The organism is Streptomyces sp. NPDC097107 (genome assembly GCF_044762405.1).
Taxonomy (GTDB): Bacteria; Actinomycetota; Actinomycetes; order Streptomycetales; family Streptomycetaceae; genus Streptomyces; species Streptomyces thinghirensis.
On the sequence record NZ_JBIWEF010000003.1, the window covers coordinates 557,598 to 615,268 of the forward strand.

At 71.5% G+C, this 57,671-nt stretch carries 45 protein-coding genes and 2 pseudogenes (1 of these 47 only partly in view); 33 read left to right on the forward strand and 14 right to left on the reverse strand.

All coding sequences use genetic code 11. From position 1 onward, the window contains the following. Window positions 1–123: pseudogene (locus tag ACIQ1J_RS09865) on the forward strand (VOC family protein) (its annotated part extends 183 nt beyond the left edge of the window); the annotation flags it as partial. Window positions 124–218: 95 nt separating this feature from the next. Further along, window positions 219–461 carry a DUF5302 domain-containing protein gene (locus ACIQ1J_RS09870; protein ID WP_210958416.1) on the forward strand — a complete coding sequence of 81 codons (243 nt, stop codon included), beginning with the start codon at window positions 219–221 and terminating at the stop codon, window positions 459–461. A gap of 131 nt (window positions 462–592) precedes the next feature. Here the strand turns inward: ACIQ1J_RS09870 and ACIQ1J_RS09875 are convergent, their stop codons facing one another. Beyond that, on the reverse strand, window positions 593–1,540 hold the full coding sequence (locus ACIQ1J_RS09875; protein WP_403555680.1) for a methionyl-tRNA formyltransferase: 948 nt from the start codon (window positions 1,538–1,540) through the stop codon (window positions 593–595). Window positions 1,541–1,779: 239 nt separating this feature from the next. Here ACIQ1J_RS09875 and ACIQ1J_RS09880 point away from each other — a divergent pair, with 239 nt between their 5' ends. The 8 genes from ACIQ1J_RS09880 to ACIQ1J_RS09915 all read left to right on the forward strand — a co-directional run bounded on the left by ACIQ1J_RS09880 (window position 1,780) and on the right by ACIQ1J_RS09915 (window position 21,913). Further along, complete coding sequence (locus ACIQ1J_RS09880) at window positions 1,780–3,135, forward strand: lysine N(6)-hydroxylase/L-ornithine N(5)-oxygenase family protein (protein WP_403555682.1); 1,356 nt, start codon at window positions 1,780–1,782, stop codon at window positions 3,133–3,135. Window positions 3,136–3,146: 11 nt separating this feature from the next. Then, window positions 3,147–4,205: a FecCD family ABC transporter permease gene (locus ACIQ1J_RS09885; protein WP_403555684.1), complete on the forward strand. Its 1,059-nt coding sequence runs from the start codon at window positions 3,147–3,149 to the stop codon at window positions 4,203–4,205. After that, window positions 4,202–5,284 (forward strand): FecCD family ABC transporter permease, encoded by a 1,083-nt coding sequence (locus ACIQ1J_RS09890; RefSeq protein ID WP_403555686.1) that lies wholly within the window; start codon window positions 4,202–4,204, stop codon window positions 5,282–5,284. The genes ACIQ1J_RS09885 and ACIQ1J_RS09890 overlap by 4 nt, the downstream gene beginning before the upstream one ends. A gap of 38 nt (window positions 5,285–5,322) precedes the next feature. Next, a complete protein-coding gene (locus ACIQ1J_RS09895; RefSeq protein WP_403555688.1) occupies window positions 5,323–6,180 on the forward strand; it encodes an ABC transporter ATP-binding protein in 858 nt (285 codons plus the stop codon). Window positions 6,181–6,274: 94 nt separating this feature from the next. Continuing rightward, window positions 6,275–7,339, forward strand: a complete 1,065-nt coding sequence (locus tag ACIQ1J_RS09900) for an iron-siderophore ABC transporter substrate-binding protein (RefSeq protein ID WP_403555690.1) — start codon at window positions 6,275–6,277, stop codon at window positions 7,337–7,339. Continuing rightward, window positions 7,336–9,123 (forward strand): ABC transporter ATP-binding protein, encoded by a 1,788-nt coding sequence (locus ACIQ1J_RS09905; RefSeq protein WP_403555692.1) that lies wholly within the window; start codon window positions 7,336–7,338, stop codon window positions 9,121–9,123. Before ACIQ1J_RS09900 ends, ACIQ1J_RS09905 begins: the two co-directional genes overlap by 4 nt. 57 nt (window positions 9,124–9,180) lie before the next feature. Further along, entirely contained in the window at window positions 9,181–20,226 is an 11,046-nt protein-coding gene (locus ACIQ1J_RS09910) for an amino acid adenylation domain-containing protein (RefSeq protein WP_403555694.1), read from the forward strand. Then, the gene (locus ACIQ1J_RS09915) at window positions 20,213–21,913 is read left to right on the forward strand and encodes an ABC transporter ATP-binding protein (RefSeq protein WP_403555696.1); all 1,701 of its coding nucleotides are present in this window, start codon (window positions 20,213–20,215) and stop codon (window positions 21,911–21,913) included. Before ACIQ1J_RS09910 ends, ACIQ1J_RS09915 begins: the two co-directional genes overlap by 14 nt. A 114-nt stretch (window positions 21,914–22,027) precedes the next feature. On the opposite strand, the gene ACIQ1J_RS09920 is transcribed toward ACIQ1J_RS09915, so the two are convergent. Then, window positions 22,028–23,119 (reverse strand): alpha/beta hydrolase-fold protein, encoded by a 1,092-nt coding sequence (locus tag ACIQ1J_RS09920; protein WP_403555698.1) that lies wholly within the window; start codon window positions 23,117–23,119, stop codon window positions 22,028–22,030. Between the two features lie 88 nt (window positions 23,120–23,207). On the opposite strand from ACIQ1J_RS09920, the gene ACIQ1J_RS09925 reads away from it, so the two are divergent. Then, complete coding sequence (locus tag ACIQ1J_RS09925) at window positions 23,208–23,420, forward strand: MbtH family protein (RefSeq protein WP_121745287.1); 213 nt, start codon at window positions 23,208–23,210, stop codon at window positions 23,418–23,420. 123 nt (window positions 23,421–23,543) lie between these two features. Further along, window positions 23,544–23,753: a hypothetical protein gene (locus ACIQ1J_RS09930; RefSeq protein ID WP_403555701.1), complete on the forward strand. Its 210-nt coding sequence runs from the start codon at window positions 23,544–23,546 to the stop codon at window positions 23,751–23,753. A 245-nt stretch (window positions 23,754–23,998) separates the two neighbouring features. Here ACIQ1J_RS09930 and ACIQ1J_RS09935 read toward each other — a convergent pair whose 3' ends face one another. The 5 genes from ACIQ1J_RS09935 to ACIQ1J_RS09955 all read right to left on the reverse strand — a co-directional run bounded on the left by ACIQ1J_RS09935 (window position 23,999) and on the right by ACIQ1J_RS09955 (window position 28,298). Further along, on the reverse strand, window positions 23,999–24,268 hold the full coding sequence (locus ACIQ1J_RS09935; RefSeq protein ID WP_403555703.1) for an anti-sigma factor family protein: 270 nt from the start codon (window positions 24,266–24,268) through the stop codon (window positions 23,999–24,001). 50 nt (window positions 24,269–24,318) lie between these two features. Then, the gene (locus ACIQ1J_RS09940; protein ID WP_403555705.1) at window positions 24,319–24,876 is read right to left on the reverse strand and encodes an RNA polymerase sigma factor; all 558 of its coding nucleotides are present in this window, start codon (window positions 24,874–24,876) and stop codon (window positions 24,319–24,321) included. A 539-nt stretch (window positions 24,877–25,415) separates the two neighbouring features. After that, window positions 25,416–26,495, reverse strand: a complete 1,080-nt coding sequence (locus tag ACIQ1J_RS09945) for a methyltransferase domain-containing protein (protein WP_403555707.1) — start codon at window positions 26,493–26,495, stop codon at window positions 25,416–25,418. A gap of 256 nt (window positions 26,496–26,751) precedes the next feature. Then, window positions 26,752–27,522 (reverse strand): TVP38/TMEM64 family protein, encoded by a 771-nt coding sequence (locus tag ACIQ1J_RS09950; protein ID WP_403555709.1) that lies wholly within the window; start codon window positions 27,520–27,522, stop codon window positions 26,752–26,754. Continuing rightward, on the reverse strand, window positions 27,519–28,298 hold the full coding sequence (locus ACIQ1J_RS09955) for a class I SAM-dependent methyltransferase (RefSeq protein ID WP_403555711.1): 780 nt from the start codon (window positions 28,296–28,298) through the stop codon (window positions 27,519–27,521). The genes ACIQ1J_RS09950 and ACIQ1J_RS09955 overlap by 4 nt, the downstream gene beginning before the upstream one ends. A 261-nt stretch (window positions 28,299–28,559) precedes the next feature. Here ACIQ1J_RS09955 and ACIQ1J_RS09960 point away from each other — a divergent pair, with 261 nt between their 5' ends. Genes ACIQ1J_RS09960 through ACIQ1J_RS09995 form a run of 8 tightly spaced genes read left to right on the forward strand, consistent with a single transcriptional unit; the run spans window position 28,560 to window position 36,957 of the window. Beyond that, on the forward strand, window positions 28,560–29,969 hold the full coding sequence (locus ACIQ1J_RS09960; protein WP_403555713.1) for a dihydrolipoyl dehydrogenase family protein: 1,410 nt from the start codon (window positions 28,560–28,562) through the stop codon (window positions 29,967–29,969). Then, on the forward strand, window positions 29,966–30,427 hold the full coding sequence (locus ACIQ1J_RS09965; RefSeq protein ID WP_403555715.1) for a MauE/DoxX family redox-associated membrane protein: 462 nt from the start codon (window positions 29,966–29,968) through the stop codon (window positions 30,425–30,427). Before ACIQ1J_RS09960 ends, ACIQ1J_RS09965 begins: the two co-directional genes overlap by 4 nt. Then, window positions 30,427–31,860, forward strand: coding sequence for a radical SAM domain-containing protein (locus ACIQ1J_RS09970; RefSeq protein WP_403555717.1), 1,434 nt, complete (start codon window positions 30,427–30,429; stop codon window positions 31,858–31,860). The genes ACIQ1J_RS09965 and ACIQ1J_RS09970 overlap by 1 nt, the downstream gene beginning before the upstream one ends. Before the next feature lie 4 nt (window positions 31,861–31,864). Beyond that, the gene (locus ACIQ1J_RS09975) at window positions 31,865–32,653 is read left to right on the forward strand and encodes an MTAP family purine nucleoside phosphorylase (protein ID WP_403555719.1); all 789 of its coding nucleotides are present in this window, start codon (window positions 31,865–31,867) and stop codon (window positions 32,651–32,653) included. Between the two features lie 38 nt (window positions 32,654–32,691). After that, window positions 32,692–33,324 (forward strand): TIGR04282 family arsenosugar biosynthesis glycosyltransferase, encoded by a 633-nt coding sequence (locus ACIQ1J_RS09980; protein ID WP_403555721.1) that lies wholly within the window; start codon window positions 32,692–32,694, stop codon window positions 33,322–33,324. Beyond that, window positions 33,321–34,049 carry a TIGR04283 family arsenosugar biosynthesis glycosyltransferase gene (locus ACIQ1J_RS09985; protein WP_403555723.1) on the forward strand — a complete coding sequence of 243 codons (729 nt, stop codon included), beginning with the start codon at window positions 33,321–33,323 and terminating at the stop codon, window positions 34,047–34,049. The genes ACIQ1J_RS09980 and ACIQ1J_RS09985 overlap by 4 nt, the downstream gene beginning before the upstream one ends. A 47-nt stretch (window positions 34,050–34,096) precedes the next feature. Beyond that, window positions 34,097–35,773: a radical SAM protein gene (locus ACIQ1J_RS09990; RefSeq protein WP_403555725.1), complete on the forward strand. Its 1,677-nt coding sequence runs from the start codon at window positions 34,097–34,099 to the stop codon at window positions 35,771–35,773. Between the two features lie 29 nt (window positions 35,774–35,802). Beyond that, window positions 35,803–36,957 carry an FAD-dependent oxidoreductase gene (locus tag ACIQ1J_RS09995; protein ID WP_403555727.1) on the forward strand — a complete coding sequence of 385 codons (1,155 nt, stop codon included), beginning with the start codon at window positions 35,803–35,805 and terminating at the stop codon, window positions 36,955–36,957. Between the two features lie 176 nt (window positions 36,958–37,133). On the opposite strand, the gene ACIQ1J_RS10000 is transcribed toward ACIQ1J_RS09995, so the two are convergent. The 5 genes and pseudogenes from ACIQ1J_RS10000 to ACIQ1J_RS10020 all read right to left on the reverse strand — a co-directional run bounded on the left by ACIQ1J_RS10000 (window position 37,134) and on the right by ACIQ1J_RS10020 (window position 42,885). Beyond that, window positions 37,134–37,613 (reverse strand): lytic polysaccharide monooxygenase auxiliary activity family 9 protein, encoded by a 480-nt coding sequence (locus ACIQ1J_RS10000; RefSeq protein ID WP_403555823.1) that lies wholly within the window; start codon window positions 37,611–37,613, stop codon window positions 37,134–37,136. After that, a pseudogene (locus tag ACIQ1J_RS10005) lies at window positions 37,599–38,759 on the reverse strand (amidase); the annotation flags it as partial. The pseudogene ACIQ1J_RS10005 and the gene ACIQ1J_RS10000, both read right to left, overlap by 15 nt. 10 nt (window positions 38,760–38,769) lie before the next feature. Beyond that, window positions 38,770–39,273, reverse strand: a complete 504-nt coding sequence (locus ACIQ1J_RS10010) for a GNAT family N-acetyltransferase (protein WP_403555729.1) — start codon at window positions 39,271–39,273, stop codon at window positions 38,770–38,772. Between the two features lie 73 nt (window positions 39,274–39,346). Then, window positions 39,347–41,350, reverse strand: coding sequence for a CocE/NonD family hydrolase (locus ACIQ1J_RS10015; RefSeq protein ID WP_403555731.1), 2,004 nt, complete (start codon window positions 41,348–41,350; stop codon window positions 39,347–39,349). Window positions 41,351–41,379: 29 nt separating this feature from the next. After that, window positions 41,380–42,885, reverse strand: a complete 1,506-nt coding sequence (locus tag ACIQ1J_RS10020) for a peptide MFS transporter (RefSeq protein ID WP_403555733.1) — start codon at window positions 42,883–42,885, stop codon at window positions 41,380–41,382. 366 nt (window positions 42,886–43,251) lie between these two features. On the opposite strand from ACIQ1J_RS10020, the gene ACIQ1J_RS10025 reads away from it, so the two are divergent. The 13 genes from ACIQ1J_RS10025 (at window position 43,252) to ACIQ1J_RS10085 (ending at window position 56,108) form a co-directional block, all read left to right on the forward strand. Then, entirely contained in the window at window positions 43,252–43,503 is a 252-nt protein-coding gene (locus ACIQ1J_RS10025) for a hypothetical protein (RefSeq protein WP_403555735.1), read from the forward strand. Continuing rightward, on the forward strand, window positions 43,503–43,655 hold the full coding sequence (locus tag ACIQ1J_RS10030) for a hypothetical protein (protein WP_403555737.1): 153 nt from the start codon (window positions 43,503–43,505) through the stop codon (window positions 43,653–43,655). Before ACIQ1J_RS10025 ends, ACIQ1J_RS10030 begins: the two co-directional genes overlap by 1 nt. Window positions 43,656–43,796: 141 nt before the next feature. Beyond that, complete coding sequence (locus ACIQ1J_RS10035) at window positions 43,797–44,864, forward strand: fatty acid desaturase family protein (RefSeq protein WP_403555739.1); 1,068 nt, start codon at window positions 43,797–43,799, stop codon at window positions 44,862–44,864. 69 nt (window positions 44,865–44,933) lie between these two features. After that, window positions 44,934–46,166, forward strand: coding sequence for a sensor histidine kinase (locus ACIQ1J_RS10040; RefSeq protein ID WP_403555741.1), 1,233 nt, complete (start codon window positions 44,934–44,936; stop codon window positions 46,164–46,166). Further along, on the forward strand, window positions 46,163–46,837 hold the full coding sequence (locus ACIQ1J_RS10045; protein WP_403555743.1) for a response regulator: 675 nt from the start codon (window positions 46,163–46,165) through the stop codon (window positions 46,835–46,837). Before ACIQ1J_RS10040 ends, ACIQ1J_RS10045 begins: the two co-directional genes overlap by 4 nt. Before the next feature lie 406 nt (window positions 46,838–47,243). After that, entirely contained in the window at window positions 47,244–48,062 is an 819-nt protein-coding gene (locus ACIQ1J_RS10050) for an ABC transporter ATP-binding protein (protein WP_403555745.1), read from the forward strand. Then, entirely contained in the window at window positions 48,059–50,575 is a 2,517-nt protein-coding gene (locus ACIQ1J_RS10055) for an FtsX-like permease family protein (RefSeq protein ID WP_403555747.1), read from the forward strand. Before ACIQ1J_RS10050 ends, ACIQ1J_RS10055 begins: the two co-directional genes overlap by 4 nt. Before the next feature lie 164 nt (window positions 50,576–50,739). Continuing rightward, window positions 50,740–51,588, forward strand: a complete 849-nt coding sequence (locus ACIQ1J_RS10060; RefSeq protein WP_403555749.1) for an MFS transporter — start codon at window positions 50,740–50,742, stop codon at window positions 51,586–51,588. 484 nt (window positions 51,589–52,072) lie between these two features. Next, complete coding sequence (locus ACIQ1J_RS10065; protein WP_403555751.1) at window positions 52,073–52,420, forward strand: VOC family protein; 348 nt, start codon at window positions 52,073–52,075, stop codon at window positions 52,418–52,420. Window positions 52,421–52,540: 120 nt separating this feature from the next. After that, the gene (locus ACIQ1J_RS10070) at window positions 52,541–53,107 is read left to right on the forward strand and encodes a pyridoxamine 5'-phosphate oxidase family protein (protein WP_403555753.1); all 567 of its coding nucleotides are present in this window, start codon (window positions 52,541–52,543) and stop codon (window positions 53,105–53,107) included. 540 nt (window positions 53,108–53,647) lie between these two features. Further along, the gene (locus ACIQ1J_RS10075; protein WP_403555825.1) at window positions 53,648–54,451 is read left to right on the forward strand and encodes an alpha/beta fold hydrolase; all 804 of its coding nucleotides are present in this window, start codon (window positions 53,648–53,650) and stop codon (window positions 54,449–54,451) included. After that, entirely contained in the window at window positions 54,451–55,770 is a 1,320-nt protein-coding gene (locus tag ACIQ1J_RS10080) for a PP2C family protein-serine/threonine phosphatase (RefSeq protein ID WP_403555755.1), read from the forward strand. Before ACIQ1J_RS10075 ends, ACIQ1J_RS10080 begins: the two co-directional genes overlap by 1 nt. Then, window positions 55,767–56,108, forward strand: a complete 342-nt coding sequence (locus tag ACIQ1J_RS10085) for an STAS domain-containing protein (protein ID WP_403555757.1) — start codon at window positions 55,767–55,769, stop codon at window positions 56,106–56,108. The genes ACIQ1J_RS10080 and ACIQ1J_RS10085 overlap by 4 nt, the downstream gene beginning before the upstream one ends. Window positions 56,109–56,286: 178 nt before the next feature. Here ACIQ1J_RS10085 and ACIQ1J_RS10090 read toward each other — a convergent pair whose 3' ends face one another. Continuing rightward, on the reverse strand, window positions 56,287–57,219 hold the full coding sequence (locus ACIQ1J_RS10090) for an anti-sigma factor RsbA family regulatory protein (protein ID WP_403555759.1): 933 nt from the start codon (window positions 57,217–57,219) through the stop codon (window positions 56,287–56,289). Further along, window positions 57,216–57,389 carry a hypothetical protein gene (locus tag ACIQ1J_RS10095; RefSeq protein WP_403555761.1) on the reverse strand — a complete coding sequence of 58 codons (174 nt, stop codon included), beginning with the start codon at window positions 57,387–57,389 and terminating at the stop codon, window positions 57,216–57,218. Before ACIQ1J_RS10095 ends, ACIQ1J_RS10090 begins: the two co-directional genes overlap by 4 nt. Between the last annotated feature and the right edge of the window lie 282 nt (window positions 57,390–57,671).

The window sequence follows — 57,671 nt, forward strand, 5'->3', positions numbered from 1 at the left end:
CGTCTGGGCGACGAGGGGACCGCGACGACCGCACTCGCCGACGCCGCCGCGGTGCCACTCGCCGCCGACGAACGGGAATCCGTCCAGGACGACATCGAGCGTCTCGAGGAGCTGCGTGACTGAGGTCTGCTCAGGCCTGCCGGCCGATGCGGGCGGTACCCCGGGCGGTGGTCGGCATGACAAGCTGTGGTCCTGTTGTCCGAACCCAGGAGGTCACCATGACTGCAGAGTCTTCATCGCAAGCAGGTTCGGAGCCGGCTGACGACGAGAGCCCTTCCGTGGCGCCCGACGAGAACGGCCAGTACGACCTGAAGGGCAAGTTCCGGGAAGCTCTGGAGCGCAAGCGCGGCAAGCAGGCGGAGGCCGCGGCCCTCGCCGGGCACACCGACGCGTCGAAGATCCGCGGCGCGCACGGTCCGGCTGCGAGCCAGCGGTCGTTCCGGCGCAAGAGCGGCGGCTGATCGCGTGCCGGCCGCTCGGCGGCCGGCACGACCGCGCCTCTCCGGCCGGGGCCCCGGCACCGGCCGGAGAGGCCGGGAGCAGGGCCCGAGGCGGACGTGATCACAGCCCTGCCCCCCGGCGGGGGATTCCGTCAGGGCCGGCTGGTCAAGTAGCCGCCCATGGAGGTGAAGTACTCCGTCGCGGACACCTCCTGTCCGTCCTCCGTGCGAACGCGCGTGATCGCGAGGCCCCGGTTGCGGCCGGTGCGCGCGTCGGCTCCGGCGACGATGACCACGCCGTCGCCCTCGCGGTAGAAGACGCGGCCGGGCGTACCGCCGTAGCGGCCCTCGGACACGACGGCGGCGAGGACCTCGAGCCGCCTGCCCCTGTGGAAGGTGAAGGCGCTGGGGTAGGGATCGGACTGGGCGCGCACCAGGCGCTCCAGGTCCTCGGCCGGCCAGGACCAGTCGATGCGGATGTCCTCGACGGAGCGCTTGTGGAAGAAGCTCGCCCGGGACCTGTCCTGCTTGGTGAACTCCGTCCGGCCCGCGGCGATGAGGCCGAGGGCGCCGATGGTGACCGGAGCGATGAGGTCGACCGTCTTGTGGAAGAGGTCTGTGGCGGTGTCCGCCGGTCCGACCGGCACCGCCTCCTGTCGGACGATGTCGCCGGCGTCGAGTTGCTCGTCCATCATGTGCGCGGTGACGCCCACTTCGGTCTCTCCGTTGATCAGGGCCCAGATCAGCGGGGAGAAGCCGGCGTACTTCGGCAGCAGTGAGTCGTGGACGTTGAGTGTGCCGTGGCGCGGGAGGCCGAAGATGTGCGGGGGGATCCACGTCCGCCAGTTGTTGGCCACGATGACGTCCGGGTCGGCCTCCTCGAGGCGTTCGAACAGTTCGTCGTCGTCAGGGCGGTTGCGGATGAGTACCGGCACACCGTGCTCCTCGGCGAGGTCGGCGACGGAGTCGCTCCAGATCTTCTCGTAGGCGTGCTCGCTCTTGGGGTGCGTCACGACCAGCACCACGTCGTGTTCGGAGTCCAGAAGGGCTTGGAGGGTGCGGTGCCCCCAGGTCTGGTAACCGAACATGACGACCCGCATGGGGTTCCTCCTCGAGGCGGCAGGGGATGGCCCGGGCAAGTAAAGCAAGCCTTACCTTGGTCCGCAACGGCTGTGCGTGGCACGCCAGTTGACGGACCCACCGCTCGTGGCCGCCCTATCGACAGCCGAACGGCATTAGCTTAGGCTCACCTAAGTTCCCGGCGGTCGCTCCGTCGGCAGGTCCCATTTCGGCAATCCCCCACGCCCGACAGGTGACTGACCCGCACGATGGGAGTGACATGTCACAGGTTCTTCCTGATGACGCAACACTGGTCCACGACCTCATTGGCATCGGCTTCGGACCGTCCAACGTCGCCATGGCGATCGCGATCGGCGAGCACAACGCACGGGTCGGCCGGCCGGAGACGATCACCGCTCGCTTCTTCGAGCAGCAGCCGCGCTTCGGCTGGCACCGCGGCATGCTGATCGACGACGCGACCATGCAGGTGTCCTTCCTCAAGGACCTGGTGACACTCCGGAACCCGGCCAGCGAGTTCAGCTTCCTCTGCTACCTGCAGAGCAAGGGACGGCTGATCGACTTCATCAACCACAAGAACCTCTTCCCGCTGCGGGTGGAGTTCCACGACTACTTGGAGTGGGCCGCGGCCAAGGTCGACGACATGGCCTCCTACGGTCACGAGGTCGTCGGCGTCGCACCCGTCGTCCGGGACGGAGCCGTGGAGCACCTGGAGGTGACGGTCCGTTCGGGGGAGGGGCTCGAGGTCCACCGGGCGCGCAACCTGGTCATCGGAACCGGGCTGCGTCCCCTCGTGCCGGACGGCGTGGAGCGCGGCGACCGCGTCTGGCACAACTTCGAACTGCTGGCCAGGATCGATGAGTTGGAGGGCACCTCGCCGTCCCGGTTCGTCGTGGTCGGCGCCGGACAGAGCGCCGCCGAGAACGTCGCCTACCTGCACCGCCGCTTCCCCGAGGCCGAGGTCTGCGCGGTCTTCACCCGCTACGGCTACAGCCCCGCCGACGACAGCGCGTTCGCCAACCGGATCTTCGACCCCGCGGCGGTGGACGAGTACTTCGCCGCGCCCGGCGGCGTCAAACGCCGGCTGATGGATTACCACGGCAACACCAACTACTCCGTGGTGGACATCGACCTGATCGACGACCTGTACCGGCAGATGTACCGGGAGAAGGTCCTCGGTACCGAGCGGTTGCGTTTCCTCAACGTGTCCCGGCTCACCGAGGTCAAGGAGACGCCCGACAAGGTCCGGGCCACCGTCACGTCCCTCGTCACCGGCGAGGAGACTCTCCTGGACGCGGACGTCGTGGTCCTCGCCACCGGCTACAGCCCGGCCGACCCGCTGGGCCTGCTCGGCGAGGTCGCGGACCGCTGCCTCCGGGACGACGAGGGTCTCGTCCGGGTCGAGCGTGACTACCGCATCGCGACCGACCCCGGTCTGCGCTGCGGCATCTACCTGCAGGGCGGCACGGAGCACACCCACGGCATCACGTCGTCCCTGCTGTCCAACACCGCCATCAGGGTCGGGGAGATCCTGGATTCGCTCCTCGCCCGGGGCCTCAAGTCCGCTTCCGGCGAGGCTCGAACGGTCGCCGACGGAACCGGCACCACCGCCCGTTGATGTACGTCGCCATGACCACGACTGCGGTTGAGCGCCCCCTGCCCAGGGGCTCAACAGAGGCCCGCCGAAGGCGGGTTGTGGGTTTGGGTGGACTAGCGGTGCTACTCGTGGTCGCGGCAGCGGCGTCGCTGGCCGTGGGCGCGCGTGCGTTGAGTCCCGCCGAGGTGTGGCACGGGCTGTTCGCGGCACCCGATTCCGATCAGCGGCTCACCGAGATCAGGCTCATCGTGCGGACCGTGCGGGTGCCCCGCACGGTGCTGGCGGTCGTCGCGGGCATCGCCCTGGGTGTCGGCGGGGCGCTGATCCAGGGGTACACGCGCAATCCGATCGCCGACACGGGCCTGCTGGGGGTGAACTCCGGCGCCTCGTTCGCCGTGGTGTCGGGGATCGCCCTGTTCGGGTTCACCAACCCGTTCCAGTACGTCTGGTTCGCCTTCCTGGGCGCGGCGGTCGCGGGCGTCGTCGTGTTCGGGCTGTCGAGTATCGGCAGGGGCGCGGGCAACCCGTTGACGCTGGCACTGGCCGGGCAGGGCGTCACCGTGTTCCTCGCGGCGATGACCACGGCGGTCGCCCTGACCGACAAGGCCTCGCTGAACGCGCTGCGGTTCTGGAACGCGGGCTCGGTGGCCGGTGTCGGGTTCGGCGTCATCTGGCCGGTGACCGGGTTCATCGCGGTCGGGTTGGTGCTGGCGCTGACCACCCTGCCCGCCATCAACCTGCTCAACCTCGGTGACGACGTGGCACGGGGGCTGGGGGTGAACATCGCGCTGAGCCGGACCGTCGGCATCGTCGCCATCACCCTGCTGGCGGGCGCGGCGACGGCCGCGTGCGGCCCCATCGCGTTCATCGGGCTCATGGTGGCCCACGTGGCCAGGTATCTGACCGGTCCGGACTATCGCTGGCTGGTGCCGTACGCGGGACTGCTGGGTGCCGTGGTGCTGCTGGTCTGCGACATCGTGGGGCGCCTGGTGGTGCGGCCGGGGGAGCTGGACGCGGGTGTCCTCGTCGCTCTCCTCGGCGCCCCGTTCTTCGCGGCTCTGGTGTGGCGCGGAAAGTTCAAGAGCACGTGAACGGGGCGGACGTGAAGGTGAACCAGGCCGGCGTGCGGCCACTCCTGACGCCCGGCGTGCGGCTCGGACGCGTGTCGTTCGTATGGCGGCCCTGGGCCGCGTGCGTCACGCTGGTGCTGGCGGCGGCGGCCTTCCTGGTGTTCTGCCTCTCCATCGGAGTCGGGGACTTCCCGATCGGCCTGCCGCGGGTGGTCGCCACGATCTTCGGCCGGGGCGAGCAGATCGACGAGTTCGTGATCATGGATCTGCGGATGCCGCGTGCCCTCGCCGGCCTCGTCGTGGGGATCGCGCTGGGGGTGTCCGGCGCGCTCACGCAGTCCATCGCGCGCAACCCGCTGGCCAGCCCGGACATTCTGGGCATCACCAGCGGCGCGAGCGCCGTCGCCGTCTTCCTGGTGACCGTCTCGGGCGGCACCGCCGCCGCGATCGTCAGCGCCGTGGGCCTGTCCGCGGCGGCGCTCGCGGGGGGTCTCGGTACCGGCCTGCTGGTGTACTTCCTGGCGTGGCGGCGCGGGATCGACGGCTTCCGGCTCATCCTCATCGGCATCTCGGTGAGCGCCGTGATGCAGGCGATCACGACCTGGCTGCTGGTCACGGCCGACATCAGGGACGTGGCCCGGGCCCAGGCGTGGCTGGTCGGGTCGCTGGACAACCGGGGGTGGAACGAGGTCCGGGTGGCGCTGTGGGGGACGCTCGTCCTCCTGGTCGTCGTGTTCTGTGTGGCGTTCCAGTTCAAGCCCATGCACTTCGGCGACGAGGTCGCCGCGGGCCTGGGGGTCCGGTACTCGATGGTGCGGGCGGTCCTGCTGCTGTGCGCGGTGCTGCTGGCCGGCGTGGCGGTGAGCGCGGCGGGCCCGGTCCCGTTCGTCGCGCTGGTGGCGCCGCAGGTGGCGATGCGTCTGGCGAGGTGCCCCACACCGCCGTTGGCCGCCTCCGGCATGGTGGGCGCGCTGCTGTTGATCGGCTCGGACCTGATCGCGCGGACGGCACTGCCGGTCACCCTCCCCGTCGGCGTGGTCACCGCGGCGATCGGCGGCCCCTTCCTCGTCTATCTGCTGGTGCGGGCGAACCGCAGATAGCTGGTACAAAGTAAGGCGAGCCTAAACAAGGGGGCCTTGTGGTCGTTCAGTCCATCACCGCGGCCAAGTCCGCAGTCGATGGCGCCTCACGGCTGGCAGCCAGGGGTGTCTCGGTCGGCTACGGCGCCCGGACCGTCATCGACGAACTCGACGTGGCGATCCCGCCCGGGGTGATCACCACGATCATCGGGCCCAACGGCTGCGGGAAGTCGACCCTGTTGCGGACCCTGTCGCGGTTGCTCAAGCCGACCAGGGGCACGGTCGTGCTGGACGGCGAGGACATCGTCACGCTCAGGACCAGGGATGTGGCGAAGAAGCTCGGCCTGCTGCCGCAGGCGCCGGTCGCACCGGACGGGCTGACCGTGTCCGACCTGGTCGCCAGAGGCCGCCATCCGCACCAGAGCTGGCTGCGGCAGTGGTCGTCGGACGACGCCGCCGTCGTGGAACGCGCGCTGGCCATGACCGGGGTGTCCGACCTCGCCGACCGACCGGTCGACTCGCTGTCCGGCGGCCAGCGTCAGCGCGTCTGGATCTCGATGACCCTGGCCCAGGGGACCGACCTGCTGCTGCTGGACGAGCCGACCACGTACCTGGACCTGGCGCACGCGATCGACGTGCTCGACCTGGTGGACGACCTGCACGAGTCGGGGTGCACGGTGGTCATGGTGCTCCACGACCTCAATCTGGCCACGCGCTACAGCGACAACCTCGTCGTGATGCGCGAGGGGGCGGTCCTGGCCCAGGGACACCCGCGCGACGTGATAACCGCCGAGCTGCTGCACGAGGCGTTCGGGCTGCGCGCCAAGGTGATCGACGACCCGGTGGGCGATCGCCCCCTCATCGTCCCGATCGGCCGGGCCCACGTCGAACTCGACCGGACAGCAGCGGAGTTGTAGCGGTGAGGGTAGGCTAACCTCACTAGGGCGCGGTAAGGTTTGCTGCCCTTGGACGGGGGCGCAGTGGACAGTTGCGACAGCAAGGGATCTCCGGATGCTCCTCCACAGAACGACGCGTATGAAGTCCCGGCAGCGGTTGGCGGCGGTACTGTCCGCCGCCGCCCTCGGCGCCGGCCTCCTCGCGGGCTGCGGTTCCGAGTCGAACGGCTCGGCGGACAAGGCGGGCAGCGACACCTCGGCCGCCGCCTCCGGCGCCTTCCCGGTCACCGTGGAGCACGCGTTCGGCACCACGAAGGTCAACGAGGCTCCCAAGCGGGTCGTCTCCGTCGGCTACACCGACGACCAGACCGTCCTGGCGTTCGGCATCAAGCCGGTCGGCATGGTCGACCAGTACCCGAACCCGCCGGGCCGGAGCCCAGACATCAACACCCAGTGGCCGTGGGTGAAGGACAAGTGGGGTGACACCGAGCCCGAGGTCATCATGAAGAACGGCGACTCCGGCCCCAACTTCGAGAAGATCGCCGCTCTGCGGCCGGACCTGATCGTCGCGGTCTACTCGGAGATCGACCAGGCCGCCTACGACAAGCTCTCCAAGATCGCCCCGACGGTGGGCCGTACCAAGGCCGAGAAGGAGCCCTTCAGCGCTCCGTGGCAGGACAACGCCCTCCACATCGCCAAGGCGCTCGGCAAGGCCGAGGAGGGCGAGCAGAAGGTGGCGGACATCCAGGGCAAGCTCGACGCGGCCAGGAAGGCGCACCCCGAGCTGGCCGACCGGACGGCCGTCGCCCTGTCCTGGTACGAGGACTCGGTGGCGCCGTTCACCTCCACCGACGTGCGCGGACGGCTGGTGACGGGCATCGGCTTCAAGTACCGGACCGAGATCGACAAGGTCGCCGGCGGCAGCTTCTACACCAAGCTGTCCCCCGAGCGTGTCGACCTGGTCGACGTCGACCGCATCTTCGTCATCAACGACAAGGCGGACCAGGACAAGCTGAAGAAGTTCAAGCTCTTCACCAACCTCGACGCCGTCAAGAACGGCAAGGTGTCGTACCTGCTGGACAGCGAGGGACCGGCGGTCGGCGCCGCGATCTCCCAGGGCACCCTGCTGTCCATGCCGTACGCCATCGACGAACTCGTCAAGTCGGTCGGGCAGGTGTGACCAGGACCGACACGCGCGTCGCCCCGGCCGTGCTGCGCACGGCCACCGGACGCGAGGCCGGCCGATGGGTCGGGGCGCACTGCCGCGAGGTGCCGTGGCTGACGGCCACCACCGTGCTCACCACGGTGGCCGGCGCGGCGCTCCAGGTACTCCCGGTGCTTCTGCTCGGCCGGGTGGTCGACGGGGTGGTCGAGGGCGCGTCGCGATCGGTCCTGGTCACGATCGGGGCCCTGATGGTGGCCGCCGCCCTGCTCGGCGCGGTGGCCACCGCGGTGTCGACCTACCTCATCGGGCGGCTGGGCGCCGACCTCCTCGCGCGGTTGCGGGAAGGCGCCGTCCGGGCGGTGCTGGGGATGCCCAGCACCCGGATCGAGCAGGTCGGCCGAGGGGACGTGCTGTCCAGGGTCGGTGACGACGTCGCCGTGATCTCCAACGGCATCCGTACGGCCGTCCCCACGGTGTTCTCCGCGGGGGTCCTGGTCGTCATCGCCACGGCGGGCATGTTCGGGCTGGACTGGCGGCTCGGTCTGGCGGGCGCCGGCGCGCTGCCCGCGTACGCGTTGGCCCTGCGCTGGTACCTCCCCAGGTCCGCGCCGCTCTACCGGAAGCAGCGGGTGGCGCAGGCCGACCGCGCGCAGGCACTGATCAGCGGTCTGAACGGGATCGACACGGTCCGGGCGTACCGGCTGGAGGGCGCCTTCCGGGAGAAGGTCACCGCCGAGTCGTGGAGAGTGCGCGACCTCGGGATCGAGGTGTTCCGCTTCTTCGGCCGGTTCGTCGGCAGGGAGAACCGCGCCGAGTTCATCGGACTGACCCTGATCATCGTGGTGGGGTACGCCCTGCTGGAGGCCGACGCCGCGACCCTGGGTGGGGTGTCGGCGGCCCCGCTGCTGTTCCACCGGCTGTTCACCCCGCTGGGCGCCATCATGTTCACCTTCGACGAGGCGCAGAAGTCGGGCGCGAGTCTGACCCGCCTGGTCGGGGTGCTGGGTGAGGAAGCGGAGGACCGGCTGGTGGGTGACGCGTCGGTGGCGGTGGCGGACGCCGTGCCGTACCCGGTGACGGTTCAGGGGCTGACGTACGCCTACCCCGGCACTGAGGAACCGGTCCTCATAGATGTCGACCTGACGATTCCGGCGGGCGGTTCGCTCGCCCTGGTGGGGGCGACGGGCGCGGGCAAGACGACCCTGGCGGCGCTGATCGCGGGCATCGGGACACCGCGGGCCGGGTCGGTGCGGGTGGGGCCGACCGATCTGGCCGGACTGGACGAGGCGGGGGCTCGGGCCCTGGTGAGCATCCTGACGCAGGAGACGCACGTGTTCTCCGGGCCGCTCGCCGACGACCTGCGGCTGGCCGCACCGGAGGCGACCGACGCCGAACTCATGGACGCCCTGCGCACGGTCGGCGCCGAAGCGTGGGTCGACGCGCTGCCCGACGGGCTGAGAACCCTGGTCGGCGAAGGCGGCGAGCGCCTCGACGTCACCAAGGTCGCCCAGATCGCCCTGGCCCGGCTGGTGTTGAGCCGCTCGCCGGTGGTGGTGCTGGACGAGTCGACCGCGGAGGCGGGCAGCGAGGGCGCCGCCGAGCTGGAACGGGCCGTCCTGGCCGCCTGCGCGGGCCGGACCACGCTGTTCGTGGCGCACCGGCTCACCCAGGCGATGGCGGCGGACCGGATCGCCGTACTGGACGCGGGGCGCGTCGTGGAGGAAGGCACCCACGAGGAGTTGGTGGCTCTCGGCGGCCGGTACGCACGGCTGTGGCGGGCTTGGCGAGAAGGTAGTTAGGTATGCCTAAGTTAGGTTAGCCTGCGTTGATTCCCTGGAAGGGGCGTTGAGTCTTCGATGATGGGACCGGCCGCACGTCTCGTACTGCTTTCTCCCGGGCACCTGACCGACATACGCCGCCGCACCGGCGACTTCTCCGACAGAACCATCGCCGAGGCGTGCGCCATCGGGCTGTCGTACTGGGCCACGGGCCGCAGTCCCGACGGTATCGACCTCGCCCCCGGCACCCTGTTCACCGATGTCCTCGGCTGGGTCGCCAACGGCGGTGCGACACCCCGCGGTTGGGACGTCGGAGCGGATCTGCGGAGCATCTCCCTCCCCGAAGGCGTCGTACCGGACGACGCGCAGTCAGCCCTCGACGACCTGGCCGACTTCCCGGACCGGCCCGTCGGCACCATCCGCCCGTCCAGCAGGCAGGCGCGGCTGAAGGACCTGGCCGAGTGGAACGACACCGACGCCGACCGGAGCCGCCCGACCCTGGTGGAGATGTTCCGCGAACAGGCGCGGAACAGGCCGGACGCCGTGGCCGTCGTCGACGGGCGCCGCACACTGACGTACCGTGAGACAGCCGCGCTGGCCTCCCAGTTGGCCCACCACCTGGTCGGACGCGGACTCACCGCCGAGCAGGTCGTCGGCATCTCCCTGGAGCGCTCCGCGGACATGGTGGTCGGGCTGCTCGGCGTGCTCCAGGCGGGCTGCGCCTTCGTGCCGCTCGATCCGCACTGGCCCGCCGCGCGCCGGGCCGTCGTCATCGAGGACGCCCGGGTCGTGGCGCAGCTCAACACCTCGGGCGAGCGCGCCGCGGGCGAACCGGAAGCCGTGGCCGTGGACCTCGGCGACTGGCGATACGCTTCCCACCCCGCCGAAGGGACCCCGGTCGGCGTCCTCGGCGAGTCCCTGGCCTACGTGATCTTCACGTCCGGTTCGACCGGGCGGCCCAAGGGTGCGATGATCCGGCACGAGGCGATCAGCGAGCGCCTGCTGTGGCAGGTCCACGAGATCCTGGGCTTCGGCCACGACGACGTGTCCCTGTTCAAGGCGCCGCTGTCCTTCGACATCTCCATCAACGAGATCTTCCTGCCGCTGGTCTCCGGTGCCCGGCTGGTGGTCCTGCGTCCCGGCGGCGAACGCGACCCGCACCACCTGCTGAGCGTGATCGCCGAGCAGCGCGTCACCTTCACCTACCTCGTGTCGTCCATGCTGGACGTGCTGCTGGAGATGTCGGGCGACTCCGGGCGGCTCGACAGCCTGCGGCACGTCTGGTGCGGCGGCGAGGTGCTGACCCCCGAACTGTACGAGCGGTTCCGCACCCGGCTCGACATCCCCATGTACCACGGCTACGGCCCCGCCGAGACGACGATCGGTGTCTCGCACGTCATCTACCGGGGCGCGGCGGAACGCCTGTCGACGTCGATCGGCAGGGCCAACCCCAACACCCGGCTGTACGTGCTGGACGAGGCACTGCGCCCGGTCCCGGTCGGCGTCGGCGGCGAGCTGTACGTGGGCGGGTTCCTCCTGGGACGCGGGTACGTGGGAGCGCCCGCCCTGACCGCGTCCCGGTTCGTGGCGAACCCCTTCGCCGATGACGGATCCCGGCTGTACCGGACCGGTGACCTCGCGCGCTTCGCCCCCGACGGCTCGCTGGACTTCCTCGGCCGGGCCGACAACCAGATCAAGGTCCGCGGCATGCGGCTGGAGATCGAGGACGTCGAGGCCGCCCTCGCCGAGCACCCCGGGGTCCGGCACACCTGCGTCGTCGCGAAGAAGAACGCGGCGGGCGGCACCCACCTGGTGGGGTACGTGATCCCGGCCGCGGGGCACGACCGCCTGCGGGCGGCCGACGTCAAGGCGTGGGCCGGCGAGCACATGGTGGAGTACATGGTGCCCGCCCACATCGTCGCGATGAAAGAGTTCCCGCTCACCGCGAACGGCAAGCTGGACCGGCACGCGCTGCCCGAGCCCGCGACCGGGCAGGATCCGCTCGTCCCACCCGCCACCGAGAACGAGCGTGCGGTGTGCGCGGCGGTCGCGACCCTGCTGCGACTGGACGAGGTCGGTGTCGACCAGGACTTCTTCCAGCTCGGCGGAGACAGCATCCTGGCCATCTCGCTGCTGAGCGCGCTGCGCGACGCGGGGCTCCACGTCACGGCACGGCAGATCCTCACCCACAGCACCGTGGGGGCACTGGCGGCGGTGGCGAGCCGTGAGGACACCTCCACCGTGGACCACCGCGACGTCGCGACCGGCCCCGTCGTGGGATCACCCGTCGTGCAGTGGCTCGGCGAGACCACCGACGCGATCGACGGCTTCGCGCAGTCGGTGGTGCTGAACGCCCCGGCGGACCTGACCGCCGACGCCCTCGACGAGATCCTCGCCGCCGTCGTCGGACGGCACGACATGCTGCGGGCCAAACTGGTGCGCGGCGACCGCTGGGGCTTCGACATCCCGGAGGCGGACCGGCCGGAGCAGGCGGACCGCGCGGTCGCGCGGTGGCGGGAGAGCGACCGGCCGCTCGACGAGTGCGTCGAGCTGGCCACCGAAGGGCTGGACCCGACGGGCGGCGTGATGCTGCGCGCCGTCTGGCGCCGCGAGGCACGGCAACTGGTGCTCGTGGCCCACCACGTCGTGATCGACGGCGTGTCCTGGCGGGTCCTGATCGACGACCTGGCCACGGCATGGCGGCAGTTCGCCTCGGGCGACCCGTTGGAGCTGCCCCCGGCGGGCACCTCGTTCCGGCGCTGGACGCAGCTGCTGGAGCGCGCGGCGTTCGACGCGGACGGCGCCTACTTCCGGCGCCCCCTGCCGGGAGCGGACCAACCACTGGGCAGGCGCGCCCTGTCCGCGACGGACACCGTCGCCCGGGAGCGGGTACGGACCGTCTCCGTCGGCGCCGGCACCACGGCCGCGCTGCTGAGCGAGACACCCGCGAAGTTCCACGCGGGCGTCAACGACGTGCTGCTGACCGCGCTCGCCGTCACCCTCGCCCGCCGGCGCCGCGACCTCGGCCAGGACCAGACGTTCGCGCACATCGAGCTGGAAGGCCACGGCCGGGAGGGACGGTTCGTCGCGCGGTCGGCCGGCTTCGAGCCGGAGCTGTCGCGGACCGTGGGCTGGTTCACCACTCTGTACCCGGTGACCGTGGACCCCGGCGCGGCCCCTGACTTCACCGCACCCGAGTACCTGGCCGCCGCGCTCAAGGCAGTCAAGGAAGACCTCTCCCGGGTACCGGACAACGGCGTCTCCTACGGCGCGCTGCGGTATCTGGCCCGTACCGAGTTCGCCGCGCCCGCCCCCCAGGTGCTGTTCAACTACCTGGGCCGCTTCGACGCCGGCGCGGCGGGCGACTGGAAACTCGCGCGGACCACCGGGCAGTTGGGGGAGAAGCGCGATCCGCGGATGCGCCTGCCCCGCGCCCTGGAATTCAACGCCATCGCGGAACCCGCGTCGACCGGCGAGTACGAGCTGGTCACCGCCATCTCCTGGCCCGACGGGATGTTCACCGACGAGGACGTCGCGACGCTCGGCGAGTACTTCCGCCAGGCCCTGGTCGGGCTGGCCGCGCTCGACCGGGGCGGGCACTCGCCCGGCGACTTCGCTCCGGTGCCACTCACCCAGGCCGACGTCGACGCGCTGGACGGCCCGGCGCTGTGGGACATCCTGCCGTTGACCCCGTTGCAGGAGGGTCTGTACTTCCACTCGGTCTACGACGACGACTCGACGGGCAGCTACGTCGAACAGCAACTGCTGACACTGGAGGGCGAGGTGGACGCCGGGCGGCTCGAGGCAGCGGCCACCCGCCTGCTCACACTCCACCCGAACCTGGCGGCGCGGTTCGTGGCCCTCGCCGACGGCCGTGTGGTGTCCGTGCTGGAGAGCGGTGTCGAGGCGCCCTTCACCACGCTGGACCGCCCCGGCATCACCGACGACGAGATCCGCGACCACGCCGAACGGGACCGCCGGGCCGGCTTCGACCTGGCCACCGGCCCGCTGATGCGGTACACGCTCGTCCGCGGGGGCCCAGGCCGGAACGTCCTGGTGCAGACCGTGCACCACATCGTCGCCGACGGCTGGTCGGTGCCGCCCATGCTGCGCACACTGCTGGCCGAGTACCACGCGCCGGGGAGCGTGCACGTGCTCGGCGGCTTCCCCGACCACGTCCGCCGGCTCGCCGCACGCGACGACGACGCGAGCGACCGGGTCTGGCGCGAGCAGCTCGCGGAGCTGCCCGGCCCCTCACTGGTCGCCGAGGGACACACCCCGTCGGACCGGTTCGCGGACACCTCCGTGGAGCCCGAGGACGACATCGACGCCGCCGCCCGGTCGGCCGGCGTACCGCTGAGCGTGGCCGTGCACAGCGCCTGGGCGGTGACGCTGGGCGGCATCCTGCACGGCAGGGACGTGGTGTTCGGCTCCACGGTGTCAGGGCGCGACGCGGATGTGCCCGGCATCGAGGACATGGTCGGTCTGTTGATCAACACGGTCCCCGTGCGCGCCCAGTGGGCCGGTACCGGCACCGCACGCGACCTGCTCGCCTCGGTCAGGGCACACCAGAGCGCGGTGCTGCCGCACCAGCACGTCTCGCTGGCGGACATCGCCCGCCAGGCCGGCACCGTCTCACTGTTCGACACCCTGGTGGTGTTCGACGTGGCGACCGACGTGGCCGGCCTGCGAAGGCCCGACGACACGCTGGTCATCACCGGCATCGTGAACGAGGGCGCTCCCCACTACCCGTTGACGCTGGTGGTGGAGCGCACGCCCGGCGGCCGCCCGCGCTTCAACCTGATCTACGACGCCGAGCTCCTGCGGGAGGCGAGCGCCCAGGAGATCCTGCACACCTTCACCCGGACCCTCACCGGCCTGCTCACCCGGCCGGACGCCCTGGTCGACGAGCTGACCTCCGAGGGAACCTCACGGCGTGCGGAGCCCATCCCCCCGACGACCCTGGCCGCTCTGTTCGACGCCGCCGCGCTACGGGACCCGGCCGCCACCGCCGTCACCCAGTGCGGTCTCGACGGCGGAACCCGGTCCCTGACCTACGGCGAACTGGCGGACGCGAAGGGCACGCTGGCGTCGGCACTGCGGGCGTCCGGTGTCGGACCGGGCAAGCGGGTCGCCGTCGCGGTCCCGCGCTCCGTCGAGCAGGTCGTCGCCCTGGTCGCGATCGTCAGCGCGGGGGGCGCGTACATGCCCCTGGACCTGGCGTACCCGGACGAGCGTCTGGAGTACATACTCGCCGACTCCGCTCCGCAGGTCGTGTTCGTGGCCCCGGAGCAGCGCGAGCGCTTCACGCGGCTGCTGGCCCGGGCGGGCGTACCGGCGCGTGTTCTCGTGCAGGGGGAAGCGCCCCCTTCGCCGCAGGGGGAAGCGCCCCCTGCGGCGACCGCCGAGCCGGGGCCCGGGGCCGGTTGGGCGGACCCCGCCTACGTGATCTACACCTCCGGATCGACCGGCAGACCCAAGGGTGTCGTCGTCCCGCACTCCAGCGTGGTGACGCTGCTCGCGAACACACAGGCCGACATGGGCTTCGGTCCGCACGACGTGTGGGTCCAGTTCCACTCCTTCTCCTTCGACTTCGCGGTCTGGGAGCTGTGGGGGGCGTTGACGCACGGCGGCGAGCTGCTGGTCCCGGAGTACGGGCTGACCCGTTCCCCGGTCGATTTCCACCGGCTGGTCCGCGAGCGCGGGGTGACCGTGCTCAACCAGACCCCGTCGGCGTTCTACCGGTTCACCGAGGCCGACCGACAGGCCGGCGAACCGCTGCCCGCACTGCGGCGGATCATCTTCGGAGGCGAGGCACTGGACCTCGGGCGGCTGCGCGGCTGGGTCGAGCGGCACGGCACCGGTTCGCCCGAGCTGGTCAACATGTACGGCATCACCGAGACCACCGTCCATGTCACCCACCGGGTGCTGACCGGCGATGACTTCGGCTCCGGCGGCGCCGGCCCCATCGGCGGTCCGCTTCCCGGTCTGGTCACCTACCTGCTCGACGACCGGCTCCGGCCGGTGCCGCCGGGCAGGGTGGGCGCCATCTACGTCGCCGGCGACCAGGTGTCGCTCGGGTACCTGGGCCGGCCCGGGCTGACCGCCGGCCGGTTCGTGGCGAACCCGTTCGCGGGCGACGGCTCCCGCATGTACCACACGGGTGACCTCGCCCGCCGTACGCTCGACGGCGAGCTGGAGTTCACCGGCCGTGCCGACGACCAGGTGCAGCTCAAGGGCTTCCGTATCGAGCTGGGCGAGGTGGAGTCCGCGATCAGGGAACTCGACGGGGTGACCGACGCGGCCGTCACGGTCGCGGGGAGCGGCGACCACCTCGTGGCGCACGTCGTGGGCGGGGCGCCCGAAGACCTCACCGAGCAGCTGTCCACGAAGCTGCCCGCGCACATGGTGCCGGGCCGGGTGCTGCCGGTGGACGTCCTGCCGCTGACGGTCAACGGCAAGCTGGACCGCAAGGCCCTGACCGAGCGAGCGGGTAAGCCCCTCAGTGACGCGGGGCCGTATCGGCCTGCGACCCCGACGGGGGGCGCGACCAGCGGCACCGGCCCTGCGGACGACGACACCGATGACTCCGCGCTCGCCACCCTCGTCGCGATCTTCGCCGACACGCTCCCCGGCCACGACGCCGACCCCGACACCGACTTCTTCCGCGCCGGAGGCGACAGCATCGTCGCCATCACCGTCATCAACCGGGCGAGGGCACTCGGACTGCCGATCACGCCACGGGACGTGTTCCTGCTCAGGACCCCGCGCGCCCTCGCCGAGCACCTGGTGGCGAGTACCCCGCGGACCCCGGCGCCCGCGCCCGTCCGCCACGCGGACGGCCCGCTGCCGCCGACGCCGATCGTCCTGCGGCAGCGCGAACTGGGCGGCTCACTCGCCCGGTTCGCGCAGGCCAGGGCGCTGGTGGCCCCCGAGGGCACCGGCTTCGCCGACGTCGAGCGTGCCGCGCACGCCGTCGTGGCCGCGCACCCGGTCCTCCGCCTGCGACTGAGCGTCGAGCACGGGGTGTGGTCGCTGCGCACCGAACCCGCACGCGAGACCACCGTCACCCGGACGGACGCCACGGACGCCACGGACGCCACGGACACCACGGACACCACCGACGCCACGGACACCATCGACGTGACGACCGCGGCCGACGAAGCCGCCGGACGGCTCGATCCCGAGTCCGGGGACGTCATCGCGTTCACCTGGCTGGAGAAGAGCCGGACCCTGGTGGTCACCGTGCACCACCTCGCCGTCGACTCCGTCTCCTGGCTGGTCCTGCTGGACGACCTGGCCACCGCGATGCGCGGAGCCCCCCTGGCGCCCCCGACCACGTCCTACGCCGAGTACGCCGAAGCACTGACGCTCCAGTCCGCCCGCGCGGTCGGCGACCTGGACCACTGGATCACCACCCTCCAGGCGCCCGCGCCGCTGCCCCCGGCGAAGGAGCCGCGCGAGACCACGGTCGTACTCCCACCCGAGGTGAGCGACCTCGTGACGCGCACCGCGCCCGCCGCACTCGGCGTCGGTCTCACCGAGTTGCTGTGCGGCGCGCTGCGTTCCGCGCTGACACACATCCAGCCGTCACCCACCGACCTCGCCATCGAGGTGGAGCGGCACGGCCGGGTTCCGGCCCTCGCGCACCACGACTACAGCCGTACGGTCGGCTGGTTCACCTCCATCGCGCCCGTACGGCTCACGGCGCACACCGACCCGCTCGCTGCCGCGCGCGAGGTCGCACAACGCCAGCCGGACGAGCACGCGCACGTCGCCTACGGACAACTCAGGTATCTCAACCCGCAGACGGCTCCGCTGCTGACAGCCCGCCCGCAGGTGCTGTTCAACTACCTCGGCCGGGGCGGCGAGTCCCGGGCACCGCACCTCACGGGCGGCGATCAGGCCGGCCCGTACGCCGTCGAGGTCAACACGTGGACCGACGCGGCCACCGGCAGCCTGCACGCGGCCTTCACCCTCGCCGAGGGCATCCCGGACGAGATCACCGGGCACTGGCACAGCGCACTGGAACAGATCGCGGACGCCGCCGCGACGGCCGAGCGCACCGCACCGGTCACCCCGCTCCAGCGAGGCCTGTACTTCCAGGCCCAGATGGCGGGCTCGGCCGGACCCTACGTGGCGCAGAGCTACTTCACCTTCGACCGCCGCCTGGACACCGACGCGCTGGCCGAGGCGATGGCACACGTGATCGCGCGCCATCCGGCCGTGGGCGCCGGCTTCACCACCGACGAGGAGGGAAACCCCGTCCAGGTCCTGGCGGCGGGCCGACGAGTCGACGTCGTGGCCGTCGAGACGGCGACGGAGGCGGAGGTCGAAGCTCTGCGCGCCCGGGACCGGGACACGGGGTTCGACCCGGGCGAGCCACCCCTGATCCGGCTGACCGTGGTGCGCCTGCCCGGCGACCGCGACGGCCTGCTCCTCAGCTACCACCTCCTGCTGTGGGACGGCTGGTCCCGCGAGATCGTGCTGCGGGAGCTGTTCGACGCCTATCAGGCCGTCCTGGCGGGTGAGCCGCCGGCAGCGGTTGTGGCCACGCCGAGCTTCGAGGACCATGCCCGGGCGCTCGACGCGAAGGACCCGGCCGAATCGGCACGCTTCTGGGCGCGGTACCTGGCCGGCCTTCCCGGCCCGACGCTGCTCGCCGGCCCGGCGCCGTCCCTCTCCGACGACCTGCCGCGCGCGCTCGTACACACGCTCTCCGTCGATCGGTCGGACCTGCTGAGGGAAACCGCCAGGGCGCACGGCGTCACGCTGAACTCGGTGCTGACCGGCGCGTTCGGTCTCCTCCTCGGCTCACACACCGGCCGTGGCGACGCCGTGTTCGGCGTGACCGTCTCCGGCCGGGAGGGCGAGGGACTCTCCGGCATCGTCGGCGTACTGCTCAACACCGTGCCCATGTGGACGCGAGCCCGGCCGGACCAGACGGTCCAGGAGTACCTGACGGCCGTCCAGAGAGCCAGGGCCGAGGCCATGGACCACGAGCACCTCGGTCTCGGCGAGATCCAGCGGGCCGGCGGGCACGACACCCTCTTCGACAACCTGTTCGTCCTCCAGAACTTCCTGGACCTGGACGCCTTCGCCGACATGAACGCCAGGCACGGCATCACCTCGGTGAAGGCCGACGACTCCACCCACTATCCGTTCACCTGGGTCGTCACACCGGGCGACAGGCTCACCGTCAAGCTGGAGTACCGCGACGACGACACGGCCAGGGCCCGTCGTCTCCTCGACGACTACCTGCGCGTACTCGACGAACTGGCCCGGTCGGCCGGGCCGGTCGGAGCGCTGCGGGGCCCGGGCCCGGAACCGGAGCCCGCAGCGCGCACCGACGTCGGCACGGACACCGTCGTCGACCGGTTCGACCGTGCCGCGGACCGCGACCCGCGGCGCGTCGCGCTCGTCGCCCACGGCTCGCACATGACCTTCGCCGAACTGCGGGACCGCAGCCGCGCGGTGGCGGGAGTACTGGCCCGGCGCGGCATCGGCCCCGAGGCGACGGTGGGTCTCGCGATCCCGCGCTCCCTCGACTCGATCGTGGCGCTGTTCGCCGTACTGCGCGTCGGCGCCGCGTACGTGCCGCTGGAGCTGGACCACCCGGACGAGCGGATCGCCGCGATCGTCGCGGACGCCGGCCCGGACGTGATCGTCACCGTGAGCGCCGTGTCGCCCCGGCTGACCGGCGACCTGATCGAGCTGGACCGTCCGCTGCCCGCGGCCGAGCCGTTCGTGACGTTCACGCCGGACGACCCGAACCGGCTGCGGCACCCCGCGTACACGATCTACACCTCCGGATCGACCGGGAGGCCCAAGGGCGTGGTGACCGAGTACGCCGGACTCACCAACATGCTGGTCAACCACCAGCGCCGGATCTTCGAACCGGTGCTGTCGGCGCACGGGCACCGGGTCTTCCGGATCGCGCACACCGTGTCGTTCGCGTTCGACATGTCGTGGGAGGAACTGCTGTGGCTCGCCGACGGCCACGAGGTGCACATCTGCGACGAGGAACTGCGCCGTGACGCGCCCAGGCTGGTCGAGTACTGCCTCGAACACGGGATCGACGTGATCAACGTGACCCCGACCTACGCGCAGCAACTGGTGGCCGAGGGCCTGCTCGACAACCCGGCACGCCGGCCGGCGCTGGTGCTGCTGGGCGGCGAGGCCGTCACCCCGGCGCTGTGGCAGCGGCTCGCCGAGACCGAGGGAACCGTCGGCTACAACCTGTACGGACCCACCGAGTACACCATCAACACCCTCGGAGTCGGCACCTTCGAATGCCAGGACCCGGTGGTGGGAGTGGCGATCGACAACACGGACGTGTACGTCCTGGACCCGTGGCTGCGGCCCCTGCCGGACGGCGTTCCCGGAGAGCTGTACGTGTCCGGCATCGGCATCGCACGGGGCTATCTCGGGCAGCCCGCCCAGACCGCGCACCGCTTCGTCGCGTGCCCGTTCGGTGCACCCGGCGAGCGCATGTACCGCACCGGAGACCTGGTCGTCCGACGACCCGACGGCAACCTGACGTACCTGGGCCGCACCGACCAGCAGGTCAAGATCCGGGGGCACCGGGTCGAACCGGGCGAGGTCGAGGCCGCCTTCGCGGCGCACCCGGCGGTGCGGTTCGTCGCCGCCCTCGCCCAGCCCGATCCGCAGGTCGACGGTGCGTACCGGCTGGCCGCCTACCTCGTACTGGACGGGTCCGGCCTTGCCGAGGTCGCCGCCGAAGTGGGCGCCGGACTGCCGGACTTCCTGCGCCCTACGCACTACGCCCAGGTCGACGGCATCCCGCTGACGGTGAACGGGAAGGCCGACACCAAGGCGTTGCCGGAGGCCAAGCCGCTGGGCGCGCTGACCACGGCGGAGGAGCGGAGCCCGGAGACCGGAACCGAAATCACGGTGTGCGAGTTCTTCGCCGAGGCACTGGACCTGGACGACGACGAGGTGAGCGCGGTCAGCGACTTCGTCTCCCTCGGAGGGCACTCCATGCTGGCGGTGCGGCTGACCGGGCTGCTCCGCCGGGAGTACGGTCCTGTGATCACGATCCGTGATCTGTTCACCCTGCGAACCCCGGAAGCGATTGCCCGCCACCTCGATGACAACTCCTGACGCCCAGCGGCCCCGCCCGGGGTCCGACATCCTGCGCACCGCGCTGCGCCGCAACATCGGCGCCATGGCCGGGGGTACCGTCCTCATGGGCCTGTACCAGGCCGGCGAGACCGCCTTCCCGATCGCCCTCGGCCTGATCGTCGAACACACGATGCGCGACCGGAGCCCCGGCTCGCTCGGCGTCTCGATCGCCGCGCTGGCCGTGATCATCACCACCGTGTCGCTGTCCTGGCGGTTCGGGATGCGCATCCTGCAGAAGGCCAACACGACCGAGGCGCACCGCTGGCGGGTACGGGTCGCGGCCTGCGGACTCCAGCCGGTGGCCAGGGACGTCGACCTCAAGTCGGGCGAGGTGCTGACCATCGCCACGGAGGACGCCGACCAGACCGCCGACATCATCGAGGTGGTGCCGCTGCTGGTCAGCTCACTGGTCGCGGTGGTGATCGCGGCGGTCGCGCTGGGCCTGGCCGACCTCCGGCTGGGCCTGCTGGTGATCGTGGGCACCGTCGCGATCCTGTCGATCCTGAGTGTGATGTCCCGGAGGATCGGCTCCAGCACCCGCGAACAGCAGGCCCGGGTGGCACGGGCCGGCGCGAAGGTCGCCGACCTCATCATCGGCCTGCGCCCGCTGCACGGCTTCGGCGGCAACGACGCGGCGTTCCGGTCCTATCGGAAGGTCAGCACGGAGGCGAAGCAGCAGTCGGTCACCGTCGCCAGGGTGAACGGTGTCTACGCGGGCACCGCACTGGCCCTCAACGCTGTCCTCGCCACCGCCGTGACGCTGACGGCGGGCTGGCTGGCGTTCGAGGGCCGGATCAACATCGGCGAACTCGTCATGGCGGTGGGACTCGCGCAGTTCATCATGGAACCGCTCAAGCTGTTCTCGGAGATGCCGAAGTACGTGATGATCGCGCGCGCGTCGGCCGAGCGGATGGCGCTGGTCCTGACCGCGCCCCCGGTGACGGCCCCGGGCCCGGAGCACCCGGCCGCGGGCCGGGACCTCGAGGTGGACTGCGTGCGCCACGGATCCCTGCGCAAGGTGAGGTTCCAGGTGGCCGCGGGCGAGTTCGTGGCCGTCGCCGCCTACCAGCCGCGCGCGGCGGCCGACCTCGCGGCGGTCCTGGCCCTGAACGTCCCGCCCGACGCGTACGAGGGAGCGGTGCGGGTCGGCGGCCGGGACCTCGCGGACCTGTCGACCGAGGCGGTCCGTGAGCACATGCTGGTGAACCCGTACGACGGGGAGATCTTCGCGGGCACACTCCGTACGAACATCGACCCGTCGGGCACCAGCCGGACGGTCCCCGAGGCCGTCGTGGCGTCCATGCTGACCGACGTCGTCGCCCTGCACCGCGAAGGGCTCGACCATCCCGTCCGCGACCGCGGCGCGAACCTCTCCGGCGGGCAGCGCCAACGACTGTCCCTGGCCCGCGCCCTCGCCGCGGACACCGACGTCCTCGTGCTGCGCGACCCGACGACGGCCGTCGACGCGGTCACCGAGCAGCTCATCGCGCGTAACGTCGCGAAGCTGCGCCGGGGCCGCACCACCGTCGTGATCACCAGCAGCCCCGCCCTCCTGGACGCCGCCGACCGGGTCCTCGTCCTGGACGACGGCGTCATCACCGCCGAGGACACGCATCGCAACCTGCTCGCCACCGACGAGGACTACTGCAAGGCCGTGGCCCGGTGATGCGGGGCCAGGCCCAGGGGGGTCTCATTTGGATCAGGGCGACTCCGGGCAACGGTGCCGGGCCCCGCGACTCCGGCAACATCCGCCGGCACCCAGAAGACCTTCGTCGATCTTCTAGGCGAGAGCCCAGGCGACATCCCGGAGAAGGGCGTGCCGCCAGCCCGCCCGGTCGTGGTCCGACGCCGACCGAGAGACCCGCACGGTGGCGCCGGCCTGTTCGGTCAGCGTCTCCACCAGGGCGCAGTGGGGGAGCATCCGCGTCTCGTGCTCCCCCACGTCGAAGGCGACCCGCAGACCGGACAGGTCGGGACGCGTCCGCAGGCGCGATGCGACGGCACCGCCGACCGGGCCGCTCAACGGGTCCGCCAGATTCCGTGCGTCGGGTGTCCACCACAACGACGCCGACTGGCAGGCGACGCGGGACACCAGGTCCGGGAATTCGAGCGCCGCGTACAGCGCGCTCAGCCCGCCGAGGCTCTGCCCCGCGACCACCAGCCGGTCACGGTCGGCGGGCACGCCGGACTCGGCGACCAGCGGCAGCAGGTCGTCCCGGACCGCCTCCCACAGTTCGGGCCGGCATCCGAACTCGCCCGTCCTGTCCCTGACCGGAAGGAACACGAGTGTGACCGGCGGCAGCTCGCCACAGGCGACGGCCGAGTCGAACGCGGTCGTCGCGGGGTGCAGGTACAGCCAGTCGTCCCCGTCGAGCAGCAGGACCACGGGCCCACCGCCGCCCGCCGGGTGGACGCGCACGGTACGCCGCCCGCCGAGCCGTCCCCCGGCCCAGCGCAGCCGGGTGCGGGGGAGGGGCAGGACGTCGGTGGCGGCCACCGCCGGCCAGTGCGGCTGCGCCGGGGCGTCCGGGGTCGCGGCGATGGACCGGTCACCGCCCGCACCGACCGGGTTGAACGGGTCGGCGTACGCCGTGCCTTCGACGAGGAACCGGTACGTCACCCGCAGTCGCGCGGGCATCCGCACCTCGGCGTACCAGCAGTCGGTGTCGCCCCACCGGCGCAGGGGCACCGGCTCCGACCAGCTCTCGAATTCGATGCTCGCCGCTTCGGACCCGCGCCGCAGGAACAGGGTCACCCAGCCGTCGCCGTCGGCCACCGACGCGGGTGTCCTCGCAGTCGCCCAGAACGCGTCGGAGCCGGGCCTGCCGGACAGTCCGAACGCGGCGAAGGTGTCTTCCCCCACCGACCTCATCAACGTCTCCTTGTGGAGCGGAAAGTGAGAAGGCTAAGCTCATTTTCCATTAGGCGAGCCTAACCTAATTCCTCGGGAGGCACCGCAGATGAGCACCAACCCCTTCGACGACGCCGACGGCCGTTTCCTCGTCCTCGTGAACGATGAGGGCCAGTACTCGCTCTGGCCGTCCTTCGCCGAGGTGCCCGGAGGGTGGACGATCGCCTTCGAGGAGAACGGCCGGGCCGCTTGCCTGGAGTTCGTCGAGGCCAACTGGAAGGATCTGCGCCCCCGTTCCCTCGTCGAGGCCATGGACGCCTGACGCCCGACGCTCTGCACGAGACCGACGAACGCCCGCTTCCTCACCCTGGACCCGACCACCCCGTCGCCCACGACCTGGGCGTCTGGCGGGACCGTCGCCCAGAAGGGCTCGCCCGGCGCCTGGGTGAGCATCGCAGGGTACGACCAGCGGGCCCTGGGCCGCCACCTGACCGCCGCCGAACCGGACAAGGCCAACCACGGGCACAAGCCGCACGCGGGCGCACTGGAAGAACCTCGGACGGCCCTGCTGCTTGCCGGATATCGCACGCGCCGCGCGGTGGCACTCACGCTCGGCATCCCCCGAACCTCCCTCAACGGGCGTCTGGAGAGCTGAAGACGGCCGCGGGCTTCGCGGTCTTCAACCACCGCAAACGGCCGGTCGCCCCGACGGCACGCGGCCAGGCCCTGCTCGGCGAGGCGCAGTTACTGCTACAGCGCCTCGATACCCGGTCCCGTGCTCGGCCCGTGACGTATTCCAGCTCTCCGGTGGGAACGATCCACGCCGTGTTGGGAAGCGTTCCGTGATGAAGCCGTTCTGTTCTTGTGGGAGCCGCCGAGAAGCCTCTCCTCCTGGAGAGACTAGGTGCCTGTCGGAGGCGTCGTGCCGTGTTCCGCGTCGTCGTCTCCGGTCGGCGGATCGCTCAGGAGCGATGCGCCGAACGCCTGCAAGCGCTCCACCGCTTGGCTGTCGGGCCCCGTGCGGCGGGCCAGCGCGTTGTGGATCTCCTGGTAGACGGACGCCTCCAGGCCGCAGCGGCGGCAGTCCTCCAGGTGTGCCGAGACCCGGCGCGCCGTGACCTCGTCGGTTTCGCCGTCAAGGTAGGACTGCAGCACGCGGGCGACCTGCATGCAGTTCATCCGGCGCTCGGCCGCTGCACGTCGCCACCATGGACGCCTCTTCACATCACACCTCGTTTCGGTGCCAGTCCGGCCGTGGCCAGCCGCGCCCGTATCCGTTTGCGTGCCCGGTGCAGCCGGCTCATCACGGTGCCTTCGGGCACGTCCAGCAGGTGGGCGGCCTCGGCGTAGGTGAGGCAGTCGATGTCCACCAGCTGCACCACCTGCCGGTGCTTGTCCGGCAGCGCGCGCAGGGCCTCGTCCACCACCTCGTCGAACGCCTCACCCACCACGATCTCTTCCGCCGACCCGCTGGGGCCCGTGGTGCTGAGGCGGTCCAGATCGGTGTCCGGGTCGTCCAGGAGGTGGGGACGGCGGCGTCGGTGGCGGTTGGTCTCGGCCCGCCGCATGATTGTCAGCAGCCACGCGCGCGGGTGCCTCCCATCGAAACGGTCCACGGCCCGGTAAGCGCGCAGAAGGGTGTCCTGCACGAGGTCCTCGGCATCCGCCGGCTGCGCGGTCAGCGTCCTCGCCACCCGCAGCAGTACCTCCACCTCGGGCAGCACATAGGCGGCGAACGCCTGACCCCGAGGGTCCGCGGGGTCAGGCGGCGCTGTCACTTCGTCTTCCACACGGTGGAAACCCCTTTTCCCGGACCCGCATTCCATCCTCCTCATCCTTCTGCTTCCCGGCCCCGGGCGCCACTGTGGTAAGCGGCCAGGTGAGGAGCTTGTGCGGGGGCTGGAATGCCGCGTGCGGCGCGACGGGTTTCCGCTGTATGAAATGGCGGCGCGTTCCCGGGCCGGGGCGAGTGTGGGCCGAGTGCCGGGAAAAGATACGGCATGTGCGGCTGCGCGGTGATGTGGAAGCGTACGTCGACGGGCAGCTCACCGGTGCGCACCGCGTGCGGGTGGCCGCCCACGTCGCCTGCTGCTGGGGCTGCAGCGGCAGTCTGCAACTGCTGCGGCTGGTCAAGGCGTCCCTCCGGCACCATCCTCAGCGGACACCCCCGTCTCTCGCGTCGGCCCGGGTACGACGCTTGGCTGATCACCTCACCACGCCGCCGGGCCGAAACCGGCCCCGCCGTTGAAGGACACCGAGCCTCACCGATCCCGCGCGAGCCCTGGCGGCCGGGCATCCGGGTGGCCCGGCGTACCGGTCAGCAGCAACCCGACGATGCGCCCATGGCATGCACGGCTGCCCCGTCCACGGGCTCGCAGGGGAACAGGCCGAAGTGGCGGCTCTTGTCGCCGGTGACGGTGAAGTGGGCCGCGTAACGGGTGGCGGCGAGCATGTCGGCGGTGTTGCCACAGACGAGCATCGGCTTTCCGGCGCGGAAGCGGTGGTGGTCGTCGAGGTCGAAGGCGTGCGGGTGCTCGGCGATGGTCCCGCGGTAGACGGCGACCTGACCGTAGTCCTCGCAACGGTCCTCCAAGGGGAGCTTGAAGGCGCGGACGGTGCGGGAGGTGAAGGCGGCGAAGCCGATCTTCCGCTCGATATCAGGGTCGCTGATCTCCACCGCGGAGGTGGTGACGGTCCGGGCGTCCGGGCAGCCGGCGCGTTCCAGGGTGCGGCGGAAGTCCTCGGTGTACAGGGCGCCGGCGAGGCATTCGCCGACGAGGACGGGATCGTCGAGGAGAGGAGTGGGCAGGCGGCGGTCCGCGAAAAGGTCGGAGAAGTACAGCTCGCCGCCGGGCTTGAGGACGCGGAAGATCTCGGAGAAGACGCGCGGCTTGTCCGGCGACAGGTTCAGAACGCAGTTGGAGACCACCAGGTCCACGGAGGCGTCCGGGATACCGGCCGTGGCCAGGTCTTCGATGTAGCCGTGGCGGAAGTCGGTGTTGGCGTGGCCGAACCGTTCGGCGTGCCAGTCCTGATGGCGGCGCGCCACGGCCAGCTGTTCCTCGGTCATGTCGACGCCGATCACCCGGCCGGTGGGGCCGACCAGTTGGGACAGCACGTAGACGTCCCGCCCGCTGCCGCAGCCCAGGTCGAGCACAGTGGCCCCGTCGAGTCCGGGCGGGATGGGCGAACCGCAGCCGTAGAAACGCTCCATGACCTCGTCGTGCACCTGTGCGAGAGCCGCGGCCAGGTGCGGCGGCGGTGCCGTGTCCGTGCAGCAGGCCGAGGTCTTCAGGTCCGCGGAGGAGGCGAGCACCTTGCCGTAGTAGTCCCTGACCGATTCTGCCACGGACGGGAGGGGCGTCTGCTGCTCCCGGGATACGTCGATCGTCGCCATGTCTCTCCCTGATGAGTGATCTCTCGTGCTCCCGGCCGGTGGTTCGCCGGGGCCTCGACGGGAACCCGCTGTGCGGCGGTTGCCATTCCCCCTCCGCCGTGCCGTGACCCGGGCAGGTCTCGGGTCAGCGGCGGTCAACCACCGGTGTGCAGGGCTGACGCCGCCTTTCGCGCTCCGAGGCGCGGTGGGCTTCCTCCACCATCAGCACGGACTTCCTCCCTCACGGTACGTCCGCCGTCGGCGTCCCCCGGGGGCGTCACGGGCTACCTTCAGTCACGCCGCCGGCTTCGACGCTGCGGGAGCGGACCAGCCCTGCCGCCCACCAGCCGCCCGCGCTCAGCACGAGCAGAGCACCCAGCGCGATCCACAGCCCCGGCGAGCCGGGGTCACCCAGGGACCCGCCGAGCCCGGTGTAGACGATCGTGCCCGGGATGATGCCCAGGGCCGTGGCCGTCACATAGGAGGGGAAGCGGACACCGGCCACCCCCGCCCCGTAGTTGACCACCGAGAAGGGAAACAGCGGCACCAGCCGCACGAGCAGCACGGCCACGAACCCGCGGCGTGTCAGGTAGGCGTCCAGCCGGGCCAGCCGCCCCGACCCGGCACAGCGGGAAACGACCGGACGCCCCAGCCAGCGGGCGAGACCGAACGACATGGCCGCACCCGCCGTCGCTCCCACGAGCACGGCCGCCACCCCCAGCGGCAGCCCGAACAGCGCCCCCGCGGAGGCGGTCAGTACAGAGCCGGGCAGCAGTGCCGTGACGGCCAGGGCGTAGCAGACAGAGAAGACGACCGGCCCCCACATGCCGAGCGAGCCGACCCACTGGCGCACGTCACGCAGCAGGTCCCCGCCTCCCAGCGCCACCCAGGCCCCGAGCGCGGCCAACAGGACCACGAGGAAGGCCAGCCGTATCCACGCCGCGCGCGCCGGCCTCCGCTCCACCCCGTCCGGCCCCGCGCCGGAACCCGCGCCGGTGCCGGGCAGCGTGGGCTCGGTAGCGGAGGAGGGGATTGACTGGTGGTTCATAGCGGCTCCTGTGACGGTGGGGCGGCGGCAAGTTCGGCCACCACGCGGCGCAGTGGCAGCTCCAGGCGTCGCCCTGGGGCCGCCCACCGTGCCAGGGAACGCTTGGCGGCCTGGGAGCGCTCCGGTGTCAGACCGGGCAGATACAGGGCGTCGGCCAGCAGGGCCGCCGCGTCGGCCGAGTCGATGGCGAGGGTGAAGACGCGCCGCTCGTCCGTGCGGACGCGAAAGCCCGCCGTGCGCAGCGCGGCGGGCAGCCCGTCGCGGGCCTGCGGGTTGGGCCACGGCTGGCGCAGGGCGCGCAGGGCTGCCATCACCCGGAGCCAGCCGAGCATGCCGGACGGGGAGAGCCCGGACTGGGAGGGCACCAGCGCCGCGACCATCCCGCCGGGCCGCAGTACGCGCCGGATCTCCCCGAGGACCTGCGGCAGGGGGGTGACGACCGGCAGGCACATGGCCGCGCAGACCGCCCCGGTGCTCCCGGAGGAGGCCGGGAGCGCGTCCGCACCGGCCCGGATCAGCGGTCCGCGGCCCCGGCGGGCCGCTTCGGCGAGTTCTGCCGCCGACAGGTCGATTCCGACCCAGTCGGCGTCCGGCAGTTCCTGACGGGTGGGTGCCGAGCCGCAGGCCAGATCGAGGACCGTGCCCTCGATACCGCGCAGCGGTTCGGCCAGCCAGGCGTAGGGGGAGGTATCGGCCAGGGCGAAGAGCTGCTCGGTGATCCCGGGGTGCGCCTGGTGGTAGGTGGCGATGAAGCGCCGCCAGCCGGGTTCGTCCATCCAGCCTTCGCCCCTCTTCCGTTCTTCCGATCCGTGGGGCTGCTCGCCCCCTGCGCTTTGCGTCGGGAACCCTGTCGGGCCGGTCCCCCATTCCGTTTTGGACACGCCGGTCCCGCACGGATGACGCGGGAGGGCCATCGTGACCGTGATCGTGGGGCTGGGAAAGGGAAGGACCCGGCTGTGTCAGCGGGTTTCCCCCACGTGCCACGATCGCACGCCGCCCGTCCCACGGCGGTGCACCGACTGGAGAGAGCCCGCACCATGAACAGGTACGACCTGGTGGTCATCGGCGGCGGAAGCGCCGGCCTGACCGCGGCCCGCACCGCCGGGCGCTTCGGCGCCCGGACGCTGCTCGTCGAGCGGGACCGGCTGGGCGGAGACTGTCTGTGGACGGGGTGCGTACCGAGCAAGGCACTGCTGCACGTCGCCGCCGACGTCCAGGCGGCCCGCCGAGCCGCTGCCTACGGGCTCCCGCCGGTGACCGGCCCGGCCGACCTCACGGCGGCCATGGCGGAGGTGAAACGGGCGATCGGCGCGATCGAACCGCACGACTCGGCCGAAGCGCTCGCCCCGTACGGAGTCGACGTCCTCCACGGCGCGGCGGCGTTCACCGGCCCGGGAAACCTGACCGCAGGCGAGCAGGAGGTTTCCTTCCGGTACGCGCTGATCGCCACGGGCTCCTCGCCGGTCCTGGCACCGGTCCCCGGCCTGGCCGAGGCCGGGCCGCTGACCAGCGACACCGTGTGGGAGTTGTCCGAACTCCCGCGCAGCCTGGTGGTGCTGGGCGGCGGGCCCATCGGCTGCGAGCTGGGGCAGGCGTTCGCCCGGCTCGGCTCGCAGGTCACCCTCGTGGAGGCGATGGACCGCCTGGTGCCCCGCGAGGAGCCCCGGGCGGCACAGGCGCTGCGCGAGCGACTGGAGGCCGAGGGCGTCACCGTGCTGACCGGCCACCGTGCCGAAAGTGTCGACGCCGGTGCCGTCCACGGACCCGGTGGCCCTCTCCCGTACGACGCGCTGCTGGCCGTCACGGGCCGCCGTGCCAACGTCCAGGGGCTCGGCCTGGCATCGGCCGGTGTGGAGCTGACCGACACCGGACACGTCCGCACCGACGACCGGCTGCGTACCACCAACCACCGGATCTACGCCGCCGGTGACGTGACCGGCCGTTCCGCGTTCACCCACCTGGGCGGCGCACAGGGCGGAGCGGTCGCCGCCGACGCTCTGCTGGGGGTGCGGCGCCCCGTCGACTATCGCGCGGTGCCCCGGGTGACGTTCACCGATCCCGAGATCGCCCGGGTCGGCCTCACCGCCGACGAGGCGCGCGAAGAGTACGGCGACAGCGCACGCGTCCACACGCTGGAGAACGACCGGGTCGACCGGGCGGTCGCCGACGGCCGCACCGAGGGCTTCACCACCCTGGTGCTGGGCCCGCGCGGGAAGATCGTCGGAGCCACGGTGGTGTCGCCGAGGGCGGGGGAGACCATCGCCCATCTGGCGGCGGCGGTGCGCCTGGGCTGGACGCCCTCGGACTACGCGCGCACCGTGCACCCCTATCCCACGTACGCCGACGGGCCCTGGCACACGGCCCTGGCCGATGTCTACGCCCGCCTGGCCCGGGGCAGCGGGCCCATCGGCGCGCTGCTGAAGCTCCGCAGAGGGGTGATCCGGTGATCCTCCGCGTCGTTGTGGGGTCCGTCCTCGCGGCGATGGCGCTGGGCCAGCTCGCCTCGTTCGACGCGATGCCCGCCATCCTGACCACCTACGGCCTGACGTCCAAAGCGGCCTCGACCGCTCTGGCCATGGCGTTGGTCGGCGCTGAGGCGGTGACGGCCGGCTGGTTCCTCGCCCGGCCCCGCTCCCGCGCCATCACGCCCGTCTGGCTGTACGCGGGTGTCGCCGTGGTGTGGTCGGTGCTGGCCGCCCAGGCGTTCGCGCGCGGACTCGACCTCGACAACTGCGGCTGCTTCGGGACGTACCTCGCCCAGCCGCTGCGCTGGTACGTCCTGGTCGAGGACGCGCTGATGCTGCTGTACGCCTGGCTGCTGTGGCGCGCAGTGCGTCGGGCCCGGCCCGACCCCCTCACTGACCGAACCTCGACGGCAGCCCCCACAGCGCAGGAGAACCACTGATGCGGATCATCGCGGCACTGCGCGACCTCGCATACGCCACCCGTCCCTACGACACCGAGTTCGCCACGGCCATGGAGCGCCGCTGGGCGGAACTCCCCGAGGCAGCCAAGACACCCGGCCAGATCCTCGGCCGGCACGGCGTCGGCTGCGAGGGCACCCACGGCATCTTCCCCAAGTGCAACCTCAAGTGCACCCCCTGCTACCACTCCCGGGACGCCAACCAGGTACGCGTCGACGGCCCGCACACCCACGAACAGCTCGCCGCACAACTGGGACTGCTGCGTGAGCTGCGCGGTCCGCGCGCCCACACCCAGCTCATCGGCGGCGAGGTCAGCCTGCTCACCCCCGACGACCACGCCACCGCGCTGGCGATCATGCGGGAGCACGGCCGGGAACCGATGAGCTTCACCCACGGCGACTTCGACGACGACTACCTCACCCAGCTCGCACTCGACCCGGACGGCACACGGCGCTTCGACCGGCTGTCCTTCGCCGCGCACTTCGACAAGTTCATGTACGGCCGACGCGGCATCGAACGCCCGCCCGACGAGCAGTCGCTGAACCCGTACCGGGCGCGGTTCGCCGCCATGTTCGCCCGACTTCGGCGCGAGCACGGGGTGCGGTTCTTCGTCGCCCACAACATGACCGTCACCCCGGGCAACCTCGACGAGGTCGCCGGCGTGATCCGCGACTGCCACGCCATGGGCTACGGCATGTTCTCCTTCCAGCCCGCCGCCTTCCTCGGCGACGACCGCCGCTGGAAGGAGAAATACCGCGAGGCGACCCCCGACGCGGTGTGGGCGGAGATCGAACGCGGCGCCGGAACCCGCCTGGACTACCGGGTCTTCGAGAACGGCGACGTACGCTGCAACCGCACCGCCTACGGCTTCTACACCGGCCGCCGGTGGTACCCGTTCCTCGACGGCGACGACCCGCGCGACCTCGCCGTACGCGACGCGTTCTTCCGCTACTTCGGACGGGTGACCTTCACCGGCACACCGCCCGCCCTCCTCTCCGCCAGGGTCCTGCGGGTGGTGGCCCGCCACCCGTCCACCGCGGTGACAGGACTGCGCTGGCTGACCCGCACCGCCCGCCGCGTCGGACTGCTGAGGCTGGTCCGCCACCGGATGCGGGCGCGCCCGGTCACCTTCGTCATGCACCAGTTCATGGACGCCAACGTCGTCGCCCCTGCCTGGGAGATGATGCAGCGCGGCGAAGAGGCCAAGGACCCGGAAGTGCTGGAGACCCAGGAGCGGCTGGCCGCCTGCCACTACGCCATGGCCCACCCCGACACCGGCACCCTGGTCCCCGCCTGCGTGCAGCACGCCGTACTCGACCCCGCCGAGAACGCGGCGCTGCGCACCCTGCTCCCGATCGTCGAAGTCCGCACCACCACCGACCGTGCGTCCGGCACGTCACCGAAGGAGAAGTAGCTCCATGCGCATAGGTGTGATCACCGGCTCCGGCAGCTACGACTGGCCCCACCTGGAAGGGGCCGCGGAGCGGACCGTCGTCACGGACCACGGCGAGGTCACTGTCACCGAAGGACGCCTGGGGGACGCGGAGATCGTCCAGCTGTCCCGGCACGGCGCCGGTCACCACCGGCTCTCCAACCAGGTCGGCCACAAGGCGAACCTCGCCGCCCTGCTGGCCTGCAAGACGGACGCCGTCGTCTCCTTCACCGTCTGCGGCTCCCTCGACCCGGACCTGCCGCCGGGCTCGCTGGTGGTCTTCGACGACCTGTACTTCCCCGCGAACCGGCTGCCCGACGGGACCCCCTGCACCTGGTACGACACCCCCGGAGAGGCCGGCCGCGGCCACTGGATCTTCGAGAAGCCCTTCAGCGAACCGCTGCGCCAAGCGCTGATCACGGCCGCCGGGCAGAGCGGGGTCCCGGTCGCGACGCAGGGCGTGTACGGGCACGTCGACGGCCCCCGTTTCAACTCGCGTCCGGAGGTGGCCGCGCTGGTCTCGGCCGGGGTCAGTGCCGTCAGCCAGACCGCGGGACCGGAGGTCGTGCTGGCCGGTGAGGCCGAGCTGCCCATGGCGCTGGTGGGTTTCGTCACCGACTACGCCAACGGCGTCGCCCCCGAACCGGAACCGGTACAGGCGTTGCTGGAGCGCATGGAGGTGAGCAAGGAGGTCTTCGCGGCACTGGCAGGGCACGCGCTGCCTTCCCTGAGCGCCGTCAGCGGGGCCGGTTTCGTCTACCGGTTCGACACGTGAGCGCCGTCGGCCACGGGGGCACCTCTGCGATCCTGGTCATGGCCAAGACGCCCCGGCCCGGCACAGTCAAGACCCGTCTGCATCCCCTGCTGGGCCCGCAGCGCTGCGCGGAACTCCAGGCCGAACTCATCCGCCACACCCTGGCCGTCAGCACCGCCCACACCCCGCGCACCTACCTCGCCTACGCTCCGGACGACGGCAAAGACGCCATCAGCACGGCGGTGCCAGCCGGTGTCCGGTTGCTGAGCCAGCGCGGTGAAGACCTCGGACAGCGCCTCGCCGCGGCCGTCACCGACGCCTTCGCTGACGGCGCGGGCCCGCTCCTGGTCATCGGCACCGACGCGCCGACCCTCACCGAGAACCATCTGAGCGCCGCCCTCACCGCCCTGCAACACCATGACGTGACGCTGGGCCCTGCACTCGACGGCGGCTACTACCTGCTCGGCCTGCGAGCACCCCACACCACGCTCTTCGCCCTCGACCCCGATGTCTGGAGCACGGACCGGGTACTCGCGGCGACCCGCGCCCTCGCCGCCGGCGAAGGACTGAGCCTGAGACTGCTGCGTCCACTGCGAGACCTGGACACCCCCGAGGACGCCGCCGTGCTCCTGACGGACCCAGCGCTGCCCACCCCGATCGCAGCCCTGCTCCAGCCCGAGGAGCGGCCATGACGCAGGTGTCGATCATCGTCCCGGTCCTGAACGAAGAAGCCACGATCCACGGTGCGGTGAGCCGCCTGCGCCGCGACTTCCCCGACTGCGAGCTGGTCGTCGTGGACGGCGGCTCCACCGACGCCACCGTCGGACTCGCCTCCCGCCACGCCACCGTGATCAGCAGTGAGCGCGGCCGGGCCAAACAGATGAACGAGGGCGCCCGGCACGCGTCCGGCGACATCCTGTGGTTCATCCACGCCGACACCGCCATCGAGCCCGAAGCCCTGGGCCAGATCCGGGCCGCGCTCGCCGACCCAACCGTGGCCGGAGGCGGGCTCACCCTCCGCTTCGACCGCCGCACACCCGCCCTGAACTACCTCGCGTGGACGTCCAACGCCCGCGCGCGGCGCCTCCACCACATCTTCGGCGACCAGGCCATGTTCATCCGCCGCACCGTCTTCGACTCCCTCGGCGGCTATCCCGACCTGGCCATCATGGAGGACCTGGAAATGTCGCGGCGTCTGCACCGCCGCGGCCAACTGCGCCTGCTGCCCGCCACCTCGACGGCCTCCGCACGCCGCCTGGTCACTCACGGGACCTGGCGGATGATCGCCTTCATGCAGTATCTGAAGCTGCTGTACTTCGCCGGCGTCGCCCCCGAAGCCATCCGCGCCCGCTACACCGCAGGCCCCCGCCTCCTGCCGAACAGAACCCCGAGAGCGGCACGAACCAGACGCAGCTGAACGCCCCCTTCTTCCGTTTCGCCTCGACACATTTGGAGACCGACCTCATGCGCATCGCAGTCTGTGGAGGGCCCTACGGGAACCCGCACGCTCTCCAGGCGTTCGTCGACGACGCCCGTGCCCGGGGCGCCGAGCGGCTGTTCTGCCTGGGCGACCTCGGCGGATTCGGCGCCGACGTCGACGCGCTGTGGCCGATCCTGAAAGACAACGACGTCGAGTGCGTCGCCGGGAACTACGACGTCGCCATCGCCCGCGGCGACACCGACTGCGGCTGCGGCTACCGCGACGCCAAGGACAACGAGTACGCCCAACTCATCTACGACCACACCCTCGCCACCACCGGCCGCGACTTCGCCGCCTGGATGGGTACCCTGCCCACCGAGCGCCGGGAGACCATCGATGGCGCAGACGTCCACATGGTCCACGGCTCGACCCTGGCGCTGAACGACTTCTGGTGGGAGTCGCTCCCCGAGGAGCAGCACCGCCTGCGGGCCGAGGCGTCCGGCGCCGATGTCGTGCTGTGCACCCACAGCGGCCTGCCCTGGCAGCGGCGCGTCGGCGACACGCTCGCCGTGAACGTCGGCGTGCTCGGCAAACCGGCCAACGACGGCCGCCGCGAGGTCTGGTACGCGATCCTGGACCTCGCCGACGGGCACGTCACAGCCGAGCTGATCCCACTGGCGTACGACTGGCGGGCGCAGGCCCGCTCGATGCGCGCCGCCGGTCTGCCCGAGATCTTCGCCGAGACCATCGAGACCGGCTGGTGGACCACCTGCCTGGAGGTCCTGCCGCCGCGCGAGCGTTCCCGGGGCCGGTACCACCTCTACCGCTCCACCCTGCCCTCCGGCTTCCGGCCGGCAGACGACGGCTGGGGAGAGACCACGCCCCAGGCCCTCCAGGGCGACCGGCCGGTGGTCCCGCTCTTCGGCACCCCCTATTTCCCGGCGCGCCTGTGGATCTACTCCAACTTCCACTGCAACCTGGCTTGCGACTACTGCGCGGTCGCCTCCTCCCCGAAAGCGGTCGCGCGCAGCCTGCCCATCGACACCTTCCGGACCCTCGTCGACGAGGCCGTACAGGCCGGGTTCACCGAGCTGTACCTCACCGGCGGCGAGCCCTTCCTCCACCCTGACATCGTCGGCCTCCTCGACTACGCCTCCGCCGAGTTGCCCACCGTCGTGATGACCAATGCGATGCTGCTGCGCGGCCGGCGCGCCGCCGGCCTCGCGGACCTGGCCGACCGCAAGCTCACCGTCCAGACGTCCCTGGACGGCGCCACCGCCCACACCCACGATCTCCACCGCGGTTCCGGCTCCTGGCAGCGCACCCTCGACGGCATCCGTCACCTGATCGGCCTGGGACTGCCTCCGCGCGTCGCACTCACCGAAACCCCGGAGAACACCCACGAGGTTCCCGCGGTCGCCGAGCTGCTGGCCGGACTCGGCCTGCCCGCCGACCACTTCGCCGTACGGCCGCTGCTGCGCCGCGGCTTCGCCGAGACCGGAGTGGAGATCGGCGAGGAGTCCAGCATCCCCGAACTGACCGTCACCGCCGACGGACTGCACTGGCACCCCGCCGGCGCCGACCTCGCCACCAGCCCCGATCTCCACCTCGCGCCCGCCGGGACGCCGCTCACCGCGGGCCAACGGCTGGTCACCGAGCAGTTCTTCGCCGCCCGTCTCACCGACGGCACCCTGCCCCGCCCCGTCCACTGCGCCATCTGAGACGTACGCGTTCCGAAAGGAAGTCGACCATGCAGCGACACGTCGCGATCCTGGGCGCCGGGCCCGTCGGCCTCGACGCCGCTCTCGCCTGCGCCGACGCGGGATGGGCGTTCACCGTCTACGAAGCCGGGGGGACAGTCGCCGCCCACGTGCGGGCCTGGGGCCATGTCCGCCTCTTCACTCCGTGGGGCCTGAACGTCTCGCGCCGGATGCGCACCCACCTGCCGGACGCGCCGACCGGTGACGACTGCCCCAGCGGGGCCGAACTGGCCACCCGCCTGCTCGACCCGCTCGCCGCACTGCCCGCCCTCGAAGGCCGGATCAGGCTACGCACCCGCGTGGCCGGCATCGCCCGCACCGGCCTCCTCAAGCACGAGCACATCGGCACCGACACCCGCGCCGCTGCCCCCTTCACCCTCCTCCTGGACACCCCCGACGGCGAAGACACCGCCGAGGCGGATCTCGTCCTGGACTGCACCGGCGCCCTTTCCCACCCCAACACCCTGGGCCCCGGCGGCATCCCCGCCCCCGGTGAACGCGCCCTCGCCGGCCGCATCACCCGTACCCTCCCGGACACCGGCGACGTCGGCCGCTGGACGGGCACCGTCCTGCTCGTCGGCGCCGGAAAGTCCGCCCAGACCGCGGCCCGCGACCTCGCCGCTCTGCCCAGCACCCGCGTCCAATGGGCGGTGCGCGGTACGGCTCCCGACTGGGGCGCCGTACCGGACGACACACTGCCCGGCCGCCAGCACCTCGTGGAGACCTCCCGGGCCCTCGCCGACGGCGCCAACGACCGCGTCACCGTCCGCACCGGCGCCCACGTCCGGGCCCTCAGCCCAGACGGTGACCGGATACGCGCCGCTCTCGCCACCGAAAGCGGCCCGCGCGAGATCGTGTGCGACCACGTCGTAGCACTGACCGGCTACACCGGCGATGCCTCCCTCTACCGGCAGTTGCAGGTCCACGAGTGCTACGCCACCGGCGCCCCCATGAACCTCTCCGCCGCCCTCCTCGGCTCCGCGGGCGGCGACTGTCTCGCCCAGCCGTCCGCCGGGATCGAGGCACTGCGCAACCCCGAGCCGCACTTCTTCATCCTGGGCGCCAAGTCCTACGGCCGCCTCAACACCTTCCTGCTGCGCACCGGATACCAGCAGATCGACCAGCTCACCGCCGGACGCCGCTGAACGAATCCGACTGAGTTCCGTTCGGTACACAGACCCCCCGGCCGAATCTGCTCATGATCACCGAGCAAGCGCGCTGCTCACCAGGCGCGGCTTCCGCTGTTTCCGCAGGTGCCAGTGCTCGTGAAGTCACGCTCCCCACAGCGGCGGTCGCTCCGGTGTCTCCTCCAGTCGCTCCGTCAGCCGCCGACATTGACGTCGATGCAGGCGTAGAACGCGTTGTCGGTGTCGGCGACGTTCCACACGGCGAGCACCTTCTGCTGTCCGGTGAGGCCGCCGAAGCCGACCTGGTGGTTCACGACTGCGCCCGGCTTGGCGCCGCCGTCGTCGAACAGCGCGATGCGCCGGCCGCCGGCGTAGTACTCCCACGTGCTGGTGGCGTGCTGCGCGGTGAGTTTCCACGAGAACGTCGCGTTCTTCGGCACCGGTGTGACGGCCCAGCCCCTTCCGTCGTCGTCCAGCTCCGCGAAGCGACTGTTGCCGCCACTGCAGCTGGTCAGGCCCTTGGGGCCTTCTACGCTCTGCGGCTCGTACGTGATGTCCCCGCAGGACACCGTACCCGCGGCGCACTGGGCCTGGCGGCTGGGCGGATCGGAGATGTAGCCGTGCGCGCTCGCCGAGGAGGCGTGGAGACTGACGGCGATGAGGTTGAAGGGCATGGTGAACGGCGAGAGGTCGTTGACGCGGTTGATCCAGCCCAGGCCGTCCAGGGCCTCCGCGCCCCCGGCACAGGTGCCGAGGGGCATGGGAAGCTCCGGCAGGGCCTGGGTGAGCAGCACGTCGTGCGTGGCGAAGTACCGTGCCAGGCTTCGAGCGACCCGGTTTCGGATCGTCAGAGAGGTGACGAACTGGGCGCCACTGACCCGCTGCCCGTAGGGGGAGCCGGCCAGGGTCACCGGCTCGAGGGTGGAGGAGTCGACGGGCCGGCCGAAGGCGGCAGCCAGTTCGCCGACCGAGGCCGCCAGGTTCGCCGTCAGCAGGCGGGCGTTGGCCAGGACGAACCCCTCCCAGTCCGCCCCGAGGCCGACCTCGGCCTCTTCCACCCGGTGGCCGAGGAATTCCAGCAGACGTACGGTGCGAGCGAGAGCGTCCGCCACCGGCGTGGTGGTGCGGCGTCCACCCCATGCCTGGGCGAGGACGCCGATCCGCAGCGAGCCCGGGTGGCGGGTGACTTCCTCCGCGTAGGGCCGGGACGGCTGCTGGGCGAAGTAGGGATCACCCGGTTCGGGGCCGCGGATCCGGTCGAGCAGTGCCGCACTGTCGCGAACGGTACGGCTTAGGCTGCCGTGCACGGCGAGGCCGCTGAAGACCTCGTCGGCGCCGGGGCCCATCGAGACCCGGCCCCGAGTGGGCTTCAGCCCGAAGAGGCCGTTGTGGGCGGCGGGTATGCGCAGCGAGTCGGCCGCGGCGGTGGCGTGTGCGACCGGGACCACCCCGGCAGCGACTGCCGCGCCCGCGCCTCCGCTGGATCCGCCCGCGCTCCGCTCCGGGTCCCACGGATTGCGGGTCGGACCGTACAGCTCCGGTTCCGTCGTGATGCTGTAGGCCGACTCCGGAGTCGCGGTACGCCCGAACGTCACGAGACCGGCCCGACGGAAGCGCAGCATCAGGGCGGAGTCGGTGCGGGCGACGTTGCCGGCCGCGAGACGGCTGCCCAGCTCCATTCGCCTCCCGGCCATGGAGACTCCGATGTCCTTGATCAGGAACGGCACCCCGGCCAGCGGCGAACCGCCCGGGAGAGGCTCGCTGTCGGCCGGCCAGGTCTCCACGACGGCGTTGATCCGGCCGTTGACCGCCCGACTGACCGCTGCGGCCTCAGTTCCGTTCCGGCGTCAGCTCGGCGTGGACATCGGCGGTGTCCTCACTCGGGGTGAGCGTTGCGCCGTTGCCGCGCAACGCCGCGAGTGCGGCTGTGTTGTGCACCGTGGTGTCCGCGACCACGGACCGCGCACCGGCCTCGGCGGCTTCGCCGAGGAGCATGCGGAGTGCGGCGCCGCCTATCCCGCGCCCGCGTTGGGAACGGGCGAGCCACATGCCCGTCTCCAGGACTTCCCGGCTGCCCCGGACTGCCAGCCGGGCCGACCCCACTGTCCTCCCCTCGTGGACGATCGCGAAGGTGGATTCCCGGAGCGGGCCGGCCAGCCCGGGGCGCCGGGCGCGGTGCCACGCCCGGAAGGCTTCCTGCCGCATCGGCGTCCACCCGGGCGGACCGGCCACAGGAGGCATGACCTCGGCGGGCTCCGCGTCCTCGACGGCCACGGCGAGGAGCTCCTCAAGACGCACCTCGTCCACCTGCCGCAGTTCCACCCGGCCGACCACATCGGCTCCCTCCAGCGCGCGTTGGACACCGGTCGCCGATCCTAATGCCGGTGGCGAAGGCGTACCGGACGGATCAGCGCGCGACCCGGGGAACACGCTTCTCCCAGGTGCGCCGGAAGACGATGTCCTCGCCGTCGCGGCACACCACCTCGTTCGAGGTGACGAAGTCATCCGCGTCGCAGGTGATCTCCGACCGGGTCTCGACCCGCACGTCCCACGCACGTTCCGGCCGGCGCAGCCGGACGGTCCAGTCGGACCTGGCCCGCGCCGAAAGCGGGTCGTCCTCCCTGATGGTGTAGGTCTCCAGCGCGTCCTCGGTGAACTCCAGGCCGTCCGGGTACACACGCGTCCCGCCGTAGCGCGGATCCACCTCCAGCCGCCACTCGCCCTTGGCCACGTCGCGCACCACGAGACGCTCCGGGAACTCCTCCTCCTGGGCCGCCGGCACCGCGACGCGCAACGGCTCCGACTGCTCGGGCGGCTCGAAGCGGATGCCGGTGTCCTCGGGGTGTTCCCCCGCGTCGCGCACCGGCAGCGCGAGTGCCGAGCCGGCCGGTTCCAGGACGAAGCCGTCGGAACCCGCCTGCGGCCAGATCCACGGCCAGTAGGCGGAGGAGACGGCGAGCCGGATGCGGTGCCCGGCCGGGAAGGTGTGGCCGATGCCGTTGAGCTGGAAGGTGACCGTCTCCGTGGCGCCGGGCTGCCAGGGAACGTTGCGGTCCCGGCCCTGGCGCGCGGCCAGGTTGAGGGCGCCGCGGGTCACCAAGGTCGAAGACCCGTCCGGCGCCACGTCGCAGAGCCGGGCGACGGCCTGCCCGTACGGTACGTCCATCCGAAGGCGCAGGGTCAGTTCGGGACGCCCGAGGATCTCGACGGGGCCGTCGGCGACGGGGAACTCGAAGCACGCCGAGCGGGCGTCCTCCTCGCGCTGGTCGGGCGGCAGGTCGGCGTCGTTGCCGAAGGGGAAGAACCGACCGGCGTCGACACCGGTGTGCTGCGGGGAGCGTACGACGACCGGGTCGCCCCCGAGGGCGTGCGGCGTGGGGGTGACGTAAGGGGACGGCCAGGCCGGGTCGCCGACCCAGCGGCCCGGCAGTTCGGGGTAGACGGTGGCCGGCCGGTGCGACTCGCTGATCCAGGAGCGGAGCAGCGGTTCGTCCATGACGCCGTTGTCCACGCCCTTCAGGTGCCGGTCCCACCAGCGCAGCGTCTCCTGGAGGAAGCCGATCGCCGGCCCCGGCGGCAGGCCGCGGTCCGGATACTGGTGGGACCAGGGACCGATCAGCCCCCGCACCCGTTCGTTCGGCAGATGCTCCACGAGCCGGAGCACGGTGTCCCGGTACGGGTCGTGCCAGCCGCCCACGGCGAGGACGGCGGCGTCGATCGCGGAGTAGTCCTCGCAGACGCTGCCGTGCTTCCAGTAGTCGTCGCGCAGCTGGTGGGCGAGCCAGGTGTGGATGAACGGGTCGACGGCCTCCAGCCGTCGCAGCCACATCTCCCGCCACTCCTGACCGGCGTACTCCGGGTCCGGCGGGCGGCAGACGAACGCCAGCATGGTGGAGGCCCAGGCGTGCATGTCGACGCCGAGCACCGAGCCGCCCATGTAGTGCACGTCGTTGTCGTACCGGTCGTCGGCGGAGCAGACGGTGACGACGGCCTTCAGCGGTTCGGGGGCGAGCGCGGCGATCTGGAGCGAGTTGAAGCCGCCCCAGGAGATGCCGAACATGCCCACGCTGCCGTTGCACCAGGGCTGCGCGGCCAGCCACTCGACGACCGCGACACCGTCGGCCAGCTCGGTGGCGTCGTACTCGTCGCCCGGCAGGCCGTCGCTGTTGCCGTGCCCGCGCACGTCGACGCGGACGGAGGCGTAGCCGTGCCCCGCGTACCAGGGGTGGCGCTGGCTGTCGCGGGGCGCGGTCCAGTCGCTGAGGCGGTACGGCAGGTACTCCAGCAGTGCCGGTACCGGCTCATCGGTGACCGGCCGCCAGATCCGCGCGTAGAGCCGGGTGCCGTCCGGCAAGGGGACGCGGATGTCGTCGTGGGTCGTCTCGTACGGGAAGTCCGTGCGGATGTGCATGGGGCGGTACCTTCCGGCAGGCCGGGTGGTCAGTGAACGGGGTGCATCGTGCGCCGCAGCCACGGCGCCAGGGCTACGACGGCCAGGCCGAGGACAACGGCGATGGCGCCGTTGACGCCGAAGTACGCGGGGTGCGACACGTCGTCGTAGATCTTCACCACCTGGGCCTGGATGCCGTTGGCGAGGGCCAGGGAGAGGAACCACAGGGCCATGGTCTGGCTGGAGAACGCCTTCGGCGCCAGCTTGCTGCTGGCCGAGAGACCTGACGTCTCCAGGAGCACGTCGCCGAGACCGAGCAGCAGGTAGGAGCCGACGATCCACCAGGCGGCCATTCGGTAGTCGGTGCCCTCGTGCCCGGAGGTGGGCACCACCATGAGCAGGAACGACAGCCCGCCGAGGACGACCCCGAGCGCGATCTTGTTCGAGGCGTGCGGCTGGCGGCGGCCCATCCGTACCCAGACGGCCGCGACCACGGGGGCCAGCGCCACCTCGAAGGCGCCGAGCGCGGAGGCGTACCAGCTGGACGGGAAGTCGAAGCCGAGGATCGTGGTGTCGGCGTTCGTCGACGCGAGCAGCATCATCGTCGAGTACGCCTGGAAGAGGATGAAGTTGAAGACCACCGAGGCGAGGAAGAGGACGATGTAGGGACGCAGCCGCCCGCGTTCCTCCGCGGTGACCCGGGGACTGGTGAACATGATCCAGAAATAGACGACCGGTGCGATCACCGAGACGACCGTGAGGACGTCGACGAACCGGCCCATGGTGAGCCGGCCGGCGCCCGCGAGCACGCCGCACAGCACGGCGAAGGCCAGACCCCCGGCGACCATCAGCCACACGGCCCGGCGCATGGCGGCCGGGGCCAGTGCGAACTCGGCGGCGTGCTTGCGGCCGGCGAGATGACGGCGCCCGGCGATGTACTGGATCAGCCCCAGCGTCATCCCGAGGGCGGCGGCCGAGAAGCCCCAGTGCCAGCCCTGGTGTTCGCCGAGCCAGCCGGTGATCAGCGGACCGGCGAAGGCGCCGATGTTGATGCCCATGTAGTACAGGGCGAAGCCGGCGTCACGGCGGTCGTCGTCGGTGCGGTAGAGCTTGCCGACCATGGCGGCCACGTTGGGTTTGAGCAGGCCGGTGCCGGCGCTGATCAGGCCCAGGCCGACCCAGGTCATGGCGGCGGTGGGCACGGCCATGGAGTAGTGGCCCAGGGCGATGAGGATGCCTCCCCACAGGACCGCCCGGTAGGAGCCGAGGATGCGGTCGGCGAGCCAGCCGCCTCCGACGGAGACCAGGTAGACGAGGGTGCCGTAGGCGGCCGACACGGATGCGGCGGTGCCGGCGTCCATGCCCAGGCCCTCGTTCGCCACCGAGTCGGCGAAGTACAGGACCAGGATCGCCTGCATGCCCAGGAACGAGAACCGCTCCCAGACCTCCAGGGCGGACAGCGTGAGCAGGCCCTTCGGCTGCCCGAAGAAGGCGCGGTCGTCCTGCGCCGGAGGCTGCTCGTCGTCGGCTGCCTTGGGATGAGCACGGTCTGTCATGGGTCCTGTCGCCGGTCGGGGGTGCTGGACTGCTGTACCGCAGAACTGGCGTATACGGAACATACCGACACCCGTTCGCGACGCGCACAGCGACATGACAGTCAGTCCCACGTCGCCGCTCAGGAGATCAGGGATCACCCCCACTTCGCAAATGCGTACGTCGCCGTTCCCGCTGGAGGCGGGAGTGTCGGTGCTGGTGGATACCCCACTGACGCCGGCCCGACGGGAACGGATGAGGGCAGGCAGGTAGCCCACCCCCTACCGAGGTATCACCCCCGACCTGGCTCCCCAGTGTGACGCGCAGCCTCCAACCGCCTTCCTACCTTCCTCCCCGTCACCACGGACGAGACAGGGGGAGACGGACGGATGCGCCGCTTCAGGAAGAGCCTCACCACTGCCGTACTGACCGCACTGTGGGTCGGCAGCACGGCGGGCTGGGCCTCGGCGGGCAGCGTGAGCGCGCCCAGCGGTCCGCTCCCCGGCACCGCCGACCGGCTGGCGGCCGACTCCCCGGGGCAGGAGCTACCGGACCCCACCACGGCCGCCCCCGCCGAGGTGGCGGCCTTCTTCGGCGACCGACCTCCGCGCCGGACACGCCCGGATGGATCCTCGCGCTGATGGCCTGGATACCGCTCTTCGCGGGGCTGCTCGTGGCGATCGCGAAGTTCGCGCGGCCCCTGGAGACCCCGTGGGACCGCATCGGCACGACCCGCCGCGCGGCCGCGGGCGTGCTCGCGGCGGGCCTCGCCTACTTCGCGCTCGCCGCGTGAGTGACGCACGGGCACCGCCGTACCACCGTGGCCGGGTGACGGCTCCACGACCCGCCGGCACGCCTGACCCGAACGTCAGCCCCGGCCGGGCTGACGAACCACCTCCTGCATACACGACCCACCGAACACCGGAGTACACCCATGTCCTTGGCCGGCGAAACCGCTCCGCCGCCCCCGGAGAAGGCCACCGCGAGCCAAGTCCCACCGGACACGGGCAGCGAGTTCACACCCCTGCTGCGCGATGTCAGGGGACAGCGGCTGCTCGAACGGCGCACCGGCTGGTACGCACGCACCATAGTGACCAACGCGCTCGGCCTGGTCGCCGTCGTCACCGGCATGGCGCTCATCGGCGCTTCGTGGTGGGTACTCGCGCTCGCTCCCGTCCTCGCCGTCCTGAGCGCCCGCACGGCGTTCATCGGCCACGACGCGGGCCATGCGCAGATCAGCGGCAACCGCGCCACGAACCGCCGCATCGGACTCATCCACGTCAACCTGCTGCTCGGCATGAGCTACGCGTGGTGGAACGACAAGCACAACCGCCATCACGCCAACCCCAACCACATCGACAAGGACCCCGACGTCGCCGCCGACGTCCTCGTCTTCACCAGCGAGCAGGCCGCCACCCGCACGGGCTTCCGCGGCCGGCTCACCCGCCACCAGGCATGGCTCTTCTTCCCCCTCACCCTCCTCGAAGGCCTGGCCCTGAAGGTCTACGGCTTTCAGGACCTGCGCCGCCGGAAAGGCCGCGAACGGCTGGTCGAGGGCGCGCTCCTCGTCGCCCACACCGCTGGGTACGCCACCCTGCTCCTGACGACCATGCCGCTCGCGCACGCGCTCGTCTTCGCCGCGCTCCACCAACCCCTGTTCGGGCTGCACCTGGGCATGGCCTTCGCACCCAACCACAAGGGGATGGACATACCCGGTCCCGACGGCGAGAAGTGGGGACACCTGCGACGCCAGGTCCTCACGTCCCGCAACATCAGGGGCACCGTCCTCACCGACTGGTTCCTCGGCGGCCTCAACTACCAGATCGAGCACCACCTGTTCCCCAGCATGCCCCGCCCCCACTTGAGGCTCGCCCGGCCCATGGTCAAGGCCCACTGCCGCGACCTCGGCATCCCCTACACGGAGACCGGTCTCATCGACTCCTACCGTCAGGCCCTGCGGCACATGCACGAAGTGGGGGAACCACTGCGTGCCGACAGCTGAGGATCCGCCGAGTCCGCCCGACAGCTGTGCGTCTCCTGACGCCGTCCCGCCGCACCTAAGCTGGGGCCCATGACCTCAGTGGAGGAGGAACGCCCCCGCGCGCTGCTCGCGGGGGCTTCGCGGCGGTGGGTGCGGCCGCTGCCGTGGGGCGTGGCGTTCGTGCTGTGCGTCGCCCTGCTGCCCACCACCATCCAAGTGCTCAGCGTCGACTACGGGTTGCACGGCGGCATCGCGAGCGGACTGGCCATCGCGCAGTCGGCACCGCTGCTGCTCGCGGTCGTCCGCCCGCTGCAGGCCTGGTACGTGATCTTCGTCGCGGACGTGGCCGGGGCCCTCGCCCTGCTCACCGTCGACCTCGGAGAGCGGCAGGTGTGGCCGTTCCCGCCCATGGAGATCGTCGGGTACATCGGCCTCTGCCTCGCCCTCGGGCTGCGCGAGCGGCGCCGGACGCTGCTGCTGGTGTGGCTGGCGACGGCGGCCGCGAACGTCGGCCTGGGATTCGCCGCGCCCGACGACACGACGGCCGGCAGCGCACTGCTCACCATCCTCAGCGGCGTCACACTCGTCCTAGCCGGCGCGCTCCGCGAGCGGTACGAAGTGCAGCGCAGGCTGGCCGAGCAGGAGACGATCAGCGAGGCCGAGCGCGGCCGGCGGACGCTGCTGGAGGAACGCGCCCGCATCGCGCGCGAGCTGCACGACGTGGTGGCGCACCACATGTCCGTCATCACGGTGCAGGCGGACACCGCGGCGTACCGCATCGACGGGCTGCCGCCGGACGTGCAGGAGGAGTTCACGTCCATCGCGGCGACCGCGCGCGAGTCGCTCGGCGAGATGCGACGGCTCCTCGGCGTGCTGCGGAACGAGGAGGCGCACGGCGAACTCGCGCCCCAGCCGGGTCTGACGCGGATCGGGCAGATGGTGGAGGCGACGGTGAGAGCGGGCGTGCCGGTGGAGTTCACCCCCTGCGACGCCGACGTGCCCGAGGCGGTGGGCCTCTCCGCGTACCGCATCGTCCAGGAAGCCCTCGCCAATGTCGTACGGCACGCGCCGGGCGCCCCGACGCGGGTGTCGGTGTCGGTGTCCGGTTCGCAGGACGGCGCGCGGCTCACCGTCCTCGTCGTCAACGGGCCGCCGCCCGAGCCGCCCGCCGCGCCGCTCGAAGAGGGCGGCACCGGGCACGGACTCGTCGGCATGCGCGAACGCGTGCGGATCGCCGGCGGCACCCTGGACGCGGGACCACTGCCGGACGGCGGCTTCCGGGTCGCCGCCCGACTACCCCTGACCGAAAAGGACATCACGTGACAACGCGCGTCATCGTCGTCGACGACCAGGCCATGGTGCGGGCCGGTTTCGCCGCGCTGCTGGCCGCCCAGAGCGACATCGACGTGGTGGGCGAGGCACCTGACGGTGCGCAGGGCGTCGAGCTGAGCCGGCGCACCCACCCCGACGTCGTGCTGATGGACGTCCGCATGCCCGAGATGGACGGCCTCGAGGCCGCGCGCCGCCTCCTCGCGCCCCCGCCCGGCGTCACCCACCGGCCGCGCGTCCTGATGCTCACCACGTTCGACGTCGACGACTACGTCTACGAGGCGCTGCGGGCGGGCGCGAGCGGCTTCCTGCTGAAGGACGCGCCGCCGGCCGACCTCATCGCGGCGGTACGCGTCGTGGCCTCGGGCGACGCGCTGCTCGCCCCCTCCGTGACGCGCCGCCTCATCGCGGACTTCGCCCGGCAACGTCCCGCCGCCCGAGGCAGGCCGGCGCTGCGGCTCAAAGCCCTGACGGAACGCGAGACCGAGGTCCTCACCCTGGTGGCCCGCGGCCGGTCCAACGCGGAGATCGCGGAGGATCTGGTGCTGGCCGAGCAGACGGTGAAGACACACGTGAGCCGCGTCCTCACCAAGCTCGGCCTGCGCGACCGCGCCCAGGCGGTGGTCTTCGCGTACGAATCGGGTCTGGTGGCCCCGGGCGAGTAGGGCGGCCCCGCGCCCTCCGGCGCTCGCACGGTGCCGACGCGTCGGCACCTCTGAGTCACATCGGGCAGGTGGGCGCGTCGGGCAGGTCGGGGTCTCGTCGGGGGCGACTCGCTCCACACCTCCGTACGGCGCAGATGGCACCCCGGCACCCCGTCCCCGGCTCTGCGAAGCGGCGCTCCCTCGCCGGGGCCCTGCGCCCGGGACCTGGCCCAGGGCGGCGACGGGGCGAAGCCCCGCGCACGCCGGACCGCCGGCGGCAGCCCCCGGGCGGAAGGCGGACCCTGCCGCTCCTCCACCCCCTACCGTGGTAGCACCTCCGCTTTGGCTCCCGGGTATGACGCCCGGCGCACAGCCGTCCTCGCACACTTCACGTCGTCGGCACGAGAAGATCGCGAGAGGGCGGAACATGAGGCTACGCAGCAACAAGCGGCAGAAGACGGACGACCGACCGCAAGCCCCGGCCGCGACACCCGGCCTCGCCGTCGAACTGCGCGGTGTGCGACGGCGGTACGGCCGCGGCGCGGGCGCCGTGCACGCCCTCGCGGGCGTCGACCTCGCCCTTCCACGCGGCACGTTCACCGCGGTCATGGGCCCGTCCGGGTCCGGCAAGTCCACGTTCCTGCAGTGCGCCGCCGGCCTCGACCGGCCGTCGGAGGGTTCCGTGCGCCTCGGCGGTACGGAGATCACGGGTATGCGCGAGGACAAGCTCACCGAGCTCCGCCGCAGCCGCCTCGGCTTCGTCTTCCAGGCGTTCAACCTGCTGCCCTCGCTGACCGTGGAGCAGAACGTGCTGCTGCCCATGCGTCTCGCCGGGCAGCGCCAGGACCGCCGCCGTGCGGCCACGATGCTCGCGCAGGTCGGGCTCGCCGACAAGGCGCGGCGCCGGCCCGGCGAGCTGTCCGGCGGCCAGCAGCAGCGCGTGGCCGTCGCCCGTGCCCTGGTCACCAGTCCCGACGTGGTCTTCGCGGACGAGCCCACCGGCGCCCTCGACACCGGCACCGCCACCGAGGTCCTCGGCCTGCTCCGGCACGCGGTGGACACCCTCGGCGCCACCGTCGTCATGGTCACCCACGACCCGGCCGCGGCCGCCTGGACCGACCGTGTGCTGTTCCTCGCCGACGGCACCTTCGCCGGCGGCCTGGAGCGCGGTTCGGCGGAGCAGATCGCGGGGCGGATGGCGATGCTGGCCGGCCGTACGGGCGCGATGGCAGGGGCCGCGGCATGAGGAGCTTCGCCCCGAACGGCCTCGCTCGCGCGGCCGTACGCTTCAAACCCGCCTCGTTCGCGGGCACGTTCGTCGCGCTGATGATGTCCGCGCTGATCGTCGCGGCCTGCGGCATCCTGCTGGAGTCAGGCATCCGCGCCTCGGTGCCGGCCGAGCGGTACGCGAAGGCGCCGGTCGTCGCGGCGGCCGACCAGTCCGCGCGACTCGTCTCCGACACCATCGACGGTCCCGAGGAAACCGCTTACCCGCTGCCGGACACCGCCCGCGTGGACGCGGGGCTCGCGGCGAAGGCCGCCCGGGCGCCGGGCGTCGCGGCCGCGGTGCCGGACTTCACGTTCCCGGTGCGGCAGGGCGACGGGGCGCTCACCGGCCACGGCTGGGGCTCCCACGCCTTCACCGGCACCGCGCTGTCCGCGGGCGCCGCGCCGCGCGCGGGCGAGGTCGTGCTCGACGCCGCCGCGACCCGTGCGGCGAAGGCCGACGTCGGCGACACCGTCACGCTCGAAACCGCTGCCGGCCGCGCAGGCTTCCGGGTGTCCGGGCTGGGCAGGGCCGGGGCCGGTGACACCGCGACGGCGGGCGCGGCGGCCGGCGGCAAGGCCACGGCCTGGTTCGCCGACGCCGAGGCAGCCACGCTGGCCGGCCACCCCGGCAAGGCCGACGCCATCGCCGTGCTGGCCGCGGACGGCACCGACACCGACGCCCTCGCCGGCGCAGTCGAGAAGTCCCTCGCCGGCTCCGACACGCAGGTGCTCACGGGCGACGACCGCGGCGGAGTCGAGGAGCGAGGCCTGGCGTACGCCAAGGAGACACTCACCGCACTCGGCGGCTCCTTCGGCGGGATCGCCACCCTGGTCGCCGTCTTCACCGCGGCCGGCACGGTGGCCCTGTCCGTCGGCCAGCGCCTGCGCGAGTTCGCGCTGCTGCGCGCCGTCGGCGCCACCCCGCGGCAGATCCGCCGCGCGGTCGCCGCGGAGGCGCTGCTCGTCGCGCCCGTCGCCGGGCTGGTCGGCTGCCTGCCGGGGATCGCGCTGGCGAACTGGTGGTTCGGGCAGCTGAAGGACCGCGGCGCCGTCCCGGAGGCGGTCGAGCTGCACGTCTCGTGGCTCCCGCTGCTCATCGCCGTCGGGACCGGACTCCTCACGGCGCTCGGCGCCGGCTGGATGGCCGGACGCAGGCCCGCGAAGATCAAGCCGGGGCAGGCGCTGACCGAAGCCTCGGTGGAGCGGCTGCGGCCGGGCATCGTCCGTACCGTCCTCGGGGTGGTGGCCCTCATCGGCGGCACGGTCCTCGCCGGCGTCGCCGCCTCCGCCGCCGGTGCCGACGCAGCCAACGCCTCCCTCGGCGTCGTCATGCTCTTCATGCTCGCCGTCGGCCTGCTCGGTCCGCTGGTGGCCCGGCTGTGCGCGGCGCTCTTCGGCCTGCTGCTGCGCGGCGGGGGCGCATCGGCGTCGCTGGCAGCCGCCAATTCCCGGACCAACGCACGCCGGCTGGCCTCCGCGATCACCCCCATCGTGCTGGCGATGGCCTTCGCCTCGACGCTCGTCTTCATGCACACGAGCGAGAGCCATGTCGCCTCGGAACAGCTCCGCGCCGGCATCACGGCGGACCACGTCGTGACCAACCCGGCGGGCCTGCCCTCCGGCGCCGCCGACCGGGCCGCCCGCGTTCCCGGCGTCGACGCGGCCGTGAGCCTGCTCGACACGCAGGTCCTGGTGCCGGTGGACTCCGGTGGCGAGACCTCGCTGCAGGGGTGGGCGGCCCAGGGCATCTCGGGCTCCGGCGCCCAGCTCGCCGAGGTGCAGGACCTGGACGTACGCGGCGGCAGCCTGGACCGCGTGGGTGAGGGCCGTATCGCCATCGACAGGACCCTCGCCACCGCGGCGAAGGTCGAGGTCGGCGACGAGCTGCCGCTCCGCCTCCCCGACGGCATCGAGGCGAGCCCGGAGGTGGTCGCGGTCTACGGCCGCGGACTGGGTCTGGCGGCGGTGACCATGGACCGCGCCGTGCTGGCCGGCCACGTCACGTCGGGCTTCGACAGCACCCTGCTGGTACGCGGCGGCGACGCGAAGCCGCTCGCCGCATTCGGCGACGTCACCGACGCCTCGGGCTACGCCGTCGAGCAGAACGTGGACCGCGAACTCGGCGCCTGGGCCAACTACGTGATGGCCGCCGTCCTGGGCGGCTTCGCCGCCGTCGCCGCGGTCAACACCCTGGTGATGACGGTCCTGGACCGCCGCCGCGAACTGGCCACGCTCCGCCTCGTCGGCTCCACCCGCCGCCAGGTGCTGCGGATGCTCCGCTGGGAGAGCCTGCTGGTGTCGGCGGCGGGCGTGGCACTGGGCACAGCCATCGCCCTGATCACACTGACCCCGATGATGCGCGGCCTGACGGGCGAGCTTCCGCACGTACCCCCGCTGCTGTACGCCGCGTTCGCCGCGACCGCGGTGGCCCTCGGTCTCGTCGCCGTGACCCTCCCGGCCCGCGCGGCATTGCGCGACCGGGAAACCTGAGACCCCGACGCGTAACGGGCACTTCGTGCCGGGAGGCCGAGCGAGGCCGTGCGGCCGAACGGATCGCCTCCTGGCAGCTGGCCGCCCCTGTTCCAGTCGACAACCCGTCAGGCCGTGCCGGCACCGTCGCGCGCCCGCGGTACCCCATGGAGAAGAAGTCCTCAATGCAGCGGAGCAGGACCGGAAGCGCAGATGCCGGACCACACACGAGATGGAACGGGCGGCTCATCGGCCTGGTGGCCGTCCTGGCCTTGGTGAACTTCGTGGTCGACTCGGCCATCACCGCGCCGCTGCTCGTCCTCCCGGAGATGCTCGACCACTTCGGCACCGATCAGGCGGCGTGGCTCAACGCCACCGCGATGCTGGCGGGAGTGATGTGGGCACCCCTGCTCGGCAGGAGTGCCGACATTTACGGCAAGCGCAGGGTGCTCGTAGTGACGCTGCTACTCAGCTGCGCGGGCGCCGTGCTGTGTGCCGTGGCCCCCAGTATCTGGGTGTTCGTACCAGGTCGCATGCTTCAGGGCGCGTCTCTGGCCGCCGTGTTCCTCTCCGTCGCGATCGTTCGAGGTGTCTGCGCTCCCCGCATCGCGATGTTCACCGTGGGCATCGTCACCTCGGGTTCCGCGGTGCTCAACATCGCGTCCCGTTTCCTCATCGAGAGACTGGCCGTGGAGTTCGGCGTCCAGATCCTGTTTGTCCTGTCGGCCTTCGTCGCTGGCGCGATGGCGATCTGCGTGCACAACGTCATCCCCGAACCCCTGGTCAAGGCACCGGGCAGGATCGACGTCGGCGGCGCCCTCCTCCTCGGCGGAGGTCTCGCCGGGGTGCTCAGCTACGTCAGTCTGGGCGCGGACCTCGCCCTACGGGCGCGCACCGGCCGGGGGCAGGACTCCCGAGCCGCCCGACGCCGCAGTCCTCCGCCGGGCCGGGCGGACCGGACGGGGAGTGTGCGGAGCCTCCCAGACGGCTGCTTTCGAGGGCGCGGACGGCCTGCCGGGGAGTCGGAGTCCTGATCGAGGTTGACTGCGGCCGACATGGTGAAGACCGGCACCGATGCCCGATGAGATTCCCGCTGCCGATCGCAGGGCGGTCTCACCAGCACCGGAGGGACCGGAGAGGCGAGGTCCGTGTCGTCCAGCCGCCCGCGAAGCGGGCCGGCCGATGGCGCCGCCCCGTACGCTCTCACCGCGCGCACTCGCGCACCCTGGCCTGCCACCAAAAGCCGTAGCGCGGTTCGGCGACTGACCAGGCCTCACGCCGGAAGAGCGGCGCCGGCCGGGCGGGTGGCTCATGTCGTCGGAGAGCTGCGGAATAGGCAGACGATGCTCAGAATACGACCGGCAGTTCTCGCCCCCTTGGTCATTGTCCCTGCTCTGACGATGGTCGTTGTCCGATGAGTTTCGGTGTCTGCGGCTGTCTATGAGGAGAAAGCAGAAATCAGCAAGCAGGACTGAAAGCGTCCCGATCCATGTCGGGAGTAGGAAGCAGGTGAAATCCATGGACGTCGCGCGCGTGCTGATGGTCGCGCCGGTCGGGGACATCGACGTAGCGGTGGCTTGGTACGAACGGCTGCTGAGCCGTCCGGCGGACACTCGCCCCATGCCGTCGTTGGCCGATTGGCACCTCACCTCGGGCGGCTGGCTTCAGGTCTTCGAGGACCCCGACCGGGCCGGCTCAAGCCTGCTGAACCTGGAGGTGCCCGATCTGGACGCGGCTCTGGCCGGACTCGTGGAGCGAGGTCTGACAGCGGGGCCGGTACAGACCGGCGGGGAGCGCACCCGCTTCGCCGCGCTCGACGACCCCGACGGCAATCGGATCTCCTTGCTGGAGAACCCGGTGGTCTGACCGGCAGGCCTCGCCCTGTTCTGTCGCCAGAGGCTGCCACCGCCGGCGCCCGTCCGCGCTGAGCGCCGCCCGGCCGGGCTGCGTAGATTTGCACGCAGGAAGAGGAAAAGGAGCTCTGGCATGACGCCGAAGCAGCCCACGACCGAACTCGACGCCCGCTACAGCGCCGCGCTCAATCCGCGCCCTGGCGCGGAAAGCGTCACCGCCACCGATTGGGCCGAGGCCCAGCGCAGGCTGCGGGCCGCCGAGGTCTTCTGGATCACTACCATCCGGCCGGACGGCCGACTGCACGTCACGCCGCTGATCGCCGCCTGGCACGACGGGGCGCTGCACTTCAGCACCGGGCCGGGGGAGCAGAAGGCGAAGAACCTGGCCGGCAACGCCAATTGCGTCCTCACCACAGGAAACAATTCGCTCACCGAAGGCTTCGACATCGTGGTCGAGGGCACGGCGGAGCGGGTGACGGACCCGGCACGGCAGGACGAGGTCATCGCCGCGTTCGAGGCGCAGTACGGGGATCACATCGTTTCGCCGGAGGGTACCTTCCACGGCTTCGGAGACAGCATCCGCGAGGGCAACGACCTGCTGTTCGCGGTGGCACCCGGCACCGCGTACGGCTTCGGGCACGACGGCCAGGTGTTCAGCCACACCCGCTACACCTTCACTGACCTCGACAGCAGTCGTTGATGGTCTGACTGGTCGACCAGGCCGGCGGCCACACCGATGCGGACGCGGAGCCGGTGACGTAGGGGAGACCGCCGCAGCCGGTGACGTAGGGGAGACCGCCGCAGCCGCACCGCGGTCGTCCGGTCAGTCGCCGAGTGCTTCGGTCATGGCGTCGAGGCCGGCGAGCAGTGCGGTCGGCCGGTCTGCGGGGAGCCCGCGGATCATGCGTTCCTGGAGGCGTAGACGGCGCCGCGGGCGGTGTGCAGGCGCTACTGTCCGGGCGGGGTGAGGTAGACGGGCAGGGCGAGGCCGTGTCCGGCGGCCGGGTAGCCAGGGCGGTCTCCTTGAGGCCGCACAGGACGTCGCCGGCGGACTGCCGGGTGGCGAAGGTGCCGCGGGCGAGGTCGGCGTTGGACCGGCCGGGCTGGTGATCGAGGAGTTCCAGGCAGGAGTACCGCGGGACGGTCGGCTCATGACCGACCAGTGCTTTGTCCATGGCGTTGCGCAGGTGATCATGACGGGGCTGTCGGCGCCGTTGGCGGTGGTGGCAGGATGGGCGGTATGGATGTACGTCGCAGGAACAATGTCGTAGTGACCGGCCGTGCGGACGGTCCGGTGGTCGTGCTGGCGCATGGGTTCGGCTGTGACCAGAACATGTGGCGTCTGACCGTGCCGGCCTTGGCCGACCGCTACCGGGTCGTGCTGTTCGACTACGTCGGTTCGGGCAAGTCCGACCTGTCCGCGTGGAGCGAGGAGCGGTATTCGGCTCTCGCGGGTTATGCGCAGGACGTGGTCGACGTCTGCGAAGAGCTGGACCTGCGGCAGGTGACGTTCGTGGGGCATTCGGTCAGCGCGATGATCGGCGTGCTGGCTGCGCAGGCGGCGCCGGAGCGGATCGGGTCCTTGGTGATGGTGGCGCCCTCTCCCTGCTACATCGATTCCGACGGCTACCGGGGCGGTTTCAGTGCGGAGGACATCGACGAGTTGCTGGCGTCGCTGGAGTCCAACTACCTGGGCTGGTCCGCGGCGATGGCGCCGGTGATCATGGGGAATCCGGAGCGGCCGGAACTGGGGGAGGAACTGGCGAACAGCTTCTGCGCCACCGACCCCGACATCGCCCGCGTCTTCGCCCGCACCACGTTTCTCACGGACTGCCGAGACGATCTGGAGTCCGTGTCCGTTCGGACCCTGATCCTCGAGTGCTCCAACGACGCCATCGCGCCCCGTGAGGTCGGTGCCTATGTGCATGCCCGGATCCCGGGTTCGACGTTGGTGACGCTGCCGGCCACGGGGCACTGCCCGCAGCTGTCCGCGCCGCAGGCCACCAGTGCCGCGATCCTGGACTTTCTGGGGCCCTCGCAGTGATGTGCCGTACCGGCGAAGACCCGGAACCCATCGAGGTGGGAGACGGGACATCCACGGCTGCGGCGTTTTCCGCGCTGCTGGAAGACAGCGTCGAGGAGCTCTACGAGTCGGCGCCCTGCGGGTACCTGTCGACTCTGATGGACGGCATTATCGCCAAGATCAACGGCACGTTGCTGGGCTGGCTCGGTCTGGAACGCGAGGCCGTGGTGGGCCGCATGCGGTTCGCCGACCTGCTCACCGTCGGAGGCAAGCTCTACCACGAGACGCACTTCGCGCCGCTCCTGCAGATGAAGGGCGAGATCAGCGGCATCGCCCTGGAGATCAAGACCGCCGGTGGCGGCAGGTTGCCGGTCCTGGTGTCCTCGGTCGTCAAACACAGCAGTGAAAATGAGCCGCTACTGATCCGCACCACCGTCTTCGACGCCTCCGACCGGCGCTCCTACGAGCAGGAACTGCTGCGCCGCAAGCAGGAAGCCGAAGAGGCCCGCCGCCAGGCCGAGGAGGCACGCGAGCAGGCGGAAGCCGACCGCACCCGGCTGCAGGAGGCCCTCGCGGTACTCCAGCAGTCGCTGTTGCCCGCTTCCCTGCCGACCGTGCCCGGTGTCGAGACGGCCGTGTACTACCACACCGCCTCCCCGGACCAGCTCGGCGGCGACTTCTACGACCTGTTCCCCCTCGACGGCGAACGTTGGGCATTCTTCCTCGGCGACGTGTGCGGCAAGGGCCCGCAAGCCGCCGCCGTCACCTCCCTGACCCGGTACACCCTGCGCACCGCAGCCCTGCACGACGCCGACCCCGTCACCGCGCTCGCCACCTTGAACACCGTGCTGTACGAGCGCTACTCCGGTGGCGACCCCCGTTACTGCACCGCCATCTTCGGTGTCCTCGAACCCGATCCCGGCAGAGGTCAGACCCGTGTGCGCCTGGCCTCCGGCGGCCACCCGTCCGCTCTCATCGCCCGCGTCGACGGCACAGCCGGTTTCCTCCCGACCCCCGGCGGTTTCCTCGTGGGAGCTTTGTCTCACGCTCGTTTCACCCCGGCCACCACCATCCTCGGCCGCGGGGACACCCTGCTGCTGTACACCGACGGACTCACCGAAGCCCGCACCGGGCCCGACCGCACCAGCCTGTACGGGGAGGAGGCTCTGCGCGCCTTCGTCGCCCAGCATGCCGGCGCCCCGCCGAAGAAGATGATGGAAGCACTGACAGGCTTGCTGGACAGTCTGAGCGAGGGAGTCGACGACGACACCGCGCTCCTTGCTCTCGGCGTCCCGTCCCACCCGTCCGTACTCCGCCCGGCAACGAATCACCTGAGATGAACCCGCTGCATATCACTAGCCGAGACGCCACCACAGGACCCGTCCTCGAAGTCATCGGCGATCTCGAATACGCCACCGCACATCAACTGCGCGAACACGTCAGCGCCCTCGTCCTGCGACCGGGCCAGCGCCTGGTTCTGGATCTGGGACGTCTGGACTTCTGCGACTCCAGCGGTATCACCGCCTTGATCGCCGCCCACAACCGCGCCACCGCCGCCGAGGCCGAGCTCGCCCTGGCCGCAGTCCCCGACAACACCTTGCGCATCCTGCGCATCGTCGGCCTCGACCAGGTCTTCCCCTTCTTCGCCGACACCGATACGGCAACCATCACCACCTGATCCACTGCCCTGGCGGTTCCGGCACCCAGCGTCAGGTCGATCCGCCCCGCGTCGGCGGGCAACGTCATCGACAGCGGTGCGCCGCAAGATCGGTTACCGGATGGTGTGGACGCCGGCCGGGGCGACGTCGCCGTTGGCGGCCCGGTGACGAGACCCTTGGTGCAGGTGGGCCGCGCTGCTACAGGCTGAGGTAGAAGCGCACGGCCGTGCCCGCTTCGGCGGTGTGCAGACGCACCAGGTCGGAGACGTAGTGGACCAACATCAGGCCCCGCCCGCCGATCTGTCCGCGCTCCGGGGGCCTGCGGCCTGCCAGGGGATCGGTCAGCCGGCCTGCGTCGCGGACCTCGATCACGACCTGGCCCTGTTCGGCCCAGGCCGCCAGCGTTCCCCGGCCACCGCCGTGCACCACACTGTTCGTCGTCAGCTCCGCGACCGCCAGCTCCACGTCCATCAGCCGCTCTCGACCCAGGCCCAGCCCCGCTGCTTGAGTGAGAGCGAACCGGCGGACCGCCGGGAGGTCGTCACCGCCGTAGGAGAAGACGGCGGCATTCGGAACGGGAGGCAGCGCCTCGTTGTAGCGGGAGACGACCGCTTCCCAGTCGTAGGCGTCGCTGATCTCCGCACGGCCGTCGCCGCTGATGAGGGTGGGATGGGTCATCCTCGCATCTGCGATCACGGTCTCGTCCAGCCGTGACTCGTCGTAGGGGCACAGGATTGTCGCCGCACGCCCATCGAACGCGGCGTTGATCAGCGCTTCGTGCTGCGCGCACGCGGGATACTCCACCGCGCTGCGCCCCGCCCAGATCGGCTCGCCGATAATGCGCACCCGCTCGGTGGGGTGTGCGTCGGCGAATCCGCGCAGCACTTTGGGGATGATCCGTCCCGGGTTGCGGCCGGCTTTGGTCATGTCGAAGAACGCTATGCCATCGGTGTCCCCACCCAGTCCGTTCTTGATCAGCTCCAGGTTGGGGCCGGGCACCGCGACGGCCGCCGGCTCGCCGTTCGCCTTGCCCTCCCTGAGGAACGCCACCGTCTGCTGCGTGTACTCGTGCCGGGAGCGGTAGAACAGGGCCGGGTGCGCAAACGGTCCGTGGGCGGTTGTCGTGCTCATCGCGACGCCACCTCCATCCGGTTCAGGCCCGGCCGGCATATGTCCAACACCCGTGGCAGTTGGGGCGGTGGATGTTCGACCACGGCGCGTCCGTCGGGGAGGTTCATGGCGGTGAGCGCCAGCGCGGTCACGCCGGCCACGTCGACGAAGGCCACGTCCGACAGCTCCACGTAGGTCGCCCCTGCGTGGCGTCGGGCCAGGTCGACAGGGCCTGTTCCCAAGTCGGGCGGGTGAGCGCACTGATCTCGCCGCGGGCATGTATCCCGCTACGGCCGGGCAGCGGGCTCTCCTTCAGCGCAGTCCTCCCGGACGTCGCCGGGCCGGCGCCGCCGGCCGCATGTGGGGCGTCCACGCTCGGTCTCCTTCACCCTCCGACAGCCACCTGCCGGCCATCCCGACCCGCACGGGTTGAAGGACGTTCGTCCTGGGACGTCAGCCCGGCGCGGCCCGCC

Coding starts and splice junctions, on each gene's coding strand:
- ACIQ1J_RS09870 (WP_210958416.1), top strand. CDS start 219: ATGACTGCAGAGTCTTCATCGCAAGCAGGTTCGGAGCCGGCTGACGAC.
- ACIQ1J_RS09875 (WP_403555680.1), bottom strand. CDS start 1,540: ATGCGGGTCGTCATGTTCGGTTACCAGACCTGGGGGCACCGCACCCTC.
- ACIQ1J_RS09880 (WP_403555682.1), top strand. CDS start 1,780: ATGTCACAGGTTCTTCCTGATGACGCAACACTGGTCCACGACCTCATT.
- ACIQ1J_RS09885 (WP_403555684.1), top strand. CDS start 3,147: ATGACCACGACTGCGGTTGAGCGCCCCCTGCCCAGGGGCTCAACAGAG.
- ACIQ1J_RS09900 (WP_403555690.1), top strand. CDS start 6,275: ATGCTCCTCCACAGAACGACGCGTATGAAGTCCCGGCAGCGGTTGGCG.
- ACIQ1J_RS09910 (WP_403555694.1), top strand. CDS start 9,181: ATGATGGGACCGGCCGCACGTCTCGTACTGCTTTCTCCCGGGCACCTG.
- ACIQ1J_RS09915 (WP_403555696.1), top strand. CDS start 20,213: ATGACAACTCCTGACGCCCAGCGGCCCCGCCCGGGGTCCGACATCCTG.
- ACIQ1J_RS09920 (WP_403555698.1), bottom strand. CDS start 23,119: ATGAGGTCGGTGGGGGAAGACACCTTCGCCGCGTTCGGACTGTCCGGC.
- ACIQ1J_RS09925 (WP_121745287.1), top strand. CDS start 23,208: ATGAGCACCAACCCCTTCGACGACGCCGACGGCCGTTTCCTCGTCCTC.
- ACIQ1J_RS09935 (WP_403555703.1), bottom strand. CDS start 24,268: ATGCAGGTCGCCCGCGTGCTGCAGTCCTACCTTGACGGCGAAACCGAC.
- ACIQ1J_RS09945 (WP_403555707.1), bottom strand. CDS start 26,495: ATGGCGACGATCGACGTATCCCGGGAGCAGCAGACGCCCCTCCCGTCC.
- ACIQ1J_RS09950 (WP_403555709.1), bottom strand. CDS start 27,522: ATGAACCACCAGTCAATCCCCTCCTCCGCTACCGAGCCCACGCTGCCC.
- ACIQ1J_RS09955 (WP_403555711.1), bottom strand. CDS start 28,298: ATGGACGAACCCGGCTGGCGGCGCTTCATCGCCACCTACCACCAGGCG.
- ACIQ1J_RS09960 (WP_403555713.1), top strand. CDS start 28,560: ATGAACAGGTACGACCTGGTGGTCATCGGCGGCGGAAGCGCCGGCCTG.
- ACIQ1J_RS09970 (WP_403555717.1), top strand. CDS start 30,427: ATGCGGATCATCGCGGCACTGCGCGACCTCGCATACGCCACCCGTCCC.
- ACIQ1J_RS09975 (WP_403555719.1), top strand. CDS start 31,865: ATGCGCATAGGTGTGATCACCGGCTCCGGCAGCTACGACTGGCCCCAC.
- ACIQ1J_RS09980 (WP_403555721.1), top strand. CDS start 32,692: ATGGCCAAGACGCCCCGGCCCGGCACAGTCAAGACCCGTCTGCATCCC.
- ACIQ1J_RS09985 (WP_403555723.1), top strand. CDS start 33,321: ATGACGCAGGTGTCGATCATCGTCCCGGTCCTGAACGAAGAAGCCACG.
- ACIQ1J_RS09990 (WP_403555725.1), top strand. CDS start 34,097: ATGCGCATCGCAGTCTGTGGAGGGCCCTACGGGAACCCGCACGCTCTC.
- ACIQ1J_RS09995 (WP_403555727.1), top strand. CDS start 35,803: ATGCAGCGACACGTCGCGATCCTGGGCGCCGGGCCCGTCGGCCTCGAC.
- ACIQ1J_RS10000 (WP_403555823.1), bottom strand. CDS start 37,613: ATGCCCTTCAACCTCATCGCCGTCAGTCTCCACGCCTCCTCGGCGAGC.
- ACIQ1J_RS10015 (WP_403555731.1), bottom strand. CDS start 41,350: ATGCACATCCGCACGGACTTCCCGTACGAGACGACCCACGACGACATC.
- ACIQ1J_RS10020 (WP_403555733.1), bottom strand. CDS start 42,885: ATGACAGACCGTGCTCATCCCAAGGCAGCCGACGACGAGCAGCCTCCG.
- ACIQ1J_RS10025 (WP_403555735.1), top strand. CDS start 43,252: ATGCGCCGCTTCAGGAAGAGCCTCACCACTGCCGTACTGACCGCACTG.
- ACIQ1J_RS10030 (WP_403555737.1), top strand. CDS start 43,503: ATGGCCTGGATACCGCTCTTCGCGGGGCTGCTCGTGGCGATCGCGAAG.
- ACIQ1J_RS10035 (WP_403555739.1), top strand. CDS start 43,797: ATGTCCTTGGCCGGCGAAACCGCTCCGCCGCCCCCGGAGAAGGCCACC.
- ACIQ1J_RS10040 (WP_403555741.1), top strand. CDS start 44,934: ATGACCTCAGTGGAGGAGGAACGCCCCCGCGCGCTGCTCGCGGGGGCT.
- ACIQ1J_RS10050 (WP_403555745.1), top strand. CDS start 47,244: ATGAGGCTACGCAGCAACAAGCGGCAGAAGACGGACGACCGACCGCAA.
- ACIQ1J_RS10055 (WP_403555747.1), top strand. CDS start 48,059: ATGAGGAGCTTCGCCCCGAACGGCCTCGCTCGCGCGGCCGTACGCTTC.
- ACIQ1J_RS10060 (WP_403555749.1), top strand. CDS start 50,740: ATGCAGCGGAGCAGGACCGGAAGCGCAGATGCCGGACCACACACGAGA.
- ACIQ1J_RS10065 (WP_403555751.1), top strand. CDS start 52,073: ATGGACGTCGCGCGCGTGCTGATGGTCGCGCCGGTCGGGGACATCGAC.
- ACIQ1J_RS10070 (WP_403555753.1), top strand. CDS start 52,541: ATGACGCCGAAGCAGCCCACGACCGAACTCGACGCCCGCTACAGCGCC.
- ACIQ1J_RS10075 (WP_403555825.1), top strand. CDS start 53,648: ATGGATGTACGTCGCAGGAACAATGTCGTAGTGACCGGCCGTGCGGAC.
- ACIQ1J_RS10080 (WP_403555755.1), top strand. CDS start 54,451: ATGTGCCGTACCGGCGAAGACCCGGAACCCATCGAGGTGGGAGACGGG.
- ACIQ1J_RS10085 (WP_403555757.1), top strand. CDS start 55,767: ATGAACCCGCTGCATATCACTAGCCGAGACGCCACCACAGGACCCGTC.
- ACIQ1J_RS10090 (WP_403555759.1), bottom strand. CDS start 57,219: ATGAGCACGACAACCGCCCACGGACCGTTTGCGCACCCGGCCCTGTTC.